Genomic DNA, 56,170 nt, shown 5'->3' with positions numbered 1-56,170 from the left:
TGTGGTGGATAAGGGGCGGCGTCAAGCGTGCCGCCCCATCCGGTTCGCGTAAAACCTAGTCCCAACCGCAGGACTGGCCCTCATTCTGCTCTTCCAGGTACTCGGTCAGGGGCTCGAAATACTCGACCATGGCGCTCGCATCCATTTCGCGGGTACCGGTGAATTTCTCCAGTGTTTCCGGCCACGGACGGGACATGCCGGCCTCCAGCATCTCATTGAAGCGCTCACCAACTTCCTTGTTGCCGTAGATCGAGCAGCGGTGCAGTGGGCCTTCCCAGCCTGCCTGTTCACAGGCCGCCTTATGGAACTGGAACTGCATCACGAAGGACAGGAAATAGCGCAGGTAAGGCGTATTGCCCGGAATGTGATACTTGGCGCCGGGGTCGAAGGCGTCAGCCGGTCGCGGCGCTGGGGGCACAATGCCCTGGTTCTTCAGGCGCAGGTCCCACCAGGCCTTGTTGTAGTCTTCCGGCGCCGTCGTGCCATTCAGGACATCCCAGCGCCAGCTATCGACGGTCAGAGCGAAGGGCAGGAAGGCGATCTTGTCGAGCGCCGTCTGCATCAGCAGCGCCGTATCGGCGTCCGGGCCAGGTTTTTCATCTTCAGAGATCAGGCCGATCTGCTCCAGGTATTCTGGCGTGATCGACAAGGCGACGAAATCACCGATTGCCTCATGGAAGCCGTCATGGGCGCCATTTTTATAGAGATAAGGCTGGTCCTTGTAGGCGCGCTGGTAAAAATTGTGCCCGAGTTCGTGGTGGACCGTGAAGAAGTCCTCGGAGTTGATCTCCGTACACATCTTGATGCGGACATCTTCTTCATCGTCGAGGTCCCATGCCGATGCGTGGCAGACCACTTCCTTGCCTTCCGGCCGTGTGATCTTCGAGCGCTCCCAGAATGTTTCCGGAAGCGGATCCAGGCCAAGCGACGTAAAGAAGCCTTCGCCTGTCTCGACCATCTTGACGGGTGTGTAACCGCGCTCGTTCAGGCGCGTGGTGAGGTCGTAGCTGACGGGCGTCGTGTCCGGCTTGACGATGTCATAGATGGACGACCATTGCTGGGCCCACATGTTGCCAAGCAAGTCAGCGCGGATCGGGCCGGTCTTCGGCTGAACGTCATCGCCATAGGTCGCATTCAGCTTCGTACGCGCGTAGCAGTGGAGATCCTTGTACAGCGGCTCAACCTGGCCCCAGAGACGCTGAACTTCAGCTTCCATCTCTTCCGGCGGCATGTCGTAATTGGACAACCACATCTTATCCAATGTCGGATAGCCGAGTTCCTGCGCGCCTTCATTGGCAAGCGAGACCATCTTGGCGTAGTTAGCCTTCATCGGCGGCGACACGGTGCGCCAGCCCTCCCAGACAGCTTTCAGTTCTTCAGGATCGCGGGACGTCTCGATGATCGTGGATGCCTGGTCCAGATTGATCATCTCGCCTTTGTATTCAAACTTGCCTTTGCCATAGGTTGAGCTGAGGTCGGTCGTAATCGCCGAAAGTTCCTCTGCCGCACCTTCGCGGGAGGGGGCGGGGATCGTGATGCCGCTGCGCAGGATGCGGATCTTGCGGGCGACATCGTACGGCATAATGTCGACATTGTATTTCTTGGATTCATTGGCGAGCGAAACAGAAAGCTTGGTCATCTTCGCACCAGCTTCTGCGGCGGCCGCATCTGTCTCGTCGGTGATGTTTGTCGCGTTGGCCCAGTAGGCGAGGGCTGTGACCTTGCTTAGCGCAGCCAGTTCTGTCTCGGCGCGCTTCACAAATGCGGTTGCTTCCGCGATTTCGGCTGCGGTTTCATCGATTTCGGGTGTTTCAACCAATGCGCCGTCGATTGCCGGCGTGGTGTCTGCGGCACAGGAAGCCAACGCGGCGCAAAGCGCTATGACACTGGCGGAAAGGGCGAATCTTTTCATGGATGGTCTCCTCCGGTTGAACGGGAGAAAACCGTGAACCCTCCGTAAGGTCAATCGGGTCGCTGCGCCTCAGGGCGCGCGTGTTTTGAGGGCCAATGCGTGCAGCTCTCCACCCATTTTGCCCTTGAGTGCCGCATAGACGAGCTGGTGCTGTTTCACGCGGGGGATGCCAGCAAATTGAGGACTGATGATCTCGGCTTGCCAATGGTCATTATCGCCAGCGAGGTCGGTCAGCACGATCTCCGCTTCGGGAAAAGCGTCCGTCAAATGCTCCATCAGAATTTCGCGTGACATACCCATGGGATTCTCCTCGATCTCCGGGCTCAATTGGGCTGCAAGGGCAGCCCCGTCAAGCTTGGCAGCGGACGCCTTGCACCTCAACCGGCGTCCTCCTACCGTCTGGCACGACGAAGCGAGAGGTCCTCATGAAGAGACAGATCTGGACGGTGGCAGCAGGCTTGATGGCGTTTCTGATACTGGGCCTTTTCTGGTTCCTGAATACACCACAGCCGACCCATGACGTATCTGTACCACTTCCTGAGGGAGAGTATGTTGATGCAGGTGAATTGCTGCACCTGACCGAAGTTCTTTCGAACGACGCACTTGAAGGCCGCGCGATCGGTACGCCGGGCAACGAAGCGGCGCGTGGATTTCTGAGAAAGCGTTTTGAAACACTGCGCCTCACCAAAATCGGAGACTCTTACGAACACACGTTCACGGTTTTACCGGAGCCGGGTGCAGAAAATGCCCAGCCGGTTCAGGGAACAAACCTGATTGGCCTCATCGAGGGAAAGACGCCGGGTAAAGGGAAAATGTTGGCGATCACCGCGCATTTTGATCATCTCGGAGTCATTGATGGTGAAATATACAACGGCGCAGACGACAATGCCTCGGGCTCCGCTGCTCTGATCGCGGTGGCCGCATGGTTCACGGACCACCCGCCGGAACACGATATTCTTTTTGCGCTCGTTGATGGAGAAGAGCCCGGGGCGCTGGGCGCCCGCAACTTGATCCGGTCTGGAGAAATAGACCTGGACCGGATCGCGCTGAATATAAACTTCGACATGGTCAGCCGGTCCGACGTGAACGAACTTTATGTATCGGGGACATATCACAGTCCCGGCCTGGTTCCGTTCGTCGAAGGCCTTGCTGAAAAGACGCCTGTCAAGTTGCTCATGGGGCACGACCGGCCGGAGCAGGGCCCCGATGACTGGACAATGCTGTCAGACCAGGCAGCCTTCTTCGAAGCCGGTATCCCGTTTCTCTATTTCGGAGTCGAGGACTATGCCGACTATCATAAGCCTACAGATGACTTTGATCTGATCCCTGCGGAATTCTTTGTGCACTCTGCCGACACGCTGGTCATGGCGGCTATCGCCGCCGACAATGCACTCGACACGCTGGACTTCTCGCTGAAAAATCCGTTCGCATCGCCAACGGCCGAGTGACATCAGGCACGTCTTAACCTGGCATTTTTATATGTGTGACGCCGAGTGGCGCAGCATTGTTCTGGCCTTAAAATGCAGCCGTATCTCACGAGACATATTGATGTTTTTCCGTTCCGTGAATGAGGACGGGAGCCGTGCTTCTGCCGCAACATGTGCAGATTCCTGAAATCCAGCAGGAACTGCTTCTCCGGGCGCTCCGTTGGGCAGGCGTCTCCGCTGCTCTCTGGCGGGGGTCAAGAGCTAGAACAGTTTCTGCAAGGATTTAGGACCATGCTGAAGTATATTCTCGCCGCAACGGTTGCCACGGGTATCGCAGGGGCTGCGGCCGCACAGGACAATGTGCCTCTATGTGGAAGGCGGTTACCAGTATCTTGAAATCGAGCCGGATGGTGCAGACAGCGGGGTCGACACCAATGTAATCGGCTCACGTCTCGGTTACCAGTTCAACTCGATCTTCAGTATCGAAGGTGAGCTTGCTTCCGGTATCGACGATGGTGAATTCGACTACAATGTTGATGAAGACTCGTTCGATCTTGACGACAACAATGACGGCGACTTCAATGACCTGATCGCTGCTTTCGGCGATATTGGCCTGAACTATCTGGTCGGCCTGTATGGTAAGGCAGAAGTTCCGCTGACGGATCGTCTCGATGCCTATGCGCGGGCTGGCTACGCCTATATCGATCTGGATGCATCAATCCAGACGCCGGGTAGCGCAACCCTCACAACAATCGAAGATTCCGAGGAGGGCCCGGCGTTCGGTGCTGGCCTCAGCTATGACCTGACCGAAAATGTCTACCTGAAAGGCGACTACACTTACTACTCCTTCGAGGACACCGACACGAACGGTATCATGCTTGGAGTCGGCTACAAATTCTAAACTGGCCGTATCCAACTGTGCCCTTCTCGCAGTATTGCGGGGAGGGCGCACTCAATTAGTCCACTGAGTTCATATAAGTCGGCAGCCAACCTTCGTGTGCGTCACGAAGCGTCTTCAGGGGCACGGTGTACTCTGTGCCATCCTTGCCTGTTCCCGTTCGCAGTACGATACTGTCGCCGCCAAATTTTCCCAACACCGCCGGCAGGAAGCCGTGTGATTCCCACTCACGACACTGGTCTTCGGTTGCCGCAATCAGATACCGTCCCTGGTCCTCGCCGAAGAGACCCGGCTCCGAACGCGTCTCTTCCGGATCGCGGTCGGGCACGAGTGTCACGCCGCAGCCGGAGGCCAATGCCATTTCCGCAGCGGCGCAGGCGATGCCACCATCGCTGACGTCGTGCACAGCATTGACGAGGCCTCGCTCGATCAGGCTGCGGACAAATCCGCCAATCCGGACTTCTTCTGCAAGATTGACGGGAGGGGGCGCACCAGCATCTTCGCCCTTTAGTCCAAGCACAACACGGGCATAGAGCGAAGCGCCAAGTGCACCAGCAGTTTCGCCAATGACATACAGCATGTCTCCGGGCTGCGCACCCTTCAGTGTCGCGGTCTTGGCAAGGTCCTCGATTAGCCCCACACCACCGACAACGGGCGTTGGCGGAATTGCGACGCCGTCAGTCTCGTTATAGAGCGAGACGTTGCCGGACACGACCGGAAAATCAAGTTCACGACAGGCTTCAGCCATGCCTTCAATGGCCTTCACGATATAGCCCATCGTGTTCGGCTTTTCGGGGTTCCCGAAATTCAGATTGTCCGTGATAGCGATGGGCGATGCACCGACGGCGGTCAGATTGCGGTAGGCTTCGGCCACCACAGCCTTGCCGCCTTCATACGGGTCAGCGGCCACATAGTGCGGATTGCAGTCCGAACAGATCGCGAGCGCCTTGTTGGTGTTGTGTATACGGACGATAGCTGCATCACCGCCAGATTGTGAGCTGTCGATTGTGTCGCCCATCACATGCCGGTCATACTGTTCCCAAACCCAGCGCTTGGATGCCATGTCAGGTGAAGACATCAGCTTCAGAAGGGTTTCGCCATAGTCTGCAGGTTCCGGGTATTTTGTAATATCCAGCGGTGCGCGCTTCGGTGGCTCGTTCCAGGGGCGGTCATAGTTCGGCGCGTCGTCAGCCAGCGGCGCGACGGGGATATCGCATACCACCTGGCCAAACTGTTTCAGCACGAGATGGCCGCTGTCTGTCGTCTCGCCTATGACTTCGGCATCGAGGTCGTATTTGTTGAAGATCTGTTTGGCGACGTCGATCTTGTCGGGGTAGAGAACCATGAGCATGCGCTCCTGGCTTTCTGACAACATGATTTCATAGGCGGTCATGCCTTCTTCGCGCTGAGGCACCTTGTCGAGGTCCATGACCACGCCGATGCCTTCGCCATTCTCGCCGCCGCTGGCAGCCATCTCGACGGATGAAGAGGTGAGACCTGCTGCGCCCATGTCCTGAATGGCCTGAATGGCATCGGTCGCCATCAACTCAAGGCAGGCTTCGATCAACAGCTTTTCCGTGAACGGGTCGCCGACCTGAACTGTGGGACGCTTCTCTTCATCGCCTTCAGAGAATTCGGCCGACGCCATCGTTGCACCATGGATGCCGTCGCGGCCGGTCTTGGAGCCGACATAGAAAATCGGATTACCTGGCGTTGCGCCGCGCGCGTAGAAGATCTTGTCCTGATCGGCCAGACCGACCGCCATCGCATTGACGAGGATATTGCCGTTATATCCTTCGTCAAACTGGGTCTCGCCTGCCACGGTCGGGACGCCGACGCAGTTCCCGTATCCGCCGATGCCTGCCACGACGCCGGCCACCAGATTACGGGTCTTCGGATGATCCGGCGAACCAAAGCGCAGGGCGTTGACCAGCGCGATCGGACGAGCCCCCATGGTGAATACGTCGCGCAGGATCCCGCCGACCCCGGTCGCCGCGCCCTGATACGGTTCGATGTAAGAGGGGTGGTTGTGGCTCTCCATCTTGAAGATGGCGGCCTGCCCATCGCCGATATCGATCACGCCGGCGTTCTCGCCTGGTCCCTGGATAACACGGTCGTTCTTCGTGGGAAATTTGGACAGGTGCCGCCGGGATGACTTGTAGGAGCAGTGCTCTGACCACATCACCGAATAAATGCCGAGTTCGACGAGGTTGGGCTTGCGGTTCAGGCGAGTAATGAGCCGGTCCCATTCGTCTGCCTTGATGCCGTGTTCCAAGCCGGCAGCTTCGTCCTGCTCGGCGGTGAGATGGTCGAGGATCGCAGTTGTATCGGTCATGGCCGGGCTTTAGCGGCAAATTCCACGAGTCGCCAGCGTCTATTGCCATCAAAGCACCTGCATCCCTGACATAAGGCGCGGATACGAAAACGGGCCCGCCTCATGAAAGGCGGGCCCGTCCTGTTTTCAGCTCATTCCGTCTTGAAGACGGGCCGAGGCACTTACCAGTTGTAGCTGGCGCGTGCGTAAACGAAGCGGCCCGAGAAGCCGTAGGGGCTGCGGCTCGAATACGGGAAGATGCCGTTGAAGTTCAAGCCATCCGGCGTCATCGTCGGATATTCGTCGAGCAGGTTGTCTGCGCCGACGCCAACGCTGAACTTGTCGGTGACATTGAAGTTCACAGACGCATCGATGACCCAATCAGCATCCAGGGTGAAGTCGTTGTCCGGATTGTTCGACGGCACCAGGACTTCGCCAAAGCGCGTTGCGCGAAGGACGAAATCAGCCTGCTGGTAGGTGTAGTTGCCTGCGAGGATGAATTTCGTCTCAGGCGCACTCTCTTCCAGGGTCAGCGTGTTGGAACGGCTGAACAGCGTCAGGTTCGGAATGACCGTATTGTCCGGCACGTGCGTGACTTCCGTTTTCGAGTAGTTGAACGCTGCTGAAGCGTCCAGGGTGCCCAGGTTCCCGAAGTCGAACCCGTATTTGGTCACGATATCGACGCCCTTGGATTCGGTTTCGATACCGTTCTGGAAGAAGCGGACGCGCTGCACACCGGTCACGCCGGCTGCGGCGAGCACGGCATCAACATCATCACCGCCCAGGTTCTCCGTCAGGAAGATCTGGTCGTCGATGTTGATCTGATAGGCATCGATCGTGACGAACCAATCCGGAGTTGGTGTCAGAACCAGGCCCAGCGAGTAGCTGGTCGATTCTTCTGCATCCAGCTGGCCACCGCCAAGTGCGACCGCAGCAGCGGAAGTCGCCGGGAACGTACCGACTTCGAACGGCACACCATCAATGAAGTTGGTGGAGATGGCCGTAAAGTACTGCTGTTGCAGGCTCGGTGCGCGGAAGCCGGTCGAGATGGCACCACGGACAGCAACCTGATCGGTGAAGTCGTAACGGCCGGCAAGCTTGCCGGTCACAGCATCACCAAAGTCGGAGTAGTCTTCGTAGCGAACCGCTGCAGAGATGAGCGTCTGGTCGTTCGGCACCCATTCGACTTCAGCGTAGATGCTGGCGGCATCCCGGCTGACATCGACTTCCGATTCAGGCGTGAAGCCCGGGAAGACCTGGCTGCCTGCGGCAGCCGGGAGGGGGCCCTGAATGTAGGACGCTTCTTCACCCGCGGTGATTTCGAAGCTCTCATCGCGGTATTCGGCACCAAATGCCAGCGAGGTTTCGCCCGGCAAAAGGTTGTCGAAGGTTTTGACGATGTCGGCGTTCACAGTGACCTGGTCAAAGGCCAGGGCGCCGGCATTGAACGACGTTTGGCTGGTCGGTCCGATAGAAGCGTTGAGAGAATTGTTGACCGAGTAGTCCAACTCGTTGGAGCCATACACAGCGCTCACGTCATAGTCCCAGCCGCCTGCGACGCCGCGAACACCACCACCCAGAGAGTAGTCGGTCACATCACCGCCGATAACCGGCAGGAAGCCGCCCGGATAGATTTCCGGCACGTTCCGGGAATCATTTGCGCGACGGTAGAAGCCGGGGCTTTCACCCTCACGATCCTGAACGCCACCGAAAGCGTAGAGTTCGACACCGCTCTCCAGCGTGTAGCCGGAATTGAAGAAGAAGCTCACGTTCTCCGCACGGCCGTTGCCGTAGCGGTGGTTCAGGCGATCGAAATTACGCTCGACTTCGGCATAAGCCGGATCGTCCGGGAATTGCTGGCGCGGGTCGAGACCGGCCCGGTTCGATGCCTGGCGAAGGGAATACTCGCCCGACACCGTCAGGAAGCCGTTGTCGCCGAGGCCAAAGCCGGTCCAGCCGCCGATCGTGGTTGTCTGACCGTCAATCTCACTGCGGTTCAGGCCTTCTGGATCGGTGACGTTGGCGCCGTAACGGACATTCAGGCCACCGCCATGATCGTCTTCACGGAGGATAACGTTGATAACGCCGGCGATTGCGTCGGAACCGTACTGTGCCGATGCGCCGTCACGCAGGACCTGGACGTTGCCAATGGCGCTGGTCGGGATCGAGTTGAGGTCGACAGCTGCAGAGCCGCGGCCAACCGAACCATTGATGTTGACCAGGGAAGAGGAATGGCGGCGCTTGCCGTTCACAAGAACGAGCGTCTGGTCAGGGGAGAGACCGCGAAGCGTCGCCGGGCGGATGATGTCCGTGCCGTCATTGATGGCGGTTTGGTTGAAGTTGAAGCTCGGCACCGTCGTGCTGAGGATCTGGTTCAGTTCAACGCGGCCGGTTTCCGTAAGCTCTTCAACGGGGAACACGTCAACCGGAACGGCCGTTTCGAGGGCTGTCCGGTTGGCTGTGCGCGTGCCGGTCACAACGACTTGGCCCTGACGCAGCTCGTTGGAACCTGCTTCATCGCTCTCCTGAGCTGAAGCGACCGAAAGTGTAGTTGCGACGGCGATGGAAGACGCCGTGACAAGCAATGACTTCAAAATGGTCATTATTCTATGCTCCTGTCTGTTTTTTAACCTCACGAGGCCAGTTAATGCTGATTGGAGCGCCAAAACAGATGGAATTGGAAGATTCTTGCCTGAATAGCTTATATCATTGCAAAAGTGTGACGGATCCATCACACTTTAGCTGATCTAAAAACGTGCTTAGCAGCTGCAAAAACTATCTCTGGATGCCGGTTGGAGTCAGTAGATCTGCGGCTCCAGGCCGTTTTCCCGAGGGAGCGTGTCAGACGCTATCAACTTCCAGGATCAGCTTGATCTTGTCTTCTTCCGGCAGAAAGGATGCAGCAAAACTATTCTTCGCCAGTTGAACCAGTTGCTTGTCCGTCAGGTCGAGTGCTTCCTCGATGGCTTCATAGTTGCGGCCGATATAGCCGCCGAAATAGGCCGGATCATCAGAGTTGACGGTGACCAGCAGGCCGGCCTCCAGCTGTGCCTTCACCGGGCTGTCTTTGAGGTCATCGATCACGCAAAGGGCAAGATTCGAGAGAGGACAGTTGGTCAGCGGGGTTTGCGTATCATGCAGGATCTTGATCAAAGCCGGGTCTTCCATGGCGCGATTTCCATGGTCGATCCGATCCGCGCCGATGTCGAGTAATGCTTCGCGGACATAGGACGGCGGACCTTCTTCTCCTGCATGCAGGCACAGTTTGAAACCAAGTTCCCTGCATTTGGCGAACAGTCGTTCGAATTTCAGAGGCGGGTGGCCAACTTCCGAGCTGTCGAGGCCCACGCCGATGAACTTGTCGTGCCAGGGTTTTGACTCTTCCAGTAGCGCGAAGCCATCCTCTTCCGAGAGATGCCTCAGGAAGCTCATGATCAGTTCCGACGTGATTCCGAGTTCTTTTTTCCCACGCTCCAGCGCGGCCAGGATGCCCTCCGTCACCGTGCCGAACGCGACACCACGCTCTGTGTGGGCTTGGGGATCGTAGAACATCTCGACATGGCGCACATTGTCAGTTTTGGCGCGCTTGAGGTACGCCCAGGTCAGATCATGGAAGTCCTGCTCGGTGCGCAGCACATTCATGCCCTGATAATACAGGTCCAAAAATTCCTGAAGGTTGGCAAAATCGTAGGCGGCCTTTGCTTCTTCAAGTGTCTTGAACGGGATGTCGATCCTGTTCCTTTCGGCGAGTGCCATCATCATTTCCGGCTCGAAACTTCCCTCGATATGAAGGTGCAGTTCCGCCTTTGGCAGGCTTGCGATCAATTCAGCGTGTTTCGCCATTCAGAACCTCCAGAAGTGGGCCGAGATGTTTTTCATAGTTCCGCCAGCGTCCCGATGATCGCGTGTAGAGCGGCTCACGCACTTGCCACACGCTGGCTGTTTTCACTGGTGCTGCTGATTTATGGAATTCTAGGCAGGCCTGTTCAAAAGGCAGACCGATAAAGTCGAGCACTTTCTGCAAGATCTGTTCGGGATTCCTGACAAGCGCATCATAGGGGACATCGAGAATCTGGTCCGGTGCGGCCGTCTTCCAGTGCGACATGAGTTTCTCATACGCCCGATAGTGATAGCCGATGTTTTTCAGATCCGTCGCGTGGATCTGATGAGGGTCAAGGTGCGTGAAATACGTCGACAGACATACGTCTCTGGCGTCGCGAACGGTGTGGAGGATCTTCGCCTCCGGGAAGAGGCGAAGGATCATGCCGATATGAAAATAGTTATCTGGGCGTTTGTCGGTAACAATGCCGGTGACGCCGGGCAGGCGTGTATCAAGCCTCGCAATATATTCCTTCCGAGCCTTAGCTATCTCTGCGTTTGACGCGTCAGCGAGTTTTGCGGGGTAGGGTGAAAAATATTCCGCGCCGATCTGCGCGAGCAAGGGAAGCTCACCCATCGTCGAAACCTGGCTATGACCCGACAGGATCTGTTCCAGCAGCGTAGAGCCAGATCTGAATTGCCCAAGAATAAACACTGGCTGCACGGGCGAGTGGGGTAGGTCGATTTTTTCCGGTGTCGGCATCGCCATCAGAAAATCGATGATTGCGTCGTTCTTTCTGGAATCGAATGCCGGAAAGTTCTGTGGTCGATCCGCTTCCGCGGCTTTGTTCGCCCTCTCATAAGCGGCAAATGCTGAATCGTACTCACCAATGACATCGAGCATCTTGCCGAGAGAGAACTCCAGGTTCGCCCGCGATGTCGCAGGGATGTTGTCACGTTTGAGGGCGTCCTGAACCTGCTTCAAAATGGGGGCAGCCGTCGATTCTGGTCGGCTCATATTCGCGATCCTTGCCAGTGGCTCGGCGTCCGTGGGCGCGATATCGAGGGCCCTTTGGTAGAGTTCCATCGCTTGTTCAGCATGACCGAGATCTTCGTGGGTATTCGCCAGATTGAAGATGGCAGGGACGTAGTCTTCTTTGAACGCCAAAGCTGTCTCGTACGCCTGGATTGCCGCTTCCGGATTTAGCAGATCATCAGCCTGAATGACGCCCTTGTTGAGCCAGACTTCTTCCGGGCCGGAGATATGCCTAGCGAGCGCTTGATCATAGGCTTTCAGGGCGGCTACTGGCTGCCCACTGCGACGCAGCAGCCAGGCCAGATTGTACCAGCTGTCCGGAAGGTCGGGCTCGATCGCCAGAACTTCCTGGTAAGCGGTGATGGCTTCGGGAATGCGCCCGGCATTGCGAAGCGAAGACGCTTCGGAAAGGCGGGCCGACAGCACGTTCTGATCAACAGAAGAAGTCATACCGCCTCATACCGGGGCGGAAAGAGACTGGCCAGCGCTTCAGGCCGCAGTCAGCAGGCTCTCAAACAGGGCAAGACCGTCTTCGCCACCTTCGTGGCCGCCGATAGCTCGTTCCGGATGCGGCATCAGGCCTAGCACGCGGCCGTTTGTGCTCAGAATGCCGGCAATATCCCGGGCGGACCCGTTCGGATTGCTGCCTTTGGCATAACGGAAAGCGACATGACCTTCACCTTCAATCCGGTCGAGGGTGGCGTCATCGGCGTAGTAGTTGCCGTCATGGTGCGCGATGGGAATAACCACATCATCGCGTCCCTGGTAGGCGCTGGTGAATGCCGTGTTGGCGGTTTCCACGGTCAGAGGCTGCGGCTTGCAGACGAAATGTAGCGACGCGTTGCGCATGAGGGCACCCGGCAGAAGACCCGTTTCGCAAAGGATCTGGAAGCCATTGCACACGCCCAGAACATATCCGCCGCGCTCGGCATGGGCCTTTAGCTGAGAGATGACAGGAGAATTGCCCGCAATTGCGCCGCAACGCAGGTAATCCCCGTAAGAGAAGCCACCGGGGACCATGACAAAATCCGTTCCGTCGGGGATCGTCCCGTCCTTGTGCCAGACCATGGCCGGTGCCTTGCCGGTCACCTTGAGGAGTGCGTCGTGAGCATCACGATCACAGTTCGAACCTGGAAAGACAATCACAGCGGTTTTCATGGCGCACCCTTTAGCAAGGAGTCGGGGCGGAAGGGAACGGGGTAATTCCTCTCAGGAAGCAGAAATGAAAACGCCACCCGACTGTGGCAGGTGGCGCTTTCAGCATCATTCTGCTGCGTCTCAGCGCTTTTCGATCGGAACATAGTCCCGCTTCGCTGCGCCGGTATAGATCTGGCGCGGGCGGCCGATGCGCTGGGTCGGATCGTCGATCATTTCATTCAGCTGTGCGACCCAGCCAACGGTGCGGGCGAGAGAGAACAGCACAGTGAACATCTGCTTCGGGAAACCGATCGCGTCGAGAATGATGCCCGAATAGAAATCGACATTCGGATAGAGTTTCTTCTCGATGAAGTATTCGTCCTCAAGCGCGATCCGCTCCAGCTCCATCGCGACCTTCAGGATTGGCGTGTCCTTGAGGCCCAGGAGATCGAGCACTTCGTGGGCCGATTCCCGCATCACTTTGGCGCGCGGGTCGTAATTCTTGTAAACGCGGTGTCCGAAGCCCATCAGGCGGAAGGGGTCATTCTTGTCCTTGGCTTTCTCGATGAATTCCGGGATCCGCTCCACCGAACCAATTTCGTGCAGCATGTTGAGGCAAGCTTCGTTGGCGCCGCCGTGGCTTGGTCCCCAGAGACAGGCAACGCCGGCAGCGACCGCGGCAAACGGGTGTGCGCCGGAAGAGCCTGCCAAGCGAACTGTCGAGGTCGAAGCGTTTTGCTCGTGGTCCGCGTGAAGGATGAAGAAGCGGTCCATGGCTTTTGCGATGGCCGGGTCCACTTTGTAGTCTTCAGCCGAAACCGAGAAGCACATGTTCAGGAAGTTTTCAGCGTAGGAGTACTCGTTCCGCGGATCGACGAATTTCTGGCCGAGATTGTATTTCAGGATGCGGGCGCAAAGGGTAGGCATCTTTGCAAGAAGGCGGATCGAGTTGAGACGGCGCTCGGCAGGGTCCTCGCTATCCATGGCGCCCGGATAGAAGGAGGCAAGACCGCCCACGGTTGCCGTCAGCATGGCCATCGGGTGGCTGTCACGGCGGAAGCCCTCGAAGAACCGGTCCATCTGGGTGTGCAACAGGGTGTGCTGCTTGATGGTGTCGTTGAACACTTCCAGTTCCGACGTCGTAGGCAGCTCACCGTACAGGATCAGATGGCAGACTTCCGGGAAGGTGGATTGTTCGGCGAGTTGTCCGATCGGGTAGCCGCGGTGCAGGAGAACGCCTTCATCTCCATCGATGAAAGTGATTTGGCTTTCACAGCTGGCCGTCGATGTGAAACCCGGATCGAACGTGAAATGGTTCGTTTCGGCATAAACGCGGCGGATATCGATTACGTCCGGACCGTGTGTTCCGGAAAGCACCGGAAGGTCATAGGAATTTCCGGCCACATCCAGTTTAGCAGTGCCGTTCGGTTTCGTTTTATTTTCCATCAGCCTTACCTTCAAACCCTTCTTGTTTCTCAGGCGCCCGGAGAACTTTCCGGCGCCAGTTGATCCTCAATTCGTCCAAGCGCTTCTTCGCGGCCGAGCCACTCCAGTACCGGCGCAATATCCGGTGCTGGTAGGCCGCCTGTGAGTGCAGCGCGTAGCGGTTGGCCTATCTGCCCCATAGATAGACCTTGTGCAGTGCAATAATTAGATATCGTCACCGAAATATGATCTGCCGTCCATTCCGGCAGTTGCTGCAGTACGTCGCGCAACCCGCGCAAACGGTCAAGCCCCTCCCCGGAGACAGCTTTGCGCGCTTTCTTGTTCAATTCCAAAGGCCTTTTGGCCAGCAGGAATGCAAAAGATTGCGCCAGTTCAGGCAGGGTCGTGCCTCGATCCTTCATGTGAGGAAGGGCTGCTCTCAGACGCGGTTCTGCGTCGTCGATAGTGCCCGCGGCTTCCCAGTATGGCCTTAGCAGCGTGAAAAGGCGGTCATTGTCAGCGAGCCTCAGGAAGTGCGAATTGACCTGGCCGAGTTTGTCCAGGTCTAGGCGGCCCGGTGCTCGGTTGATTCCTGAGATGTCGAAAGCAGCGATGGCCTCTTCATCGGTGAAGATTTCCTGGTCGCCGTGGCTCCATCCGATCCTCAGAAGATAGGCCCGCATCGCTTCCGGCAAGTAGCCCATCTCGCGATAGGCGAGTGTCGAGAGTGCGCCATGGCGCTTGGATAGTTTGGCGCCATCGGCACCATGAATCATCGGAACATGCGCCATCTTCGGAATATTCCAGCCCATCGCCTCATAGATCGGGATCTGGCGGAAGGCGTTCCGCAAATGGTCATCGCCTCGGATAATATGGGTGATGCCCATGTCATGGTCATCGACGACGACCGCCAGCATATAGGTCGGGGTGCCGTCGGCGCGGAGCAGGATGAGGTCATCAAGTTCACCCGCCAGGATGCGGACGGTCCCTTGTACGCCATCTTCCAGAACACGCTCTCCGCCATCGGGAGCTCTCAGTCGTACGGTGAATGGGGCATCCTGGGCTGGCGGCGGGGCGCCATCACGCCACGGAGAGCGGTAAGGGGCCAACAGGGCATGTGCCTCGGCCAGTAGCGAAGCTTTTTCATCTTCAGAAAGCCCTTCAGCCTTGGCCGCCTGGCGCTTTTCTTTACCAAGCTCTCGCCGCGCCTGCAGCTCTTCCTGCGTCGTGTAGCAGCGGAATGCCGTGCCACGCCGTATCATCTCTTCAGCCACCTCAGCATGGCGTCCTGCGCGTTCGAACTGCATTATCGGGGGCTCATCCGGTGTCAGTCCGAGCCACTCCATGCCCTCAAGGATCGCTGCGGTTGCTTCTGGCGTAGAGCGTTCGCGGTCGGTGTCCTCGATACGGAGAAGAAACTTCCCGTTGTTGTGTTTCGCGAACAGGTAGTTGAAAAGTGCCGTACGGGCACCGCCAATATGGAGCATGCCGGTGGGAGAGGGGGCAAATCGCGTGACGATGTCCATGTCTCGTGAGGGCTCCGATTGATGCTACAAATGAGGCGTCCCGGCTGGCAGAAACACAAGGTTGCTCCTGAAGGCAAGGGGCTGGCGCAAGCTATTGCAGCACTGTGGGCCAGCCTTTGGTCGATAACGGAAATCGATACTCGCCCGCTGCTGCTCGGCTTTTCCCTTTGTGCGGGAGTAATTGTCTATTTCTCGCGGAAGACTGAGCCTCTGATCTGGCCCTGTGTCGTTGCCACAATCATCGCTGGCGCCTTTTGAATGACCTGCCGTCTGACATAGAGGATGTCTCTGCTGAGCCTTCCTGCATTGGTTCTGCTGGGGATATCCGGCGGGTTCACTGCTGGTGCAGTCCGGACCGCTATGGTCGCTGCACCTGTCATCAAGTCCGATGCAGATCCCGTCATGCTGGAAGGGTGGGGCACGAATTTGCGGTGGCCCGACGTGCTGCAATCGGGTGGTATCACCGTCAAGGCCGGTGGAGAGGGGCTCATATTTCAGAGAGCACCAAAATGCGGAAAGCGACCTTGGCGGGCGTGCCCCTAGTCGTAGCGGCGAACAAGCGCAACCAGGCGACCCTGCACGGCGACACGGTCCGGGCCAAAGATACGGGTCTCATAGGCTGGGTTGGCAGCCTCAAGCGCCACAGAGGCACCTTTCCGGCGCAAACGCTTCAGTGTGGCTTCCTCACCATCGATCAGTGCCACAACGATATCGCCGGTGCTCGCCGATTCCGTCCGGCGGCAGATCACGATGTCACCCTCCAGAATGCCGGCGTCGATCATCGAATCCCCCTGAACCTCCAGAGCAAAATGCTCCTCACTATCAGACAGGCCATCGGGCGCATTCACATGACCATTGTCCTGCTGGATGGCTGAGATCGGCAGACCCGCTGCAATCCGTCCGATCAACGGCACAGTACGGGGCGAAGCTTCTGCAGCTGGGCGGCCTGCAGAGACAAGAGCAGGGCGGAAATCCTTCCGGCCGCGGGGTGTGGAACTCGCCACCGCAGACTCTGGCAGTTTCAGGACTTCCAGAGCGCGAGCCCGGTGCGCGAGACGGCGAATGAAGCCGCGCTCTTCGAGCGCGGTAATCAAACGGTGGATGCCGGATTTCGATGCCAGATCGAGCGCTTCTTTCATCTCGTCAAAGGATGGGGAGACACCCGTTTCCTTGATACGTTCATTGATGAAGAGCAGGAGCTCTTTTTGCTTGCTAGTCAACATGTTGAGCCGCCTTGGGTCCGAATCTTTGTTCACATGTGTTCTACATGTGTTCACCGTTCGGGTCAATCGCTCCCGGCGGCGCGGAGCGCTGCGACAGCGGACTGCCGGAGCGATCCACGCTTCATCAGGCTTTCACCAATCAGGAAGCGTCGTGCCCCGCACTTCCGCAGTCGAACGATATGTTCCGGTGTGGAAATGCCGCTTTCCGCCACCAGTTGCCGGTCCTGAGGTATGAGAGGCGCCAGCCGCTCAGTGGTCGACAGTTCGGTCACCATGCGTTTCAGATCGCGATTGTTCACGCCAATCAGCTGCGACGGCAAGCGCAAACCACGTTCGAGCTCAGCTTCATTGTGCGTCTCCACAAGGACGTCCATTCCATAGTCGATCGCGCAACTTGTCAGTTCGGCTGCCTGTCCGTCGTCCAGGCTTGCCATGATGACCAACACGCAATCCGCCCCCCAGGCACGGGCTTCGGCAACCTGTATCGGATCGATCATGAAGTCCTTGCGTAGCATGGGAATGCTGACGGCCCTCCGGATCGCGGCAAAGTCCTGAAGGCTGCCGCCAAAGCTTGGGCCATCCGTCAGAACCGACAGGCATGCCGCGCCACCCGCTTCGTACTCCGTCGCGATTCCGACAGGATCGGCGCCAGGCAGGATTTCACCTGCGGAAGGGCTTTTGCGCTTCAGTTCGCAGATCAATGCATTCTGATCCGTGTCGGTAACGGCCGAAAGGGCTTTGGCGAACCCACGCGGTGAACCCGCGGACCGGGCTTTGTTATCCAGGTCGGAGAAACAGGTCTCGCGCTTCAGAGCCGCGACCTCATCGCGCTTGTACTCAATGATTTTGTCCAGCGCCGTTGTCATTCGAGCGGTTCGCCCCGAGAAAGCGCCACGAGCTTGCGAAGCGTCTGTTTTGCATTTCCTGAATCGATGGCCTCGGCCGCCATGCCAGCGCCTTCCTTCAGGTCTGCTGCCTTGCCATGAACATGCAGGCCCGCCGCCGCGTTCAGCAATACTGTCGCGCGGAAGGGAGTTTCATGTCCATCCAGCAGCTCGGTTATTGCCAGCGCGTTGCCGGCGACGTCTTCACTCTCCAGGGCCGAAAGGGGATGAGTGTCCAATCCGGCATCCGAGGGATGAATCTCGAAGTCTTTCAGTGATCCGTCTTCCGTCACCTCGCAGACCTTGCTCGGTCCGGCGATCGAGAGTTCGTCAATTCCGTCGAGCCCGTGTACCACCCAGGCTCGTTCAGTCCCGAGGCGGCCAAGAGTCTCAGCCATCGGGTGCACCCATTCCGGACCGAAAACGCCAAGTACCTGGTGACAGGCGCCTGCGGGATTGGTCAGCGGACCAAGCAGGTTGAAGATGGTGCGGATCCCGAGCTTGGCCCGAACAGGCGCAACATGGCGCATAGCGCTGTGATGACTGCGGGCAAACAGGAAGGCGACGCCTGCGCCGTCAAGGCAATTGAGGAATTCTTCCTCACTGATCTCCAGATTTACTCCAAGCGACTCCAGCACGTCCGCTGAGCCCGTCTTAGGTGGTACGGAGCGGTTTCCATGCTTGGCGACACGGCCACCCGCCGCAGCGATAACGATCGCGCTGGCGGTGGAGGTGTTGAGGCTTTTCCAGGGGAGACCGCCGGTACCGCAGGTGTCGAGCAGGGGCCCGTCCGTCGCAACCTTGCGTGCGTGCTGTCGCATGATGGTTGCGCCGGCTGTCAGTTCATCAGCGGTTTCACCGCGCACCGCCAGACCCATCAGGAATGCGCCGATTTCTTCAGGCGCTGCATCTCCTGACAGGAGCATATCGAACGCGCCTTTCAGCATGTCGTCTTCGAGCGGTTCGCGACGCGCGAGCGCTTTGAGCGCAATAGAGAGAGAAGTGTCAGTCATGGGCCGCAACCGATAGCGGTCTTGGTCCCGTCGCTCAATAGCTGACCCAGGCATGGCTCAGAGTTTGTCGAGCCAGTTCTTTAGGAGCGCGTGACCGTGCTCTGTCAGGATGCTCTCCGGGTGGAATTGCACCCCATAGACCGGACGGGTCTTGTGATGCAGAGCCATGATTTCGCCATCGTCAGTGTAGGCATCCGCGACCAGATCCTCTGGAAGGTCTTCCGGACGGACGGCTAGTGAGTGGTAGCGAACCACGCGGAACGTTTCTGGCAGCCCTTCAAAAAGGTCACCGCCGCTCTGGTGAATGTCCGATAACTTGCCGTGCCGGATTTCCCGGGCGGTGATCACTTTCCCGCCAAAAGCCTGCCCGATGGACTGATGCCCAAGGCAGACGCCGAGAATGGGCAGATCGTCCGGCGCTTGCCGGATAAAGTCGACGCAGATCCCGGCTTCATTTGGTGTGCACGGACCAGGGGAAAGGAGTACGCCATCGGCTCCACTCGCCAGCGCGTCTTCGACTGTCATTTCATCGTTGCGGACAACCGTCGTGTCTGCGCCCAGCTCTTCCAGATAGTGGACGAGGTTCCAGGTGAAGCTGTCATAGTTGTCTATGACGAGGATTTTCTTCCGGCTCATTGGTCGAACTCGTAAGCTGCAGCCAGTTCGGCGGCGCGTTTTAAGGCTCCGGCCTTGTGCTGGGTCTCGTCATATTCGTACTGCGGATCGGAATCGAGCACGACGCCGCCTCCCGCCTGAATATGAAGCTTGCCATCTTTCAGGACAGCAGTCCGCAGAGCGATGCAGGTATCCAGATCACCGTTCCAGCCGAAATAACCCACCGCGCCGCCATAAATCTCGCGGGCGTTTGTTTCCATTTCGTCGATGATCTGCATGGCGCGGATCTTTGGTGCCCCGGAGACCGTCCCGGCAGGGAAGCCTGCAAACAGCGCATCGACCGCGTCTAAGCCTTCCCGTAGGTCGCCTTCGACATGGCTAACGATGTGCATCACGTGACTGTAGCGCTCGACGATGAACTGTTCCGTCACCTGAACACTTCCGTATGCAGCGACACGGCCGACATCGTTGCGGCCGAGATCTAGCAGCATGAGGTGTTCGGCAATTTCCTTAGGATCATTCAGCAGGCTTTCAGCCCGTTTCGCGTCTTCCAGCGGATCGCCGGAACGCGGACGAGTTCCGGCGATTGGCCGGATGGCGACGCGTCCGTTCCGGACACGAACAAGAATTTCAGGGCTGGAGCCGACAAGGCGGACGTCGCCGAGGTTCATGTGAAACATGAATGCCGAGGGGTTTAGCCTCCGGAGGGCACGATAGAAGCTGATCGACTTCTTGTTGAACGGTGTCGAGAAGCGCTGGCTGGGGACTACCTGGAAGATATCGCCTGCCTTGATGTACTCCCGGCATTGGTCGACGATCTCGAAATAGCGCTCCTTGCTTGTGTTAGAAGTCAGTTCGACCGGCTCTGCCGATTGGTCCGCTGGGGGCAGGACGGGCAGTGACTGGAGCTGCTGTTCTATTTCGTCGAGCTGCCGATTGATTTCATCCTCATTGCCATTTTCGATCCGTCCAATCAGCAGCAATTCCTGATAGATGTGATCAAACACAATGACGACTTTCGGAATAACCAATAGCGCCTCAGGCACATTGAGCGCTGCAGGTTTGGTTATTGTGACCGGTTCGACATGCTGGATCATGTCGTAACCGACATATCCAAATGCGCCAGAAGCCATGGGCGGCAGGTCTTCTTCAGTTTCAGCCCGGGCAGAGGTCACAAACGCACGCAAAGCCTCCACGGGCGTACCCTCAAAACGCTTCGCGTCGGAGAAGTCCGCCTGAGTAGCGGTCTCAGCCACGCCATCCAGAATCCGAAACCAGATCTGCGGTGCACCGCCGATGAAAGAATAACGGCCAAGCCGCTCCCCGCCGGCGATGGACTCGAACAGGAAACTGCCAGGTGTGTCGACACCCAGTTTCAACATGGCACCTACTGGCGTTTCGACATCCCCGATCCGCCGGCGAACGATCAGTTTGGCCTGGCTCATTGGTCTGTCGAGATCGACGCCTTGTAGGCGTTGTAAGCTGCGTTGTTGACCCGGAGCTTCACGGCACCCGCCATTTCAGCTTCCATTGCTTCTGCCAGGTCTGAATCGAGTGTGGAGATCAGGACGCTTGAAGCGTTCGGAGCTGCGGCGCTCAGGTCCGCTGCAGACGGATCATTTACAGACTTGAGCTGAACGATCATGTACTTGTCGCCTGCGCGATTGGGATAGGTGAAGACTTCACCGGGCTTTCCGGAAAAGATGCCACCAATCGCTGAATTCGGCAGTCCGCTGTCTTCAGCGTTCATCCGGGTCACCGAAGCAGGGGGTGTTTCGATCTCGGCATTCACAGTGCGCGCTTCGGCTTCGAGCGTTGAGGTTCCGCTTTCGATCTTGTCCTTGATGGCCTGGACCGCCTTTTGGGCCGCTTCGCCCTCATTGCGCATGACGAGAGCTTGACGCACATCGTCCTTCACCTCTTCAAAGTCCGGTGTGGAAGGCGGAACAATCTTGCGGGTGGAGATGACATAAGTCGCATCATTTTTTGTGAACTGGCTCGACGTGTCGTTCACATTCATGGTGAAGGCTTGCTGGAAAGCATCGCCCGCATCAAGCAAGCCGATCATTGGCAAGCCATCTTCAGTGTATCCGTTTTTGTCGACCGGCTCGAATGATATCACCGGAACTCCGAGTTCGTCCGCGATCTGGTTCAGATCGAATCCCGCATTGATAGAGCGATCGAGGGCTTCAAGTTTATCATACAGAAGCAGCGTCGCCCGTTCGCGTGCCAGGCCTGTACGGATTTCTTCAGCTACGGATTCAATCGGAAAAACAGCGCCCGGCTGGATCGACACGAGACGCGCAATCAGCCACCGGCCATCGCCCATATCCTTCGGTCCGAAAAGCGCGCCACTTTGCTTGCCCGGGCCGAACATTGCGTCGCGAAGCAGCTGGTCTTCCACTTCTTCGGCCAAGGAGATTTTGGACTCGCGGGATACAACCCCCTGAAGGGTAGAGGGATCGGCGCCACCGGCAAGGGCGCCGAAAGCGTTTCGGGCGGCATCCCGGGAGTCGAACATCATCTCGACATATGTTCGCTGTTCAGGTTCGGAAAAGCGTTCCGACTTGCCAGCTTCATAGATGGTTGCGACTTCCTGCTCGGTGACTTCGACCTGGCTCAGGAAATCGTCAGCAGACACCTTTGCCAGATCAATCCCGCGCCGCTCCGGCTGTTTCAGCGCGTCGAGATTTTCATTGTAGAAGGCAAGAACTTCTTCTTCTGTGGGTGCTTCCGGTTTCGGCACATCGGCCGCATCGAGGATGAACCAGGCCACATCCCTGGATTCAGCTAGGTAACGCGACTGGACGGCCTTCATCACGTCTGGTGCCATCAGACCTGCGATTGTCGCTGTCTGGAGAGTCTGAAGGGTCAGATCGCTCTTTACCTGGTCCTCATACTCCTCCTGCGAGAACCGGTTTTGCGCCAGAACGCGCTGGTATGTCGCAAGGTCCAGTTCGCCCGTCAGCGGGTTCTTGAAGGCATCCTGCTTCCGGAGTTCCGCCACCACGGCATCTGCAGAGGGCGCGACGCCGATTTTGGACGCAAAGCCAAGAATGGTCGTCTGGGACTGTTCGAGCTGGAAAACCTGATCCACCATACCGCGCTCGAGCGCTTCATCCTTGGTGATCGGGTCGTCGTTCTGCAGGTTCACGTTCCGCAGCATAACTTCGATACGCCGGTCAAAGTCCTCGACCGTAACGGAAGACTTTCCGGCAGCCATAAGGTCGGAGCCGAGGCCGTTGCGGACCTGGTTGAAAATCTGGTCGACGCCCCAGAACGCCATGCCTGCAATGATGATCATGGCAATGAACTTGCCAAGAATCGATTGGGTCAGGCGTTTCATCAGCGCGAGCATGAGGCTGGTACTTTCAACTATTTGCAGGATGGCTCAGTGCTTGCTAGGCGACCCGGCAAAGTCAATCAAGATAGGTAACGCTGATGGCACGGACACTTATTGCCGGGAACTGGAAGATGAACGGGCTTCGCGCCTCGTTGGTGGAAATCGTCGCGATTGCGGGTGGCGTGACCCCGGCAAAGGAAAATATCGAGGCGCTGATCTGCGTTCCGGCAACGCTTCTCATGCAGGCTGCCGAACAGACTCGGGACTCGGCACTCAAGATTGGCGGAGAAACCTGCCACACCAATGAGAGCGGAGCTCATACCGGTGATGTTTCCGCTGAAATGCTCGCCGACGCTGGTGCGTCCTATGTGATTGTTGGGCATTCAGAGCGCCGCGCAGACCATGGTGAAACGAGTGAAGCTGTGGCTTCACAAGCTGCAGCAGCGCTTCGCGCGGGCATCACCCCCATCATTTGTGTCGGCGAGACAGCCGCAGAACGGGACAGCGGGAAAGCGATTGAGGTCGTCACGGGCATGCTGCGCGCATCGATTCCTGAGGGCGCTGCCGCAGCCAGCCTGGTCATCGCCTACGAGCCTGTCTGGGCAATCGGTACCGGCAATGTCGCCACTGTCGAGGCGGTCGACGAAATGCACAATGCCCTGCGGGCCTGTCTCGCAGATGTGTTCGGTTCTGAGGCGGACCTCATCCCGATCCTTTACGGCGGCAGCATGAAACCGGACAATGCTGGCGATTTGCTGGCGGTGGAAAACGTCAATGGCGGCCTGATTGGCGGTGCAAGCTTGAAGGCGACCGACTTTCTCGCCATTTACGCAAAAGCCTGATTTACCATTCTGACTGAAGGCAGCACTTGGCCTGCGCGCGCATTGCCTATATGCGGGCGCCTTGGACGAAACGTATCGGATTTGTCATGCAGAACGTTATCCTGGTGATCCACATCCTCGCTTGCCTGGTCATGATCGGGCTGGTGTTGGTTCAGAAGTCGGAAGGCGGCGGTCTTGGGATCGGCGGCGGTGGTGGCGGTGGTGCAAACTCGCTGCTGTCTGGCCGCGGTGCCGCGGGCGCTGTCGTGCGTTCGACCATCATTTTTGGTGCGATCTTTTTCATCACCAGTCTCGCGCTGACCACTCTGGCCAACCGTGAAACCGATACACGGTCGGACATTGAGCGCGTGCTGGCGCCAGAGGACACTTCACCTGCGCCGAGCACACCCACCGATCTTTTCGATCCGTCGGCTCCGCTGCTTTCCGGGCAGTCCGGCCTTTCGGACGAGAGTGTCACGACACCGGATGCTGCAATGGAACCAGCAGAAGGAACGGGCGAGGCCGCAGCTGAACCGGAAACGCCTGCGCCTGCGCCTGAAAGTGGTAATCCCCAATAAATCGCCTGCGCCTCTGTTTTTGGCGCGCCAGCTAAAACCGAATCACGGCATCAGGGTGTTCCCATGATCCGCTATATTTTCATTACAGGCGGCGTGGTGTCCTCCCTTGGAAAGGGTATCGCTTCCGCCGCCCTCGGCGCATTGCTGCAGTCACGCGGCTATGGCGTCCGTTTGCGCAAACTTGATCCATACCTGAACGTCGATCCGGGCACGATGAGCCCCCGCCAGCATGGCGAGGTTTTTGTGACCGATGATGGGGCGGAGACCGACCTTGATCTCGGCCATTATGAGCGCTTCACTGGCGTCTCGGCGCGCCAGTCGGACAACATCACAACCGGGCGGATCTACAAGCACATCATCGAGAAAGAACGGCGTGGCGACTATCTCGGCGCGACGATCCAGGTCATTCCGCACGTAACCAATGAAATTAAAGACTTCGTCCTCTCCGATCCGGGGGAGGGCGTGGACTTCGTGTTGTGCGAAATCGGTGGCACGGTAGGTGACATCGAAGGCCTGCCATTCTTCGAGGCCATTCGGCAGCTGGGCCAGGAATTGGGGCCAGACCGTGCCTGCTTCATCCATCTGACCTTGCTGCCCTACATTCCGGCGGCCGGCGAGATGAAGACAAAACCGACCCAGCACTCGGTGAAGGAACTCCGATCCATCGGTATCCAGCCGCAGGTCTTGCTGTGCCGCTGCGACCGGCCCATCCCGGAAAATGAAAAAGGCAAAATCGCCAGCTTCTGTAACGTCCGACCGTCCAGCGTGATCGAGGCCCGTGATGTACGGCATATCTACGACGTGCCGGAAGCTTATCACGAGCAGGGGCTGGACAAAGAAGTGCTCGCGCACTTCCGTATCGACAATGCGCCAGAACCTGACCTGTCTGGCTGGCAGAAAATCGCCACGACGATCCACAACCCGGACGGTGAAGTCTGCATTGGACTTGTTGGCAAATACACCGATGTACCGGACGCCTACAAATCCGTTGCCGAGGCGCTCAGTCATGGTGGTCTGGCCAACAATGTCAAAGTGTCGGTGAAGCTCATCAATTCCGAGGAATTCGATGACGAGCATCGCCCGCTCGACATTCTCGAAGGCGTTCACGGCATCATCCTGCCGGGCGGCTTCGGCGAACGTGGCGCCCACGGTAAGATGCGGGCGGCCCGTTTTGCGCGCGAACGCAAAGTACCGTGCTTCGGCATCTGCTACGGCATGCAGATGTCGGTGATCGAAGCCGCGCGCCACATGGCCGGTATCGAAGACGCCAACACGACCGAGAACAATCCCTCGACACCGAACCCGCTTGTCGGCCTGATGGAAGAGTGGACACAGGGCAACGAGAAGCAGGTCCGCACCGCAGATAGCGACAAGGGAGGCACGATGCGCCTCGGGGCTTACCCGGCCCGCCTGAAGGAAGGCAGCAAGGTCGCGGAAATCTACGGCACCCTCGACATCTCGGAACGTCACCGCCACCGGTATGAGGTCAACGCGGCCTATATCGAGGCGCTCGAAAAGGCCGGCGGACTATTCTCCGGCATGTCGCCCGACGGCACTTTGCCTGAAATCTTCGAGATCCCGGCGCACCCATGGTTCATCGGTGTTCAGTACCACCCGGAGCTGAAATCCCGTCCGTTCCAGCCGCATCCGCTGTTTGCCAGCTTTATCGATGCGGCGGTGAAGCAGAGCCGTCTGGTCTAAGCTGGAATTTCCTTTCCAGCCCAGTCGAAACATTTTCCGGTGTCGGCGGGCGTCAAACCGTAGATCACTCGAAGCAGGTGGGAAACCGCGTTTGGTGGCGTGAACAGTTGCCCGTCCGGCAGGTTTCCTTGGAATGGTTTGGACAGGAGGGTATCCACGGTCCCGGGGTGCAGGCCCGCAACAATGAAATCTGAATTCAGGCGAGCCTGTTCGATCGCATAATTGCGAAGGAGCATGTTCAGAGCCGCCTTGGATGCACGATAGGCATGCCAGCCGCCGAGACGATTATCTCCAATAGATCCAACACGCGCAGACAACGCTGTGAACACAGCCCGTCCGCTCCTTGGCATCAGAGGCAAAAAAAACCGAGCGACCAGCGCAGGCCCAAATGTATTTACACGGAATACACGTTCAAAAGCCTGCAGGGACTGCTGTCGATAGGATTTTTCGGGCTGAAGTGCATTGCCATCCGAGAGAATGCCAGTCGCGATAATAACCAGACGGATATCATCTTCGTATTTCAACGTGTCTGACAGGCGGGCCAAGTCAGATTCTACGGTGATATCCACGGCGTGAGGCGTGACCTTGCCGGTCGCAGCTGGGCCACTGCGGGATATCGCATGAACCCGACGGATTTCCGGCCGCTCGGATAACCGGGCAACAAGCTCAGCGCCGAGACCGCCAGAGGCGCCGAATACTATCGCTTGCATGAGTTGGCGGTCCCAGAATTGTTCAAGCTTTTGAGAGCTGGAACTGGCCGACATTGATGCGCCCATCCGAGAACCCTGCCTCGCAATAGGCGAGGTAGAAGTTCCACATGCGGCGGAAAGGTTCATCAAAGCCGAGTTTAGCGATCTGGTCCCAGGCGTCATTGAAGGCGCGCGACCATTCACGGCAGGTGCGGGCATAGTCCTGACCGAAATAGGTCACACCGTCATGACGCAAACCGGCCAGCTGGAACTGTTCCTTCAGGGCTTTCTCGCTCGGCAGCATGCCGCCCGGAAAGATGTGACGCTGAATGAAGTCGACGCGTTTGCGGTATTTCGGGAACAGGTCATCGTCGATCGTGATGATCTGAAGCGCCGCCTTGCCGCTGTCTTTCAGGGTTTCAAAGATCTTGGCGAAGTAGCTTGGCCAGTAAGACTCGCCGACGGCTTCGAACATTTCGATGGAGGCGACGCCGTCATACTTGCCGGTGTGGTCTCGATAGTCTTCCAGACGGATCTCTACGCGCTCACTCAGGCCTTCGCGCTGCATCCGCTCCATCGCATAGTCGCGTTGAGAGGGGGAGATAGTGAGGCAGGTCACTTTCGATCCGCGTTGTTTTGCGGCGAATTCCGCGAAGCCGCCCCAGCCGCATCCGATTTCGAGGATTTCGCTGGATGGGCCTGCGCCGATCCGGTCACAGATGTTCCGGTACTTCGCCTGCTGGCCCTGTTCCATCGTCATGTTCGGACTTTCGAACACGGCCGACGAATATGTCATGGAGGGATCGAGCCAAAGGGAATAAAAATCATTACCAAGGTCGTAGTGGGCCTTGATGTTCTTCTTCGCGCCCTCTCGTGTGTTCCGGCTGGAAAAGACGTGGCGGACCATGTTGACCCAGCGCACAACCGCGCCGCCGACCGCAAGTCTTCCAGTGGCCTCAAAATTCGCCGAGAAGAAACGCAGGACTTCTGTAAGGTCGGGTGTCGACCATTCGCCATCCATGTAGGCTTCCGCGAAGCCGACATCGCCGCCCGCCATGGCGCGTTTGACAAAATTGTAGTCGTGTACGGATATTATTGCATGTGGGCCCGGATGACTATTCCGGAATACGAGCTGCCGGTCATCGGGTAATCTGAATTCCAGCGTTCCATGCTGTGTGTTCAGGAGAGCAAGACAGGCAATCCTGAAACTGGCCGGAACGTTTTTAAGGGTCCGGATCGTGTTGGGCGAAGCTGTTATCGTCCCGGTCATTTCATCTCCCTCTGGCAGTAGGGAACTCGCCCTACTTTGCCAGAATGGTCCATCGAATCCAACTATTTCCGGAAATTCCTGTTTCATTGACATCCAGTATCAGGCGTTTGAGCGTTGAGATTTAAGGGTTTCATAGGCGTTAAGGGCCCGCTCGCGAGCGGGTTTATGTTGGACAAGCGGGTTCGGATAATCCGCGCCAAGCTTAATTCCGGCCTGCGACAGCGTCTGTTCATCAGCCGTCCATGGCGAGTGGAGATATTTGTCTGGCAGCGCAGCAATCTCCGGGCACCAGCCCCGGACGTAAGCGCCATCTGTATCGAATTTCTCGCCCTGCGTGATCGGATTGAACACACGGAAATAGGGCGCCGCGTCTGCACCGGACCCTGCCGTCCACTGCCAGCTCGCCGGGTTGGATGCAGGGTCTGCGTCTACCAGAGTATCCCAAAACCATTCTTCGCCATCTCGCCAGTGCAGCAACAGATGTTTGGTCAGGAAAGAGGCAACGATCATCCGGACACGGTTGTGCATCCAGCCGGTTTTCCACAATTGCCGCATGCCGGCGTCAACGATCGGGTATCCCGTTTGTCCGGTCTGCCATGCTTTTAATGCGTCCTTGTCGGTCCGCCATGGCATGTAATCGAAATCTGAGTTGTAATTCGCTTCAGCCAGATCAGGTTCGTGATAGAGCAGGACATAGGAAAATTCCCGCCACGCTATTTCCGACAGGAATTTCCAGCCACCGTCTTCGCCGATGTGTCCTGCTTCCATCGCGGATGTCACTGTGCGCCATATCTGTGCCGGGCCAATCTCTCCGAACCGAAGATGAGGCGACAGGCCCGAGGTTCCGTCGTCCTTGCCCGGAAGATTCCGTTCTTCAGGATAAGTATCGATCGGGGCATCCAGGAATGCTTTGAGGCGCTTTGAAGCCCCGGCTTCCCCCGGCGACCACATGGCATCAAAGCCGGTCGACCAGTCTGGTTTTTCGGGATGCAGGCCCAACTCATCAATTGCCAGCGAATACACCTTTGGACCTGACAAGTCCTTCGGTCTGGGCAGGGCCTCGGGCGCTTCATAACAGGCACGCAGCGCTTTCCAGTATGGCGTGAATACCTTGTAGAAGCCACCCGATCCCGTTTTCAGGACCCAGGGTTCCACAAGCAGGCGGGCATTGAAGCTTTTGGCATCAATGCCCTGATCCTTCAGGTGCGCTTTGACTTCCGCATCCGTCTCACGTTCGGCGGCGCCATAGCGGCGACTCCAGTACACCGTGTCGGCTCCGGTCTCGTTGATCACCTTGTCCAGGCAGGCGCTGCCATCGCCTGCCCGGACTGTCAGCTGTCCACCCAGCTGTTCGATATCGCGCGAGAGTGCTTTGAGGGACTTGTCGAGCCACCAACGCGAAGCGCCGCCGAGACTGCGTTCGCCGTTCTTCCCATCCATGTGGATGAACAGGCAGATGATCGGCCGACCTTGTTTGGCTGCTGCGTGCACTGCCGGGTTATCGGAAAGCCGAAGATCCTCCCGAAACCAGACAATAATGGGGGCAGATGAAGCAGGCAGGTCGATCTTCCTGAAGCGTTGACGTTCGACAAAGATACGTACCGCAAGTTCGTTTGGATCCATCCATCATGCGGCTTCACCTTTTACGAGACTATGTCAGCGGCTATATCCTCAGAAAAACCGGAGTAGAGCATGTCCGATTCCCTTTTGGCCGGAACGGTAAGCGGCTGATGGCGCGCGCTTCCCTGATAGACCTGATCGCGAAGGCGGCCGGGCGGAAAATCGTTTGCGTCGGCGACGTGATGCTCGATCGCTTTGTTTATGGCGACGTCTCCCGCATCTCGCCCGAGGCCCCGGTGCCAATCATGCGCCGGACGCGGGAAGCCTCCATGCCGGGCGGTGCCGGGAATGTCGCTCGAAACCTTGCCTCGCTCGGGCTGCATACGGCTCTTATTGGCGTTGTGGGCGACGATCCCGAGGGGCGGGAATTGGCCGCTCTTCTGGGCAAGTTACAGAATGTCGAAGCCGACCTGATCGCAATGCGCGGCCGCCCCACGACGCTCAAGACGCGCTTTGTAGCTGGTTCTCAGCAATTGTTGCGAGTGGACGCGGAAGAGGTCGCCGGCATAAGCCAAGACACAGAGAACCAGCTCGTTTCAGCGATCCATCAAGTGTCCTCGGATGCTGCCCTCATCATCCTGTCGGACTATGCCAAGGGGGCGATGACGGATGGCGTCATCAAGGCGGCACTCGATGCCGGAGAAGCGTTCGGCATTCCCGTGATTGCCGATCCGAAAGGGCGAGACTTTCGCCGCTATGGCGCGGTCGATCTGATCAAGCCGAACGGCCACGAACTCGCCCACGCGTTCGGCATGCCGACGGAGACTGATCAGGATGCAGCAGCCGCCCTCGCAGCGGCGAGCAAAACCCTGCCAGCAAAGGCCGTTGTCGTGACCCGTGCGGCCAAAGGCATGTCGTTCATTACGAAAGATGGCGACGTGGTCCACAAGGCCGGGAAGGCACGTGAGGTCTATGACGTGTCGGGGGCGGGGGATACGTCCATTGCCGCACTTGCCCTCGGACTGGCCGGCGGAGGCACGCTCGGTCAGGCCGTTGATCTGGCAATCGCGGCCTCCGGTATCGCCGTCGGCAAATCCGGCACGGCGACAGTGTCGGCAGACGAGTTGCGCGGCGCGCTCGAAATGGGTCTGGACCATGGCGGGGTCAGCCATATCCCCCTAGAAACAGCGCTTTCGCAGGTCTCGATATGGCGCGACGCAGGTCTGACGGTCGGCTTCACCAATGGCTGTTTCGACATCCTTCATCCCGGGCACCTGAAAGTGCTGGAAGAGGCCAAGAACCGCTGCGGCCGCCTGATCGTCGGCTTGAATTCCGATGCCTCGGTCAAGCGCCTCAAGGGGCCCACGCGGCCGGTCAATGATGCGGAATCCCGTGCGCGTGTCCTTTCAGGGCTGACAGTTGTGGACGCCGTTGTTGTCTTTGACGAAGACACGCCCGCCGCATTGATCGAAGCCTTGCAGCCGGATCTTCTCGTCAAAGGCGGTGACTACACGCTGGACACAATCGTCGGGGCGGATGTGGTGCTCGCGCGCGGCGGAACCGTCCACATTGTGCCAACGCTGGATGGCCAGTCCACAACGGCAGCGATTGCACGGGCCAAGGCAGGCGAAACATGAGTGAAGCCGCGCGCATTGCCGCCCAACTGTCCGCCCAGTACGGCGAAGATGCGGCTGTGATCGCCACGTTGCGCGCTGCCGAAGTGGCCGCTCAGGGGGATACCGAGGCGCTGGCACACTGGGATGAGGTGATTATCATTCTGGAGAACGGGGACAGACCCGGCGCCGCCCCGGCAAACTGACCTCTAGTTCGCTACGCCCTTTTTAAGCTCATATGTGCCGCGGGACGTCACATTGAACCATTCCTGGATATCAGGATGACTGAGCGGCTGTGCCGAGTCATCCGGCACGAGGTTTTGCTCGGACACATAGGCAATGTAGTGTGTGCGCTCATTCTCCGCGAAGAGGTGGTAGAAGGGCTGGTCCTTGCGAGGCCGCACTTCTTCCGGAATCGCCTCGTACCATTCGTCTGTGTTCGCGAATTGCGGGTCCACATCGAAAATGATTCCGCGGAACGGGAAGTGGCGGTGACGGACGACCTGGCCGATCTGGTATTTCGCCGTAAAGGTGGAAACAGCATTGTAGCTGACGTTCCGGTCAACCGGACGGTCTAGCACATACGGCGCATCGGCAGACGGCTTGCGCTTGCGGCCGCGTCCCCCGGTCAACCATCCCAACAGGCTACGTCTACTGGTCATTTACGTCTCCTGTGGTAGAGATTGCCCCAAGAACTCAGTTTGGGCCACATCATGGCTGACAAAAAAGCGGCGAACCGTCGGGGAAACCGGCGTGGTTCGCGCAAAGGGCGCAATGGACCGCTTTATGCGGCTGTTGACCTTGGAACAAATAACTGCCGCCTGCTCGTGGCGGAGCCGTGGGGGAAATCCTTCCGCGTCGTTGATTCGCATTCCCAGATAGCACGTCTGGGCGAGGGGCTGCACGAAACCGGCCGGCTGTCTGACGCCGCCATTGAGCGAGCGCTGGACGCCTTGAAGGCTATTCGCCGGAAACTGAAGAACCATGGCGTGGGGCGGGTGCGCTGCATCGCGACCGAAGCCTGCCGGCAGGCGGAAAATGGGCCGGATTTCATCCGGCGCGTCCACGAAGAAACAGGACTCACCTTCAAGATCATCAATGCCAAGGAAGAGGCACGTCTGGCGACAATTGGTTGCCACGATCTGATGGCAGACGACGCCAAGACGGTTCTCGTCGTCGATATCGGCGGCGGATCGACGGAACTGTCCTGGGTCAACGCCAAGGTCGCCCGCGAAGGCGGTTCTCATGGTCTCGTCAAACGTGCGCCGATCCAGGACTGGACCAGTTTGCCACTCGGCGTGGTCACGCTGCATGAGCGGTTCGGACACTTGCCGGAGGAAGAGGCGTTCCCTGCCATGCTCGACTATTGCGGCGAAGTGATCCGCGCCTGGAAGGGAACGGAACGCGTCAGCCGGGCCATGGGGCAGGATGGCTCCCATCTGATCGGTACGTCCGGCACGGTTACCTGTCTTGCAGGGGTTCACCTCAAACTTGACCGCTACAGGCGCGACAAGGTTGATGGCAGCTGGATGAGCCGCGAAGAGGCGGACGCGGCGGTAAAACTGCTGCGCGATCTCGGGCTGGAAGGACGCGCCACGCTGCCGACCATCGGAGAAGAACGGGCTGGCCTCATGTTGTCTGGCTGCGCAATCATGCAGTCGATCTGGGATGCCTTCCCGGGCGACCGGTTGCGCGTTGGAGACAGGGGCCTGCGGGAGGGCCTGTTGCTGTCCATGATGTATGGTGGCAAAGGCCCGAGAAAGCGCGGCACTCGCCGGCGCTCCGGCAAGGCCGAATTACCGGACGGCGCATCTGGGCCTCCGAAAGACAAAAACCCGACAGCGGAAGTGTCCCCATGACGGATGATGAAAAACGCCGCTGGAAAGGCCCGTCGGAAAAGCGCGGAACATCCGGGCGGCGGATGGGCGAACGCAAAATCATTGCGCACCGGGCAAAGAACGAAAGTTCCAAACGCTGGATCGAACGCCAACTGCAGGACCCTTATGTCCAGAAAGCGAAGTCAGAAGGCTATCGGGCGCGGGCTGCTTACAAGCTGCTGGAAATCGATGAAAAGCTGAACCTGTTCCGCCGTGGCCAGCGCGTGGTCGACCTTGGCTGTGCGCCAGGCGGCTGGCTGCAGGTCGCCCAGATCAAGGGCGCCAGTGAAATCGCCGGGATCGACCTCTTGCCGGTCGAACCGTTGGCAGGTGTCCACATCGTGCAGGGTGACATCAACAATCCAGATGATGTGGCTGAGCTCCTCAAGGGACTGACCGGCGCACCCGACCTTGTCCTGTCTGACATGGCGGCAAACACAACCGGTCACAAGCAAACCGACCATCTGCGCACGGTCGCACTCGTGGAAATGGCAGCAGCGTTCGCCGTGGAGCATCTCGCACCGGGCGGCAGCTTCTGTTCAAAGGTCTTCCAGGGCGGCGCGACGAAAGAAGTCCTGGATCTGCTCAAAGCGAACTTCACAAGCGTGAAGCATATCAAGCCACCTGCAAGCCGGGCAGGGAGTCCGGAAATCTTCGTCGTGGCAAAGGGTTTCAAAGGATAGGCTGGCTGCGAGAGGCGCGGGCTTACCTGATATTCACGACACCTTCGCCAAACGGAGAATCGTCCCTCTGAAAGTATCCGTTGTCCGGGAAAAGATCGATTGCAATGGACCGGATGCATTCGATCTCGGACCTGGACAGACGCGTCTGCCAATCGTTCTGACGCTCAAAGGGCGTCAGTTTTTCTCGTCCAGCGTTTGTCACCGGGCTGGCCGCGTCATTGGAGGCGAAGTTCACGGACGCAATATTCAGTTGGTTCAGGATGCTCGGGCCCTGCGCGACAACGTCTTCATATCGCACCAGGTGCGCCCGGCCCGTAACGACGCTTTTTTGCGCTGTCCGTTCGCTTAAACTCCACAAAGCGGCCAAACGTTCGACCGGCGTCTTGTCATAGCGAAGCAGGATGTCAGCAAGGTCGTATTCACGTGTTCCCTTGATGAAGTCCTCCATGTTGTAGTTCTGGCTCAGCCTGAAATCCTGAAAACGCCAAGCCCAATCTGTATCTTTGAAGCTGGCATAAATAGCGGCTGGATTTCTCCGGATGTGAATAACGGGAACCTGATACTGGTCGGAGATTTCATCGAGAATGAACCCAAGCCGGGTGGATTTGACGACCAGGTTCTTGGACCAGGTCCGGGATTCTTCCTTCCGAAGGAAATGCGTGTACCCGTGCGTCCCGACACCCTTGAATGCGAGATGGAGTTTGATCCGGTCGCGGGGAGTCAAGCAATTTGCGGACAGAGGCATATACACGTTCCGGCTTGCCGTATTTGCCCCTTTACTTAGTTGTCCCCAATGATGGCCGGCGGAAGGAGAAAAGGGTTCGAAGAGCGACTTTGCATCCATCGCGTCGACGAATGTTTGCTGCAGCCAGGTCGTCCCGCTGCGCCAGAAGCCGTTGATGAGCAAAGTATCACTCAAGTTCGACGCGCTGATGTAATCCATCAGAGCGATAGAGGTGAGTTTCAGTCGTCCCAAGCCGCGCACGTTTTCTACCTGAATCTGGAATGCACATGTACTGCCTGGTGACTGGCAATTTATGGACCAGATGATTGTTTAGAGCGCCGGGATTATAATAAATACTGCAGAAATGCGGATTTGGGTGATCGAGGCCGGTTCTAACATCAGGGCCGTGAGATCCTGCGGCTTCCAGATGTGGTACAATTCAAAAAGTCGTTGAATTACAACTATTAAAGGAAATCACAGGCGCGCTTCTATTGTATGATAGCCGGTCATGTTTCGGGCGCCGCGGCACGCACGCTGGAAATAGAAGTCGTCAGAGGCGCCCTGATTAACCGCCTCGTAGCCCAGATTCAGCGTCACCTGGTAATGGGTCACCCGGCCATTCGAGATGAAGCCGCGTGCCGTCATGACATCAAACCAGTCAGGTTCGCCGTATCCATCGCGCGCCACAGCAAGCGTTCTGGCAATCGCGTCATCCACGGAGATATCGGATATTCCGGTAATCTGTCGGCTAAATGAGCTGGCAGCAGGCATACGAGCAGGCTTTCCCGTTCTTTCGCTACAACTCCCTCCATTGAACCTATGCGCTATAGCCGTGTTTGGTTCCAATTAACTGTCGCTTGCACCGTGAATGCTGACGTTTCACAATGATGGCGACACATTGGGAGGAACAATCATGACCACGACAGGCGGCTGCTATTGCGGCGAAATCCGATATGAGGCGGACGGGGAGCCGGTGATGAAGGGCGAATGTCATTGCCGCGAATGCCAGTACCTTACAGGCGGTCAGGCCAATGACTTCATGGCAATGCCCACTGCCGGCTTCCGTTACACCAAGGGTGAGCCAAAGAAGTTCAAGCGAAGCGACCTCGACCATGCGGTCACGCGCGAATTCTGCGGCACCTGTGGGACGCATATTCTGACACGGTCTCCAGCACTGCCTGATGCCGTTATCCTGAAAGTCGGATCGCTGGATGATACCAGCCTCTTTGGCCAGCCGCAGGTCGTCATGCAGACAGCCGATGCACCGAGTTTCCACCACATTCCGGAAGGCATTCCGTCGTTTGAAAGATTCCCCGGATGAAGCCTGAGAGGCTGATCTTGATAGGGGCGGCGATCGCAACGGTCGCCGCCTGTAGTGCGCTCAGGGACTATCACGCCGCCAATCCGGACTTTGGCAGCTCCTTGCCGCCTTATGAGCGCATTCAGTTCGCGTCTCAGTTTGCGACGCCTGCAGAACGCGCGCGATGTGAAGCGGCAGGAGGAGTCGTCCAGAAAGCCGGACGGTTAGGCTGGCAGCACTGCGTTCAGAGTTTCGCCGACGCTGGCAAGGCATGTACCGGCAGCGACGACTGTCTCGGGCAATGCCGTTTGGCCGGCGACCCCGGATCGGTCGCGCCTGGCACGCCGGTCCAGGGAACTTGCCAGGCCAATGATGCGCCTTTCGGCTGCTACACGACCGTCGAGAATGGCAAAGCCGGCATGTCGATCTGTGTCGACTGAGATCTAGACAGGCAATAGATGCGCCTCGGCCTCGTCGCGGTGCTTCTTCAAATATTTCATGAAGGGCGTTCCGCCGGTGCCGATGTCCGGGTCATTGCCCGCGCTCTGGCTTGCCTGCTTGTTGATATAGCTTGCCGCATATTCAAGATGCCGCGTCCGGAAACGCGCCAGCTTCGAGACGTTCTCATTGTAGAGGCGCTTCAGGTCTGCATCGCCAGACTGTTCGACAAAGACGCGGACGCGGCTCGACGCACGAATATCCTCGATCAGGCGCCGGTGCGCAGGCGGGCGATAAGCGTGAAGCTCATCCAGGAAGCTGCGTAGCGGGTCTGCAGCATGGCCGACGCTGAACAGCGCATCCATCGCGGGGACGATTGAAGATTGCGATCCCGTCTGTCCTCGGAAGGCTTGGGGCCTGCCTCCGGTTTCCTCGACGCCCTCATAAATCAAGCCATCGCCAAGGGCCGGATTGTCCTTCCAGCCATGAATCCACGGGCGGACGCGGTGGAAATAGCAATAAGGATCGCACCGCTCCGGCATCCGGTCGAAAATGGCGTTCACATCGTCCCACACGGTGGACATGACCGACAGGCAGCGTGCAGCTTCAGGAACATCACCGGTTTCGGCCGCCGCGATCAGTGTCAACCCTTCGTCCAGCATTTCACCAGCCCGTGCCTCGATGGCGACATGGACGAGAATGAACCAGGCTTCGTCCATTCCTCCGTCAAAGTGCTGGAGGACGCGAACATTGGAAAGATCGATCGGGCCGCCTTCGTCAATCAGAGCCCAGTTCTCCAGCGTGTAGGAGGAGTACGGCAGCAGCGGCGGCTGGCCGAGGCTCTGGCTGAGCTGCCAGATCGGTACGGCGAGGCAAGCGGGCAGGGCACGGGGCGCCTCGGGCTCTCCCCAGACATATGTCTGTACCATGAAGGAATAGTGCAACATGGCAATCCGCTGCTCGGCTTCGCTGGCGATGGCGCAGAAATCGGTGAGATCGATGGCCGGCAACCGTTCCAGCAAAGCCCGCACGCGGCCGGTGCAGATCAGCTTGGGTATGTCCAGCGCCATCTGCCGGGCCGGTTGCAGGAAAGCGGGTAATTCCACCATTGCCGGATCAAATGACGCAAGAAATCCCCGCTTCCGGGTCAGTCCATAATCGGAAAGTTTCATAAACCGCTCCTCCCAGGGCATATTATTACATATGAAACTAATTCCGTTTTGGAAGTTCCGGCAAGGGGCTAATGGCGGTGATCGGGCTCCCACCAATAGGGCGTCTGCTCTGCCCAGTCTGAGTCCCGGAAACGATAGTGCAGCAGTTCGAACGCGCGCTTGGCGACGGGTTCGCCGTCAATGTCGCCCGCTGGTTCATGTTCCAGCATAAATACGACGCGGTGCAACGCTTCGGCCATCAGGTCCTTGTGAGGATTGAAGGCGCGCTTCCATCGTGTGTTGGTGTTCCTGTCGACCCAGTCAATCACCGTCAGCGACAGGGTCCGCGTCATCCGCTTGTCTCGGGTCAGCGGTGCGATCTCGTCCCAGGCTGCCCAGTGGGCGAAGCCCTCGTCGCTCCTCCGGATCGTTTCATACGGGCCCGGCAGGAGGTCCGGATAGGGTAGGTCACTCAGATAAAATCTTGACGAAAAATATGCACGATAGCCCTGAAGATTGCCGCGTGTGCGGGCTCGAAAATAGGAATCTCTCGAAATGTCGTACATCCAGGTTCTGAAATCCTGATCAACCGCCGCCGCCCAGGTCCAGTCTTTCGACAGGTCCCTGTGCAGATGCTGCGGTTTTGGATCAGTTTCCGCGCAATCGCTTTCATGCCGTGTCGACAGACAATCCACCCGCAGGGCAAAGACAGCCTGCCGCACAGGAGCGGGCAACCCATTCAGTCCCTCCATGGCATTCTTGTGCCACGAATAGCGCTGAAGAAACGTATCAATCTGCCGCTCCGCATCCTCGGTTCGTCCCAGTGCAATGGTCCGGGCCAGCGCCATGTTGGGCTTTATCGTCTCCAGCGCGCGGATCGGCAGCATACGGAAAGCATCCGGCGCGTAAGGGCCTTGTGCATAAGCGGCGGCAGCATCGGCACCCGGCGCCGACAGCATCAGGGGCAGCGTCAGCGCGCCCGGATCGCTCACCCGTTTGGAAAGTGCCTGCCAGCGCTCATGATTCCACTGGGTAAATGGGTATGTCAGGCTGTAACTGATGGCGATTTGCCGGGCCTGGCGCAGAAATTCGGCGTCATTGCGGCGTACGGGAAGCCAATCCTGGCCCCGGGGCTGCACGCTTGCGGCCAGGATTGTGTAGACCGCTGCATCCGCCTCACACCGCTCAATGGCGCGGGATATCCCGCTGACGGTTCGCTCCAGAGCGTCGGGTAACTGGCGCTCCTCCCGGGTTGCCAGAACCGCCAGCGCCAGCCATGGGCCGGGCCGTGCCTCGGCTTCCGCCTTAGCCAGGATATGTGCGTAGAGCCGGTTATCATCCGCCGTCCATGCCGGGCGCAGGGCAGGGTAGAGCTCGTAAGGTTCTGCCGACAGGGACAGCGCAGCCTGCAGCCAGTCGAGAGCCGGTTCGCGCCGGGCCAGGTTCGCGACGCGCCGTTGCAGTGGCGTGAGGCCCACAAGGTGGGCCTTGCGCCGCGAATAGCCTTTGGCATCGTCAAATGCCTCCGGCCGCAGCCACCAGTCAGCGGCCGGCCCGGCGCTGGTCATCAAGTCGAGATGAGCGGCTGATGCGAAGAAACCCGCTGCGAGCGGTGCCGGGTCAGCTTGCGTCATCACCGCGAGATCCTGCCCGATCGTTTCGTCGTTCCAGTTTCCTGGCTGGTGCTCGGCGGCATAAAGATTGATCTGCTGCCGTCCTGCGCTGGGCGGGATTACCTCGAATCCGGACATGATGCGATAGAGTTGCACCGTGCCACTAACGGAATCCACGTGGGAATGATGACCACCACCAGAATAGAGCGTACCGAAGCGCTGATAGGCGGAATCGATTGCCTTTGCCTCTTCTGCATAGCGCCCGTCGCAGAAGGTTGCCGGATCGGCCACCGCGCTCGCGGCAAAGGTGGCCGCCGCCAGCCCCGCACACATCCAGTTTCGTCGGCTTTGTCCCATGGCGAAAACAGATACTCGCCGAGGTTGACGAAAAGATGAATGCATTCAGGCGAAACTGCCCCCTTCACAAGCCCGCGCGACTCCCTTATTGGGCCGAAAAGGGAGCTCCCCACATGAAAATCCGACAAGCGATCACCTTTGACGACGTGCTTCTCCAGCCCGGCGCGAGCGAGGTTCTTCCCGCCGACGTCAATGTCTCGACCTTCCTGACGAAAACCATTCCGCTGAACATTCCGCTGATTTCGGCGGCCATGGACACGGTGACTGAGGCGCGCCTCGCCATCGCCATGGCGCAGGCCGGCGGCATTGGCGTCATTCACCGTAACCTGTCCGTCGAGGAGCAGGCCGGTGAAGTTGCCATGGTCAAGAAATACGAAAGTGGCGTCGTGATGAACCCCATCACCATCGCGCCCACAGCGACACTGGGTGAGCTGAACGAACTCAAGCAACGCACTGGTTTCTCTGGCATTCCGGTGGTTGAGGACAATGGCAAGGTCGTCGGTATCATCACGAACCGCGACACCCGGTTTGCCGAAGACATGAATGAGAAGGTCGCGAATCTGATGACTCGCGACGTCGTCACGGTGGAAATGGAGACCTCGTCGGAAGAGGCCCGCCGCCTGCTGCACAAGCACCGGATTGAGCGCCTCGTTATCGTCGACAAGGACAATAAGTGCCTGGGTCTCCTGACCGTGAAAGACATGGACAAGGCCGCGGTGAACCCGAATGCCGCGAAGGACGCTGCAGGCCGCCTGCGTGTCGCTGCTGCCTCTACGGTCGGCGACGCGGGCTTTGAGCGTACCGCCGCGCTGATCGAGGCGGGCGCGGACGCGGTTATCATCGACACGGCGCATGGACACTCCAAGGCGGTGGCAGAGGCTGTCACGCGCGCCAAGAAGATTTCCAATGCCGTGCAGATCATTGCCGGCAACGTCGCCACCGGCGAAGCCACTAAAGCGCTGATCGACGCAGGCGCCGACGCGGTGAAAGTCGGCATCGGCCCAGGCTCGATCTGTACGACGCGCATCGTCGCGGGCGTCGGCGTACCTCAGCTGACCGCCATCGAAGCCTGCGCGAACGCCGCCCAGTCGAGCGGCGTGCCGGTCATCGCCGATGGCGGGATCAAATTCTCGGGCGACTTCGCCAAGGCCCTCGCGGCCGGTGCAGCGACTGCCATGATGGGTTCCATGTTCGCAGGGACCGAAGAGGCGCCCGGCGAGGTGTTCCTCTACCAGGGCCGCTCCTACAAGGCCTATCGCGGTATGGGCAGCCTCGGCGCCATGGCGCGCGGTTCAGCCGATCGTTACTTCCAGAAGGACGCTGCCGCCGACAAGCTCGTCCCGGAAGGCATCGAAGGGCAGGTGCCGTTCAAGGGCCCGCTCGCGCCGATCATCCACCAGATGGTGGGCGGCCTGCGCGCAGCGATGGGGTATGTCGGCGCCAAGGATATTGACGAGCTGCACAAGAAGGCGGAGTTCGTCCAGATCACGGGTGCCGGCCTGCACGAAAGCCACGTCCACGACGTCCAGATGACCCGGGAAAGCCCGAACTACTCGCTGTCACGGGGATAGGGTGTAGACGGCATATATTCGCCATTTGGCGCTTGCACGTTTCGCAACGGCAGTAGGCAGTTCTGAACCGGAAATGCTGGACCTCAAGGCCAGCATTTCCCATAGTCCTCCAAAAAAAGGGAGGTCAGATACTCGATGGACGCAATTCTGCTGCGCCTTGGAAATGCCGCCATGTTGGCAGTCACAAAGGCAGGTGGCCGATGACGGTTGCCAGTCCGGCCGCCCCGCCAAAACTCGGATTTGCCACGCGTTTCTTTTACGGCTTCGGCTCGATCGCCTATGGCGTCAAGGATATCGCGTTCAGGACCTACCTGCTCTGGTATTACAACTACATCATTGGCGCGCCGCCGGCGCTCGTCTCGGCTGCCATCATGGTTGCCCTGATCTTCGATGCCATATCCGACCCGGTCGTCGGCCAGATTTCCGACCAGCTACGCACGCGCTGGGGCAGGCGCCATCCCTTGATGTACGCGTCCGCCATCCCGGCTTCATTGTCGTTCATCCTGCTCTGGTTTCCACCACCAGGCCTGGAGGGCGCGACGCTCTTCGTTTACCTCGTCGTCCTGTCCACCGCGGTGCGTACCTTCATCACGCTATATGAGATCCCGAGTTCGGCGCTCGCACCTGAACTTGCACCCGGTTATGATGATCGAACCGCCATCGCCAGCTATCGATATTTCTTCGGATACCTTGGCGGCATCGGCCTTTCCTTCATTACATTGTTCTATTTTATGCAGCCGACAGAGGCCTATCCGGTCGGTCAGCTGAACCCCGATGCCTATCTCGCTTTCGGCCTCTTCGGTGGCGCCCTGATGTTCACATCTGTCGTGGCATCCACAGTGGGGACGCACCACCGCATCAAATACCTTCGGCTGCAGCCGAATCGTGACGAGCGGAAAAGCGCGTTCCAGACCCTTGCGATGATGGCGCGCACTTTTTCAAACCGGAACTTCCTCGCTATCCTCAGCTTCGGCATCCTGAAATACTCGGCGATCGGCCTGACCTCCGCATTGGCGCTGTATTTCGGCACCTTCTTCTGGGGCTTCACCAATTTCCAGTTGGCCATCCTGACACTTGAATACATCGTCGCCGCGACCCTGGCCCTGGCATTTGCACCCTTTGCGTCCCGTTTGATGGGCAAGCGAAACGCGGCGTTCTTGCTGGCCGTACTCGCCGTGATAATGGGCGCGCTGCCATTCATCCTGCGTCTCAACGGGCTCTTCTTTGAGAATGGTGATCCGCGCCTCCTGCCGGCGGTGTTTGCGATCGGCGCGGTGTACTCTTTGTGCGGTGTTTCTTCGGCGATTCTCGTCCATGCGATGATCGGCGACGTTGTCGACGACAGCAGCCTGCGCACCGGGCGGCGCGCCGAAGGCTTGTTCTATTCCGCCAACAGTTTCATGCAGAAGAGTGTATCAGGCATCGGCGTCTTCGCTGCCGGCCTGCTGCTCTCTTTGGTCGGCTTTCCGGAAAAGGCGAGGCCGGGCCAGGTATCGCAGGACGTGATCAACGCACTGGCGATCTGGTACATTCCAATCCTGATGGCCCTGTATATTGGCGGGGCCTGCTTCCTGTACTTCTACCAGCTCAGGCGCGCAGACCACGACGCCAATCTCGAAGCGATCCGCCAGCAGGAGAACGCCTCGGCAGGCGAATGAAGAGGCCCACCCGGCCAGTTATCAACCACCCAAGCCAACCGGATTCGCTCTCGCAGTAATTTCCGCGCATGAGCACGGATTTCATCACCTTCACCCTTCAGCAGGTCTGCATCAGCCTGGCGGAAGCCACCTATGATGCGGGGCTGACACGCAGCCCGGACACTGTTCCGCTAATCGCGGCGAGGCGGTTGCGGGCGCATGTAAAGCAGCTGGCGATCATCCTCCGCCGTCTGACCATGCTGATGGCGCTCAGCTTGACGCTGGATCCGATCAGGGCGCGTAAGAGGCCGGAGGGCCCGGAAGATGATGATCCTGTCATCACGAAAGCGCAGATCTCTTTCAGTATCGCGCTCAGCGGGCAAACGCAGGTCTACGCGCTGGACGGCCACGGCTTCCCGGAAGGCGCATCGTCCGCGTCCGGTCCGGTGCCGGTCGCCTGTCTCATGCGGCGGTCCGAGGTACTCGGGGCGCATCCTGCGCCATCCGGAAAAATATGCCCTGCGCGTCGCGCGCGTCATGGAACGCCGCCGCCGGGCAGGGGCGCCGCGTCCGCTCGGCGCGTCCATCCCGACCTATCGTCTGAAACCTGAACTCGGCGCGGCGGCGGCCGGGCTTCCCATGCTGCTGGCAGACGCCTTCAGCAGATGGAATGACAGCAGCTGATCCTACCCCCTTATCCTACACCCATTCACCGGACAGGCAGCGCCTGCGCCGGTCACACGTGCTGGGGGTCATGCGGCTCCCGCCACATCGCCTCCATCGGCGGACTGCCCGGGCCGACTTCGAACAATTTCATCCGCTCAAAACCGTGACTCCGGTAGAAGCCGGTGTTCTGCGGGTTCGAGTTTTCGAGGTAACAGGGCAGGCGGGCCTTGTCGGCGGCCGCTTTCATTGGCGTCATCATCAGCTTGCCGAGACCCGTGCCGCGTGCCCCTTTCCGGGTGCCGATAGTGAAAAGGTAAAGGTGGGGATCTTTCGGATGATGCGCATCCATGGCCTTGCCGGCATTGAGGGCCCGGAAAACAGACCCTTGCGAGCCCTTGAGCAACAGGGTCGGCATCAGGCGCAAGGTCGGCAGCAGGCCCAACTCCCGCCGGTTCTGCGACTCGATCCACATCGTCGCCCCGCCGTCCCCGGCAAGGTGGCAGATGCCGTATTTGAGATAGATCGCTTGTGCGAGCAGGGAAAACGTCGGCTTCAGCGCTTTGGTCCGGCCGAAGATCCAGAGGTTTACCGGATCTGTCTCAAAGGCTTCGCCCGTGATGCTTCCCATTTGGCGCCAGTCTGCGGCAGCGGCCTGTCTAAGCCCCTCCGGCAGGTTAATCTCCAGCATCTTCCGCCCTTTCCGGTTTCTTTCTGTTTTTTGAGACGCTAACACAGCCCTCCCCAAAAGGAGCACCAAAATCATGCGCAACGGCGGACGTATCGCGGCAGCCATCGACGTACTCTCAGACGTCCTGAACCGCCACCAGCCGGTGAAATCTGCCGCGCGCGATTGGGGCAAACGGGCCCGCTATGCCGGCGCGAAAGACCGCGCCTGGGTCTCCGGCCTTGTGCTGGATGCGCTGCGCAAGCGGAATTCCATCGCGCATGCCATGGGCGACGACAGCCCCCGCGGCCTGATCCTCGGCGCGCTGGCCCATGCCTGGGGCTGGAACATCCGTGAAATCGACGCGGCGATGGATGAGGAGCATGCGCCTTCGAAGCTGACGCTGCAGGAGCGCGAACGCCTCGTTATGGCGCCGGACCCGACCGCGCCGCCGCACGTGCAGGGCGACTATCCCGAATGGCTGGCGCCGCACCTGGCGCGTGTTTTCGGAGAAGAAGCGGCCGTTGAAGCGCAGGCCATGGCCGTGCGCGCCGATGTGGATTTGCGCGTCAACACGCTGAAAGTGGATACCGAAAAGGCCGCCGCGCCGCTGAAAAGCGCGAAAGCCGAGCCGTCAAAACTGCTCCACAATGCCTACCATATTCCGGCCCGTGATCCGTCCCAGCGCGAGGCGAGCCTTGAAAGCATTCCGGCCTATTCGAAAGGCTGGGTCGAAGTTCAGGACGCCGGATCCCAAATCGCGGCAGCGGCAGGCAACGCGCAGCCTGGTGAGCAGGTGCTGGACTATTGCGCCGGCGGCGGCGGCAAAACGCTCGCGCTGGCCGCCCAGATGCAGGGGAAGGGGCAGGTCTTCGCCTATGATATCGACGGGCGGAGGCTTTCCGCCCTGATCCCGCGCCTCAAACGTTCGGGCGCCCACAATGTTCAGCTCGTCCACCCGTCGGAGTCGACACAGCTGGAAGACCTGACCGGCCAGATGGACCTCGTCTTCGTCGACGCGCCCTGCACGGGCACCGGAACCTGGCGCCGCCGGCCCGATGCCAAGTGGCGCCTGAAACCTGGCCAGCTGGCCAAACGCCAGCAGGAACAGACCGACATTCTCGCCAATGCCAGCGAATTCGTGAAGCCGGGTGGACGACTGGTCTACGCGACCTGCAGCTTCCTGATGGAAGAGGATGAAGACCGTGTGGCGGAGTTCCTCTCCGGCCATCAGGACTTTACCGAGGAAGACGCCGCTGAAATGGCGATCGCCTCGGGCCTGCTGACCGATGAAGGCGCCGCCATGGTCCGCAACTACCGCGGCCCGTCAGGATCGGTCCGCCTGACCCCGCGCCGGGCGGAAACGGACGGTTTCTTCTTTTCGGTGCTCAGGAAGTCTGGCTAGGGCTCAGAACCCCGGCGCGAACAGTTTCGTCAGCAGGACGCGCTGACGGGCGGAAAGTTCCGGTCGCCAGATCTCGAAGATCAGAACGAAGCGCGACTCGGCACTCTCGTTCCAGGCTTCGTGATTGATGGAGTCGTCGAAGATGAACATCTTGCCCGGCTTCCATTCGCGCGTGTCGTTGCCAACGCGAAAGCCGCATTTCTCTGGAATGATCAGCGGCAAGTGACAGACAAGCCGGGTATTGAACATGCCAACATGCGGCGGAATCCGAGTTCCCGGTTTGAGCTGCGAAAACAAGACTGACGGGCGTGGCGACGGAAAGGCATCGGCCCCAATCGCGTCGATCGCCGCCATTGTCTTCGGGCACGCCGCAATGTTCTCCGCGATCCGCTCGCCCTGTTTGACGAGGTAGAACGCACTCCAGTCTGTGCTGTTGAGCAGTGGGGAATCTCCCGGCGCGCCTTTCTGGTTCCGGTCTTCGACATAGGGAGAGAATCTTGCCGCCTGACGGGCCTCCGCCAGCACAGCTTCAAGTTCTGCCCGGATGGTGTCGGTTTCCGCTTCCAATGCGGCAGTCCACGGGAATTCATCGCGGTGGAAAAATTGCCGGTTCGGCAGGCCGGCATACAGAAACCGCGACGGCTGGGAATAATATGGCCGCTTCCGTTCGGCGAGGATCTGGAGAGATTCGATCAGGAGCTCGTCCTCGGGCTCGCTGCCGAGCTTATGAACATCGATGAAATCATCGACCGGATGGCGAACGTTCTGAATCGGGCGGGACAAGGCCTGCCGGGCCCGGACGAGGAGGTCGGCAATTTCCGGTGACTTGTTCCCAATCGCTTCTGCTAGCGGCACGGCCTGTTCAAAGAAGGATCGCGCGCGAAGAGACTGGCCGCAGGAGTCCAGGAACATGCCCATGTAAAGCAGCGCACGCGGATTTTCCGGTTCGCGGCGGATCGCTTCTGCAAGTGCCTGTTCGGATCCGGCCATGTCCTTGTTCAGCGATCGCGCATGAGACAGCACAATCCAGATATCGGCGCCTGGCCAGCCAAGTTCTATTGCTTGATGAAAGGCCGCCTCGGCTGCCTGGCCATTGCGCGCATTGAGCGCCTGCATGCCCTGACCGGCAATCTGGCGCGCCTTCTGAAGATTGCTGTCCATGGAAGTCGTCCTTTCGCAGGCCTTGTCCGGTCAATTCCCGGTGACGACTTTCTCTCCGGAGAAAGTGGAAATCGCGCCGAGGAATTTCGCGATTTCGGTACGCTCTTGCTCAGACAGTTCCGGACGCCAGATGTCGAACAGGAGGACTACCCGGGTTTCGTTCCCATCATTCTTCGCTTCGTGTTCGATGCTATCGTCAAAGATGCACACTTTACCTTCCTGCCAATAATGAGTTTCGCTTCCGACACGAAGCCAGGCGGGGCCGGGCACCAGGACCGGGAGGTGACAGATCAGGCGGGTGTTGATCAGTCCGTGATGCGGTGGAATATGTGCGCCAGGTTTGAGCAGGGAAAACAGGACCGACGGCGCCTGTCCGGGCAGGCGGTCGAGTGGAATGTTCTCAAAAGCGGCGGCGGTGACTGGGCACCGTTCGCAATTTTCCTCCACGCGCTCGCCGTCCTTCCAGAGGTAAAAGGCGCTCCAATCATCATTGCCGACAAGCTTGTGGCTCTTCACGTTCGGTTGGCTGTCATGACGCTCCAGATAGGGCCGGAAGGCCGCATGATCCTCCAGAACGCCCATCAGTTCGCGTTTGATGTCGGCCGTCTTCGCTTCGAGGCCGGCGACCCAAATGAATTCGGCGGTGTCGTAGAACTGGATCTGAGGCAGGCCGGGAAAATAGTATTTCGTTGGCTGCTGGAGATAGATACCGGACTTGCCGAGGAGAATATCGACCGATTGGTCGAACCGTTTGCTCCGCCCTGCCTTCGGCAGCTCGCCTTCGATAAAGGCTTCATAGCCTTGCGCATATTCTGCGAGACGGGCTTGCGCCCGTTGGACACCTTGCCGGATCCCTGGCGCCACTTGTCCGCCGGCAAGCTGGATCGCTTGCAGGGCGCCAGAATAGGCGCGGCTCGCATCCTGAGTACGTCCGCCGACGTGCTGGACGTCTCCGAGCAGCAACAATGCTCCAATGTCCTGCGGCACTTCCTTGAGAACAGAGAGCAGCAACTCGGCTGCCTCGCCAAATCGGCCAGCGCGGGCATGCTCAAACGCAGCCTGTTTGCGGCTTTCCAGGGGGAGGGTGGTTGTCATTCCGGCAGGAAATGCCGGTCCGTCAGCAGGGTCAAGCGCCAGTAGCGCCGCAGCCGCATCTTGATGTGGACGAATCTCTCATCCTCGGCTAAGCGGCGCCATGACTGACCAGAGACACGAACGCGCCCTTATCGTCGACTTTGGAAGCCAGGTGACTCAGCTGATCGCCCGGCGTCTTCGCGAGAGCGGCGTCTACTGCGAAATACACCCCTTCAACAAAGTTGATGCTGCGTTTCTGGCAGATTATGCCCCGAAGGCCATCATCCTCTCAGGCGGCCCGTCCAGCGTCACCTGGGAAGGCAGCCCAAGGGCGGACGATGCCGTCTTCAGCCTCGGCGTTCCGGTACTTGGAATCTGCTATGGCCAGCAGGTGATGATGGAACAGCTGGGCGGCAAGGTCGAAAGTGGTACCAGCCGCGAATTCGGTCGGGCGTTCATCGAAAAGGTCGTCGATGACCCGATCCTTGAAGGCCTTTTCCACGCCGGTGACCACGAGCAGGTCTGGATGAGCCATGGCGACCATGTTGCCGACATGGCGTCAGGCTTCGGCGTAATCGCGAAATCCCCCGGCGCACCTTACGCAATCATCGCGGACCCGGAGCGGCGCTTCTATGGAACGCAGTTCCATCCGGAAGTCGTTCACACGACCCATGGCCGCCAGCTGCTTCGCAATTTCACGCATGGTGTCGCCGGTCTGAAGGGCGATTGGACGATGGCTGCATACCGCGCTGAAGCAGTCCAGAAGATCCGTGATCAGGTCGGTGAGGGGCGCGTGATCTGCGGCCTGTCTGGCGGGGTCGACTCCTCGGTTGCCGCTGTTCTCATCCACGAAGCGATCGGCGACCAGCTGACTTGCGTCTATGTCGATCACGGGCTGATGCGCGCGGGCGAAAGCGATCAGGTCGTGAACCTGTTCCGCGAACACTACAATATTCCGCTGGTCCATGTGGATGCGTCGGACCTCTTCCTCGGCAAGCTCGAAGGTGTGACGGATCCGGAGCGCAAACGGAAAATCATCGGCGGCCTGTTCATCGACGTTTTCGAAGACGAAGCGAAGAAGATCGGCGGCGCGGATTTCCTTGCTCAGGGAACGCTTTATCCGGACGTGATCGAGAGCGTTTCTGCGCTCGGTGGACCGTCCGTCACGATCAAGAGCCACCACAATGTTGGCGGCCTGCCGGAACGCATGAACATGAAGCTGGTCGAACCGCTTCGCGAATTGTTCAAGGATGAGGTCCGCGCGCTTGGCCGGGAGCTTGGCCTGACCGATGCCTTTGTCGACCGTCATCCGTTTCCGGGCCCGGGCCTTGCGATCCGTATTCCGGGTGCAATCACACGCGAGAAGGCCGACACGCTGCGCAAGGCCGATGCGATCTATATCGAAGAGATCCGCAAGGCGGGTCTCTACAATGAGATCTGGCAGGCTTTCAGCGTCCTGCTGCCTGTAAACACGGTCGGCGTGATGGGCGATGAGCGCACCTATGAAGCCGTCCTCGCGCTGCGGGCTGTGACATCCACAGATGGTATGACTGCGGACTATTATCCCTTCGAGCATGAATTCCTCGGCCGCGTCGCGACCCGGATCATCAATGAAGTGAAGGGCGTCAATCGCGTCGTCTACGATGTGACGTCGAAGCCGCCCGGTACAATCGAGTGGGAATAGGGGCTGTATTCCGATGAGCACCAATAAACGTATCGTTGTGTCCAGCGATCACGCGGATATCGAGCTTCGCAAGACCATTGCAGTGCATGTCGCTGCTCAAGGCTGGGATGTGGTCGATATCGGACCGATGACGTCGGAAAGCACCCACTATCCGATTCACGGAGAAGCAGCGGCACAGAAGGTTGCTTCCGGCGAATGTCAGCTCGGGATCATCGTTTGCGGCACCGGCCAAGGCATTATGATGGCGGCCAACAAGGTGAAAGGTATTCGTTGCGGTGTGTGCAGTGACACCTTCTCTGCCCGAATGATCCGGCAACATAATGATGCGAACATGCTGTCCCTGGGCGCGCGCGTCGTTGGGGAAGGTCTGGCGCTGGACATCGTCGACGCTTTCCTGAATGCCGAATTCGAAGGCGGTCGGCACGGAACTCGCGTCGATATGATCAAAGCCCTCGAAGGTTAGCGCCGGGGAAGTGTGGCAATTCCTGCCGGTCTCGCCGAATATGGCGGAGACAAGGGAGGAAAGTATGGAACAGGCAGGCGACTTCCTCGAGGAAAGCCGGGCCCTTTACGGGCTACTCGTAAACCGCCCCGAAGCAGACTTCGGCAAGGTGACCCAGTTCAAGGACTGGACGGTCGATGATGTGCTCCGCCACCTCCATTTCTGGAACTGGATGGCTGAGCTTCAAATCGTGGATGAAGTGCGGCTCGAAGAAGAACTCGCAGCTGTCGGCGCCCAAGGTATGCGCTCTCGTGAGCAGGCTCATGTAGACGGGGCATCCGGTCGCCCGCTGCTCTCGGTGTGGTGGGATCAGGCGCAAAAGACTGCAGAAGTTTTTGCAGAAGCAGACCCCAAAGCCCGCCTGAAGTGGGCCGGGCCATCCATGAGCGCGCGCTCGTCCGTAACGGCAAGACTTATGGAGACCTGGGCCCACGGACAGGAAATCTATGATGTGCTTGGGGCGGAACGGGTGGACGCCGACAGGATAAAAAATATCGCCGTGCTGGGGATCAATACTTATGGCTGGACTTACCTGGTCCGCAAGGAGGAGCCAATCGGCCCCATGCCTTACGTGAAGCTTACGGCACCGTCCGGAGAAATCTGGTCGTTTGGCGAAGAAGACGGCGCCAATCGGATTGAGGGCCGCGCCACGGAATTCTGCCAGGTGGTGACGCAGACACGCCACATAGAGGATACAAACCTGAAGGTGACAGGACCGGTTGCGGAAGACTGGATGTCGAAGGCGCAGTGTTTCGCCGGCGGCCGGAATGATCCACCAGCTCCAGGAACCCGTTTCCGTGCGAAAATCCTGACCTGAGACGAAATCACTCCGGGCAGATACATGGACAAGCGGGGCAGGGGCTGCCAGTTCTCCTGCCAGCAAAATTGGAGGCAAGCCGTATGTCGGTCATCAAACTCGAAAAACAGGGTCCCATCGTCGTCATGACGCTCAACCGGCCGGACGCAATGAATGCGCTCGGTCAGGATGGTGACGGCAAGGCCATTGCGGCGGCCTGCGCGGAAATCACAGCGGATCCGCAAATACGGTGTGCCATCCTCACTGGCGCCGGCCGGGCCTTTTCGGCGGGCGGCGACGTCAAGGCGATGCAAAACAAGACCGGCGCCTTCGGAGGCAAACCGCACGACATCCGCGAAGGCTACCGCCGGAACATCCACGTGATCGTGCGGTCTCTCTACAATCTGGAAGTCCCGCTGATCTCAGCGATCAACGGTCCGGCCATCGGCCTTGGCTGTGATGTGGCCTGCATGGCGGATATCCGGATTGCATCAGAGAAGGCCAAGATGGGCGTGACCTTCCTGAAACTGGGGCTGATCCCAGGCGATGGCGGCGCCTGGCTTCTGCCGCGCCTGATCGGCTCCTCGCGGGCAGCACAGCTCCTCTTCACCGGTGACGTCATCGATGCCCATACCGCTTGTGAGTGGGGGCTCGTCTCTCAAGTGGTTCCAGGAGAGCAGCTGATGGACGAAGCCATGTCGCTCGCTCAGCGCATTGCAGGCCAGCCGCCGCAAGCACTGCGCCTCGCCAAGACGCTGATGCGCCAAGGCGCGACGACATCCTATGACACAATCATGGAAATGTCTGCCGCAGCGCAGGCGCTGATGCACGAGACCGACGATCACATGGAAGGCGTCAACGCCATCCTCGAAAAGCGCACACCTGAATTCAAAGGCGAATAGGCGCTACTTCACGACTCCGTCGGCATAAAGCGCGTCGATGTCACTGGAGGGCAATCCAAGCCTCTCCAAGACATCACGCGTATGTTCTCCAAGTTTCGGTGACGGTCCTTTCGGGCCGTCATCGGCACCCGGGAACCGGACAGGCGAAGCAGGGGAAGGGAAGGTCGACCCGTCGCCCTTGCTGCTCGGAACGTCCACAATCGCACCGGCTGCCTTTGTCTGCGGATCCTTTGCGACTTCAGCGAGTGTCTGCACCGGCGCCCAGGCGATGGAATGCTCATCCAGACGGGCGGAGATTTCGTCCTTGGTGAATTTGGCAAATCCGGCGTCGATGATATCGACGAGTTCGGCTCCATTCTGACGGCGGGCCTTGGAACTCGTGAAGCGGGGATCTTCCAGCAGGTCTCCGCGGCCAATCACCTTGCACATGGGTACCCAGTCCACATCACCCTGACGCTGGACGATACAAATCCAGCTATCATCCTTGGTTTTAAAGAAGTTGGTCATAGGCACGTTCTGCTCATGCCGGCTCTTGGTCGAGGCGACACGATTGAAGAAAAGCTGGATCGCGAAATCTGATCCGAGGGCGTAGAGGCCGGCACGGAAAAGCGATGACTCCACCAGACGTCCTTTTCCGGTCCGGGTCGATTCCACCAGGGCCGCGCAGATGCCTGCTGCGGTTGCCATGGACGTCGTGTGATCACCGAAGGCCGTCCGTAGAGGGAAGGGCTCCTGCCCCTTGGGCACGGTCAAGGCGCCGACGCCGGTCCGGCTCCAGAAACTCGCCACGTCAAAACCCGGCCGATCGGCATCGGGACCTTCCAGCCCGTAGCCTGTGAGGGAACAATAGACGAGTTTCGGATTGATCTTGCTGAGTTCCTCATAGCTGAGACCAGATCGTTCCAGTCCGCCTGGCCGGACATTGGTCAGGAATACATCGGCTTCTTCGACCATCTTCCTCAGCAACTTCTGGCCTTCCGGCTTGGAGGTGTCGATCGCGATCGACTTTTTCCCGCGGTTGTCGAAATCGAACACGGGATTGTCCTGGATATCCGTTCCAAGCGTCCGGAAGAATATCCGGATCGGATCCCCGCCCGGCGGCTCGACTTTGATGACGTCTGCGCCCCAGTCACTGAGAATCGATCCCGCACCTGGCGCGGCCATATAGGTTGCGTATTCGATGACCTTGATGCCCTCGAGCATGGGCGAATTCCTCCGGATTGTATGTCGTTTTTCCTGAGAACCTTCGGACAGTCCGGGCCTAATATCCAGTCCTTCCGCAAAGAGAGCCGGGCAGGCGAGCGCAGATGGGGGCTTGCCTGTCGCGCCCGGATCGTGAAAACAGCCGTTTGCCGCGGAGGAGTGGCAGAGTGGTTGAATGCGGCGGTCTTGAAAACCGTTGAGCCTTTACGGGTTCCGGGGGTTCGAATCCCTCCTCCTCCGCCAGACAATCCGTATAACTAACTGAAATATAACAACATTTATTTTATATGGGATTACCTACCCATCCATGTACCCATCCTTGTGCTCTGGTGAAGAGTGGTTTCAGGCGGTCGTTTACGGAAACTTGTATTATCACCCCATCAGACATTGAAATCTCTCCGAGGGGGTGCTTCATTTCATGAAGATAGATTTGGGAGGGGAATTATGAAAGCGAATTGGCTGGTTGCTGGAATGCTGGGCGGCGTCGTCGCGTGTTCGTCAGGCTATTCTCAATTTTATTCGGATTACTCTCAAGGTAACAAAAGTATCGCTCCGGCGACATCCGCGCCCAAGGTCGCAAACGTATCAGGTACCCCTAAAGAGGTAATCTATACCATGTTCACCAATGGGTACACGCTTGTCGGCGAGTCGTCATTTAATGCCCCGTCGGAGGACACATCCCAAGCACTTACACAAGCTAAGAAAGTGGGTGCCGAATATGTAGTGCTTCGCTCGAACTACACAAATACGGTAAGCGGAAGCATTCCTATCACTACCCAGCAAAACGTCACCTCACGAACAAATGGAACTGCCACAGCATACGGTACCGGCGGGATGGCGACTGGAACTTATAGCGGAACGACAACGACTACCGTTCCGGTTACTACTTATACGCCTTATTCTGTACGCAGATATGATCAATCAGCTCTGTATTTTGCGCCCATGAAAGAACCTTGTCTTGGTGTGCTCCCAGAGGAGCTCTCGGACGATGAAAAGATTATGCTTGGAACGAACAAGGGCCTTCGAGTGGCTGCGGTCCGGAAGGGAAGTCCTGCTTATGACGCAGATATTTTGCCAAACGACTACATACTTACGGTAAACCAACAGCCTGTTATTGATACTACACCAGCACCTAAAACCGGTCAGAAAATGGAATTAGGGATTGTACGAGGTCGCAACAGAATCTCGGTACAGTTCATAGGCGGACCTGGTTGTACTGAGTGACTTTACTTAAGGTTCTAAGCTTCGGTGCTATCGCAATCCTTTCGGGGTTTGAAGGACGTGCGCAAACCATTCGGCCTCCGGTCGAGACTATTGTAGAAGATCCATTCGCGGCGATGGAAGAGTTTGCAAGATGTAGTGCTCGCTTTGAGCATGCGGCAGGAATGGCGCGATCTGCAGGAAAGCCAGCTGGCGCAGAAGAATATATGGGCACGTCTCGGGGCGCCCGAGTCGCTGCCAACTTCTTTGCGATGTATCTGGCTTTGGAAACAGCTGGAGATGATACCGATGCATATGCAACACTTCAGTCGCTACGCCTAAACCAAGTCGAAAACTTTTACCAATTGGAACGAAATACCCAGCTCGCTGCCGCGGAGCGGGGAGAATTTGACGAAGCAGGCTTCAGGTATTGTTTCGATCTTCAGCCGCTACAGATTGCAATTATTGAGCAAATGCGGCGAGATGGACTTATGTGAGCTTTCCACGCAGGCTGAAATTGCCTTTTCGGTCTGGTCATCAGAACTCAAATCCGCTCTGCTCCAGCAATCGATAAAGCTCTTCCGCTTCATGCGTGTGACTACCTTTCCGGTAAGCCGTCCGGATCATCGCCTCCAGTACCGGCGTCGGGATCTCATCCACGCTGTCATAGAAAGATGGGGTCTTGCTTTCGAGGCGTTGCAAGCGGCTCTTGAGGGTCATTTGATGGCGTCCACCATTGCGCTACACCGTACCTGAAAAGCATCGCCGCTTTCACCCTCTCCACACGATTGTTGCGTCCCGGCGTGCGGCCCTTTGAGAATGTAAGCCAGTTTTGGACCCAGGTTAACCGGCCCGTCCGGACTCGGAGCAACGGAACAGATGTAGATGACATCGGGTTTCGTGCCGATACGCCCGGACTTTCCTTCCAGTGCCTTTACCCGCCGCTCTATAGTGTTCATCTCTGCGCCTCGCTATGCCTCAGGAAGTCTCTCAACTTTTCTGCGGGCGAACGTTTGTCGGCAGGATCAGAATGAGAGGCGAAGGAACCGGAATATGTCATGCCTAGACGGGCAAGTCCTTCGCGAATTTCTTGACGCCGTTCCTCTCTGGAGGCCTTCGGTGACGTTCTCTTTTCCAGTCTGACTAGTCGGCTGTCCATGCTGTTCACGACCGCTCCTCCAGTGCTCGCAAACGAGCCTCCAGTTCCGTTGTCTCCAAAGCTTTGCGGTAAGCTTCGATTAAGCCCGTAAGACCTTGCGCATCTGTTGGGGTCAGTTCGCCGCTCGCGACGCTTGCCAGAATTGCGCCCATCGCTGCGGCTGCATTCTGCGCACCATCCATAGGCGGAAGCGTGAAGCGAACGGGAGAGTCCTTGCGGGGAGGTGCCAAACGCTCCAGGCAAAGCCTTAGCGCGACAGTATCGCCTGCCAGAGCCATCTCAACCGCCTTGCGGGTTAGGGCCTCGCCTTCGCCGTCCAGAAGCGCTTGTATGGCCAGCGTGGTTTTATGACGCGAGCCCTTGGGCCGTCCAGAATTACCGGGCTTGAATTGGTGCTCCTTGGGCGGCTTACCGCGCCCAACTCCTTCCCGTTTCCTTCCCGTAGTATCGGGATCGCCTTTGGCCTTCTCACTCATCGGATACCTCCTTTGTTATATGGCTTCCACGCAGGGCGAACAGGGCGAAAGGGGCGAATGGATTGGCAAGCGTGTTGTAGACAATGCAGTTCCAGAGATTTTGCATTGAGGCGAACGCGGGGCGAACGCGGGGCGAACAGGGGCGAACGCTGTTCCCGTTCGCCCAACGTTCGCCCAGAAGAGGCGAACAACAGAGCTTTGAAATGAAACAAGATTATTCATTGTTCGCCTTATTCGCCCCATTCGCCCGATACAGGCGCCTTAATCATACCCAGCGCCACGCATTTTGGGTTCAACTCCAACATGCCATTGGCTTCACGCATCCAGTTTGCGTCCTTCAGCAAGCTGAATGCTTCTTTTCGATTTATGACCTTCCTCAGGTGCTTTGGGCCGCACCGTGAAAAGGTCTTGCAGGGTACCGCGCCCTTGCGTTCATGTAGCCATGCGGCGACGATAAGTGCGTCCTTTGCCGCTGCATTCTGGGGACCGATCCTCGCCAGCCGGACCGTCTCGGAAAGGAAATAGCGGGCCACACGAATAGCGCCCTCCATTGTGCAGCCTGATATTTCCATCTGGTCCGCAAAGGCTGCAAACGTCCCCGCAATGCGGGCGGCTTGTTCCTGTACCTTGTTTACAAGATCGCTCATGCCTTCCAGGTCGCCCGCAGGTGCAAGGGACCGCTCAACCTCGTTCGCATAGTCAACCAGAGCCCTCATGGCTTCCGTAGTGAGGGGCAGCAGCTCTCGCTGGACAGCTCCGTCATCACGGCTCACAGGCCGCCCAAGGAGGGCCTTAACGCGCATGGCAAAGGACTTCACTTCGACGGTAATGCCATCGGTCTGCCACTCTTCCAGTGTCATGATCCGCGTCCCGATCGTGGAAGCCGGTTTGTGAATAAGGCAGCGCGCGAGGAGGCCTTGCCCCTTTGCCATCGGGTCCGAAAGGAACGGCTGCAATGCGACCGGCTGAGCCTGCAAGTGAACGGCCAGGCGGCAATCATTGGCCGTCAGCGTCTCGGATTTGTCTTTTGAGCCCCTCAGCTTGTAGGCCTGCAGGCCGCCATCCCAGAACTTGGAAAGCCCCGCCAGGGAGCCGAGGCGGTTCTCTGCTTTCATCGAATGCC

The 56,170-nt window shown here is 58.5% G+C and carries 52 protein-coding genes and 1 tRNA gene; 23 read left to right on the top strand and 30 right to left on the bottom strand.

Annotated features, from left to right (window positions below; genetic code table 11):
- Positions 1–55: 55 nt before the first annotated feature.
- Positions 56–1,912 carry a M2 family metallopeptidase gene (locus HY26_RS06345; RefSeq protein ID WP_112073124.1) on the bottom strand — a complete coding sequence of 619 codons (1,857 nt, stop codon included), beginning with the start codon at positions 1,910–1,912 and terminating at the stop codon, positions 56–58.
- Positions 1,913–1,981: 69 nt separating this feature from the next.
- Complete coding sequence (locus HY26_RS06340; protein WP_034768101.1) at positions 1,982–2,212, bottom strand: BolA/IbaG family iron-sulfur metabolism protein; 231 nt, start codon at positions 2,210–2,212, stop codon at positions 1,982–1,984.
- A 125-nt stretch (positions 2,213–2,337) separates the two neighbouring features.
- Between HY26_RS06340 and HY26_RS06335 the strand changes: the two genes are divergently transcribed.
- Together HY26_RS06335 and HY26_RS06330 are read left to right on the top strand one after the other, a co-directional pair.
- Positions 2,338–3,360: a M20/M25/M40 family metallo-hydrolase gene (locus HY26_RS06335; protein WP_112073123.1), complete on the top strand. Its 1,023-nt coding sequence runs from the start codon at positions 2,338–2,340 to the stop codon at positions 3,358–3,360.
- A 337-nt stretch (positions 3,361–3,697) separates the two neighbouring features.
- Positions 3,698–4,240 (top strand): porin family protein, encoded by a 543-nt coding sequence (locus HY26_RS06330; RefSeq protein WP_233351548.1) that lies wholly within the window; start codon positions 3,698–3,700, stop codon positions 4,238–4,240.
- Positions 4,241–4,295: 55 nt separating this feature from the next.
- Here HY26_RS06330 and purL read toward each other — a convergent pair whose 3' ends face one another.
- The 7 genes from purL to gltX form a co-directional block, all read right to left on the bottom strand.
- Positions 4,296–6,572, bottom strand: coding sequence for a phosphoribosylformylglycinamidine synthase subunit PurL (purL, locus tag HY26_RS06325; protein WP_112073122.1), 2,277 nt, complete (start codon positions 6,570–6,572; stop codon positions 4,296–4,298).
- Between the two features lie 161 nt (positions 6,573–6,733).
- On the bottom strand, positions 6,734–9,154 hold the full coding sequence (locus HY26_RS06320; RefSeq protein WP_158531432.1) for a TonB-dependent siderophore receptor: 2,421 nt from the start codon (positions 9,152–9,154) through the stop codon (positions 6,734–6,736).
- A gap of 238 nt (positions 9,155–9,392) precedes the next feature.
- The gene (locus HY26_RS06315; RefSeq protein WP_034767968.1) at positions 9,393–10,394 is read right to left on the bottom strand and encodes an adenosine deaminase; all 1,002 of its coding nucleotides are present in this window, start codon (positions 10,392–10,394) and stop codon (positions 9,393–9,395) included.
- Positions 10,378–11,856 carry a sulfotransferase gene (locus HY26_RS06310; RefSeq protein ID WP_051600154.1) on the bottom strand — a complete coding sequence of 493 codons (1,479 nt, stop codon included), beginning with the start codon at positions 11,854–11,856 and terminating at the stop codon, positions 10,378–10,380. The genes HY26_RS06315 and HY26_RS06310 overlap by 17 nt, the downstream gene beginning before the upstream one ends.
- 39 nt (positions 11,857–11,895) lie before the next feature.
- Positions 11,896–12,564 carry a phosphoribosylformylglycinamidine synthase subunit PurQ gene (purQ, locus tag HY26_RS06305; protein WP_034767970.1) on the bottom strand — a complete coding sequence of 223 codons (669 nt, stop codon included), beginning with the start codon at positions 12,562–12,564 and terminating at the stop codon, positions 11,896–11,898.
- Between the two features lie 120 nt (positions 12,565–12,684).
- On the bottom strand, positions 12,685–13,989 hold the full coding sequence (locus HY26_RS06300; RefSeq protein WP_034767971.1) for a citrate synthase: 1,305 nt from the start codon (positions 13,987–13,989) through the stop codon (positions 12,685–12,687).
- Between the two features lie 29 nt (positions 13,990–14,018).
- Positions 14,019–15,494, bottom strand: a complete 1,476-nt coding sequence (gene gltX / locus HY26_RS06295; RefSeq protein ID WP_112073120.1) for a glutamate--tRNA ligase — start codon at positions 15,492–15,494, stop codon at positions 14,019–14,021.
- 18 nt (positions 15,495–15,512) lie between these two features.
- Here gltX and HY26_RS06290 point away from each other — a divergent pair, with 18 nt between their 5' ends.
- The gene (locus tag HY26_RS06290) at positions 15,513–15,752 is read left to right on the top strand and encodes a hypothetical protein (RefSeq protein WP_139068970.1); all 240 of its coding nucleotides are present in this window, start codon (positions 15,513–15,515) and stop codon (positions 15,750–15,752) included.
- 281 nt (positions 15,753–16,033) lie between these two features.
- Here the strand turns inward: HY26_RS06290 and lexA are convergent, their stop codons facing one another.
- The 6 genes from lexA to HY26_RS06260 all read right to left on the bottom strand — a co-directional run bounded on the left by lexA (position 16,034) and on the right by HY26_RS06260 (position 22,575).
- Positions 16,034–16,717, bottom strand: a complete 684-nt coding sequence (gene lexA, locus HY26_RS06285) for a transcriptional repressor LexA (RefSeq protein ID WP_034767975.1) — start codon at positions 16,715–16,717, stop codon at positions 16,034–16,036.
- A gap of 62 nt (positions 16,718–16,779) precedes the next feature.
- Positions 16,780–17,583 carry an indole-3-glycerol phosphate synthase TrpC gene (gene trpC / locus HY26_RS06280; protein ID WP_112073119.1) on the bottom strand — a complete coding sequence of 268 codons (804 nt, stop codon included), beginning with the start codon at positions 17,581–17,583 and terminating at the stop codon, positions 16,780–16,782.
- A complete protein-coding gene (trpD, locus tag HY26_RS06275; RefSeq protein ID WP_112073118.1) occupies positions 17,580–18,614 on the bottom strand; it encodes an anthranilate phosphoribosyltransferase in 1,035 nt (344 codons plus the stop codon). The genes trpC and trpD overlap by 4 nt, the downstream gene beginning before the upstream one ends.
- A gap of 57 nt (positions 18,615–18,671) precedes the next feature.
- Complete coding sequence (locus HY26_RS06270) at positions 18,672–19,250, bottom strand: aminodeoxychorismate/anthranilate synthase component II (protein ID WP_034767980.1); 579 nt, start codon at positions 19,248–19,250, stop codon at positions 18,672–18,674.
- Positions 19,247–20,674: an anthranilate synthase component I gene (gene trpE, locus HY26_RS06265; protein ID WP_112073117.1), complete on the bottom strand. Its 1,428-nt coding sequence runs from the start codon at positions 20,672–20,674 to the stop codon at positions 19,247–19,249. The genes HY26_RS06270 and trpE overlap by 4 nt, the downstream gene beginning before the upstream one ends.
- Positions 20,671–22,575, bottom strand: coding sequence for a peptidylprolyl isomerase (locus tag HY26_RS06260; protein WP_158531431.1), 1,905 nt, complete (start codon positions 22,573–22,575; stop codon positions 20,671–20,673). Before HY26_RS06260 ends, trpE begins: the two co-directional genes overlap by 4 nt.
- Positions 22,576–22,670: 95 nt before the next feature.
- Between HY26_RS06260 and tpiA the strand changes: the two genes are divergently transcribed.
- The 3 genes from tpiA to HY26_RS06245 all read left to right on the top strand — a co-directional run bounded on the left by tpiA (position 22,671) and on the right by HY26_RS06245 (position 25,672).
- On the top strand, positions 22,671–23,414 hold the full coding sequence (tpiA, locus tag HY26_RS06255) for a triose-phosphate isomerase (protein WP_034767985.1): 744 nt from the start codon (positions 22,671–22,673) through the stop codon (positions 23,412–23,414).
- Between the two features lie 86 nt (positions 23,415–23,500).
- Positions 23,501–23,971, top strand: coding sequence for a preprotein translocase subunit SecG (secG, locus tag HY26_RS06250; protein WP_034768106.1), 471 nt, complete (start codon positions 23,501–23,503; stop codon positions 23,969–23,971).
- A gap of 63 nt (positions 23,972–24,034) precedes the next feature.
- The gene (locus HY26_RS06245; RefSeq protein ID WP_034767986.1) at positions 24,035–25,672 is read left to right on the top strand and encodes a CTP synthase; all 1,638 of its coding nucleotides are present in this window, start codon (positions 24,035–24,037) and stop codon (positions 25,670–25,672) included.
- On the opposite strand, the gene HY26_RS06240 is transcribed toward HY26_RS06245, so the two are convergent.
- The 3 genes from HY26_RS06240 to HY26_RS06230 form a co-directional block, all read right to left on the bottom strand.
- The gene (locus HY26_RS06240; RefSeq protein WP_112073115.1) at positions 25,669–26,382 is read right to left on the bottom strand and encodes an SDR family NAD(P)-dependent oxidoreductase; all 714 of its coding nucleotides are present in this window, start codon (positions 26,380–26,382) and stop codon (positions 25,669–25,671) included. The two genes, HY26_RS06245 and HY26_RS06240, sit on opposite strands and share 4 nt — an antisense overlap.
- Positions 26,383–26,404: 22 nt before the next feature.
- Entirely contained in the window at positions 26,405–27,631 is a 1,227-nt protein-coding gene (locus tag HY26_RS06235; RefSeq protein WP_112073114.1) for a cyclopropane-fatty-acyl-phospholipid synthase family protein, read from the bottom strand.
- A 99-nt stretch (positions 27,632–27,730) separates the two neighbouring features.
- Positions 27,731–29,254 (bottom strand): deoxyribodipyrimidine photo-lyase, encoded by a 1,524-nt coding sequence (locus HY26_RS06230; protein WP_112073113.1) that lies wholly within the window; start codon positions 29,252–29,254, stop codon positions 27,731–27,733.
- A 107-nt stretch (positions 29,255–29,361) separates the two neighbouring features.
- Between HY26_RS06230 and rfaE2 the strand changes: the two genes are divergently transcribed.
- Both rfaE2 and HY26_RS06220 read left to right on the top strand, forming a co-directional pair.
- Positions 29,362–30,828 carry a D-glycero-beta-D-manno-heptose 1-phosphate adenylyltransferase gene (gene rfaE2 / locus HY26_RS06225; RefSeq protein ID WP_112073112.1) on the top strand — a complete coding sequence of 489 codons (1,467 nt, stop codon included), beginning with the start codon at positions 29,362–29,364 and terminating at the stop codon, positions 30,826–30,828.
- Positions 30,825–31,010: a hypothetical protein gene (locus HY26_RS06220; RefSeq protein ID WP_112073111.1), complete on the top strand. Its 186-nt coding sequence runs from the start codon at positions 30,825–30,827 to the stop codon at positions 31,008–31,010. The genes rfaE2 and HY26_RS06220 overlap by 4 nt, the downstream gene beginning before the upstream one ends.
- Before the next feature lie 3 nt (positions 31,011–31,013).
- Here the strand turns inward: HY26_RS06220 and hspQ are convergent, their stop codons facing one another.
- On the bottom strand, positions 31,014–31,385 hold the full coding sequence (gene hspQ, locus HY26_RS06215; RefSeq protein WP_051600165.1) for a heat shock protein HspQ: 372 nt from the start codon (positions 31,383–31,385) through the stop codon (positions 31,014–31,016).
- 132 nt (positions 31,386–31,517) lie between these two features.
- Here hspQ and HY26_RS06210 point away from each other — a divergent pair, with 132 nt between their 5' ends.
- Positions 31,518–32,663, top strand: coding sequence for a Ppx/GppA phosphatase family protein (locus HY26_RS06210; protein WP_112073110.1), 1,146 nt, complete (start codon positions 31,518–31,520; stop codon positions 32,661–32,663).
- On the top strand, positions 32,660–33,364 hold the full coding sequence (locus HY26_RS06205; RefSeq protein ID WP_051600156.1) for an RlmE family RNA methyltransferase: 705 nt from the start codon (positions 32,660–32,662) through the stop codon (positions 33,362–33,364). The genes HY26_RS06210 and HY26_RS06205 overlap by 4 nt, the downstream gene beginning before the upstream one ends.
- 22 nt (positions 33,365–33,386) lie before the next feature.
- Here HY26_RS06205 and HY26_RS06200 read toward each other — a convergent pair whose 3' ends face one another.
- Together HY26_RS06200 and HY26_RS06195 are read right to left on the bottom strand one after the other, a co-directional pair.
- Complete coding sequence (locus HY26_RS06200) at positions 33,387–34,340, bottom strand: sulfotransferase (RefSeq protein ID WP_146740188.1); 954 nt, start codon at positions 34,338–34,340, stop codon at positions 33,387–33,389.
- Positions 34,341–34,562: 222 nt separating this feature from the next.
- Positions 34,563–34,859 (bottom strand): dodecin family protein, encoded by a 297-nt coding sequence (locus tag HY26_RS06195; protein ID WP_051600157.1) that lies wholly within the window; start codon positions 34,857–34,859, stop codon positions 34,563–34,565.
- A 142-nt stretch (positions 34,860–35,001) separates the two neighbouring features.
- On the opposite strand from HY26_RS06195, the gene HY26_RS06190 reads away from it, so the two are divergent.
- Positions 35,002–35,409 (top strand): GFA family protein, encoded by a 408-nt coding sequence (locus HY26_RS06190; RefSeq protein ID WP_034768003.1) that lies wholly within the window; start codon positions 35,002–35,004, stop codon positions 35,407–35,409.
- Complete coding sequence (locus HY26_RS06185; RefSeq protein WP_034768005.1) at positions 35,406–35,828, top strand: hypothetical protein; 423 nt, start codon at positions 35,406–35,408, stop codon at positions 35,826–35,828. Before HY26_RS06190 ends, HY26_RS06185 begins: the two co-directional genes overlap by 4 nt.
- Positions 35,829–35,831: 3 nt before the next feature.
- On the opposite strand, the gene HY26_RS06180 is transcribed toward HY26_RS06185, so the two are convergent.
- Positions 35,832–36,998 (bottom strand): indoleamine 2,3-dioxygenase, encoded by a 1,167-nt coding sequence (locus HY26_RS06180; protein WP_112073108.1) that lies wholly within the window; start codon positions 36,996–36,998, stop codon positions 35,832–35,834.
- A gap of 68 nt (positions 36,999–37,066) precedes the next feature.
- A complete protein-coding gene (locus tag HY26_RS06175; protein WP_146740187.1) occupies positions 37,067–38,947 on the bottom strand; it encodes a hypothetical protein in 1,881 nt (626 codons plus the stop codon).
- A gap of 113 nt (positions 38,948–39,060) precedes the next feature.
- On the opposite strand from HY26_RS06175, the gene guaB reads away from it, so the two are divergent.
- From guaB to HY26_RS06160, 3 genes are all read left to right on the top strand, one after another.
- Complete coding sequence (gene guaB, locus HY26_RS06170; protein WP_034768012.1) at positions 39,061–40,518, top strand: IMP dehydrogenase; 1,458 nt, start codon at positions 39,061–39,063, stop codon at positions 40,516–40,518.
- 200 nt (positions 40,519–40,718) lie between these two features.
- A complete protein-coding gene (locus HY26_RS06165) occupies positions 40,719–42,176 on the top strand; it encodes an MFS transporter (protein WP_034768014.1) in 1,458 nt (485 codons plus the stop codon).
- A gap of 68 nt (positions 42,177–42,244) precedes the next feature.
- The gene (locus HY26_RS06160; RefSeq protein ID WP_112073106.1) at positions 42,245–42,766 is read left to right on the top strand and encodes a hypothetical protein; all 522 of its coding nucleotides are present in this window, start codon (positions 42,245–42,247) and stop codon (positions 42,764–42,766) included.
- Between the two features lie 125 nt (positions 42,767–42,891).
- On the opposite strand, the gene HY26_RS06155 is transcribed toward HY26_RS06160, so the two are convergent.
- Positions 42,892–43,509, bottom strand: a complete 618-nt coding sequence (locus HY26_RS06155) for an N-acetyltransferase (protein WP_051600159.1) — start codon at positions 43,507–43,509, stop codon at positions 42,892–42,894.
- Between the two features lie 73 nt (positions 43,510–43,582).
- Between HY26_RS06155 and HY26_RS06150 the strand changes: the two genes are divergently transcribed.
- Complete coding sequence (locus HY26_RS06150) at positions 43,583–44,890, top strand: RsmB/NOP family class I SAM-dependent RNA methyltransferase (RefSeq protein WP_065382927.1); 1,308 nt, start codon at positions 43,583–43,585, stop codon at positions 44,888–44,890.
- Positions 44,891–44,893: 3 nt separating this feature from the next.
- Here the strand turns inward: HY26_RS06150 and HY26_RS06145 are convergent, their stop codons facing one another.
- Both HY26_RS06145 and HY26_RS06140 read right to left on the bottom strand, forming a co-directional pair.
- Entirely contained in the window at positions 44,894–46,051 is a 1,158-nt protein-coding gene (locus tag HY26_RS06145; RefSeq protein ID WP_112073105.1) for an aspartyl/asparaginyl beta-hydroxylase domain-containing protein, read from the bottom strand.
- Between the two features lie 30 nt (positions 46,052–46,081).
- Entirely contained in the window at positions 46,082–47,146 is a 1,065-nt protein-coding gene (locus HY26_RS06140; protein WP_112073104.1) for an aspartyl/asparaginyl beta-hydroxylase domain-containing protein, read from the bottom strand.
- Between the two features lie 100 nt (positions 47,147–47,246).
- On the opposite strand from HY26_RS06140, the gene guaA reads away from it, so the two are divergent.
- The 4 genes from guaA (at position 47,247) to HY26_RS06120 (ending at position 51,009) form a co-directional block, all read left to right on the top strand.
- Positions 47,247–48,809, top strand: a complete 1,563-nt coding sequence (gene guaA, locus HY26_RS06135) for a glutamine-hydrolyzing GMP synthase (protein WP_034763717.1) — start codon at positions 47,247–47,249, stop codon at positions 48,807–48,809.
- A 13-nt stretch (positions 48,810–48,822) separates the two neighbouring features.
- Positions 48,823–49,272 (top strand): ribose 5-phosphate isomerase B, encoded by a 450-nt coding sequence (gene rpiB, locus HY26_RS06130; RefSeq protein WP_034763808.1) that lies wholly within the window; start codon positions 48,823–48,825, stop codon positions 49,270–49,272.
- Between the two features lie 64 nt (positions 49,273–49,336).
- Positions 49,337–50,128 (top strand): TIGR03084 family metal-binding protein, encoded by a 792-nt coding sequence (locus HY26_RS06125; RefSeq protein ID WP_034763811.1) that lies wholly within the window; start codon positions 49,337–49,339, stop codon positions 50,126–50,128.
- An 83-nt stretch (positions 50,129–50,211) separates the two neighbouring features.
- Complete coding sequence (locus HY26_RS06120) at positions 50,212–51,009, top strand: crotonase/enoyl-CoA hydratase family protein (RefSeq protein ID WP_034763814.1); 798 nt, start codon at positions 50,212–50,214, stop codon at positions 51,007–51,009.
- Positions 51,010–51,012: 3 nt separating this feature from the next.
- Here HY26_RS06120 and HY26_RS06115 read toward each other — a convergent pair whose 3' ends face one another.
- The gene (locus HY26_RS06115; protein ID WP_112073103.1) at positions 51,013–52,212 is read right to left on the bottom strand and encodes a CaiB/BaiF CoA-transferase family protein; all 1,200 of its coding nucleotides are present in this window, start codon (positions 52,210–52,212) and stop codon (positions 51,013–51,015) included.
- Positions 52,213–52,365: 153 nt separating this feature from the next.
- Here HY26_RS06115 and HY26_RS06110 point away from each other — a divergent pair.
- The 3 genes from HY26_RS06110 to HY26_RS18835 all read left to right on the top strand — a co-directional run bounded on the left by HY26_RS06110 (position 52,366) and on the right by HY26_RS18835 (position 53,909).
- A tRNA-Ser gene (locus HY26_RS06110) sits at positions 52,366–52,455 on the top strand.
- Between the two features lie 201 nt (positions 52,456–52,656).
- On the top strand, positions 52,657–53,436 hold the full coding sequence (locus HY26_RS18840; protein ID WP_146740186.1) for a PDZ domain-containing protein: 780 nt from the start codon (positions 52,657–52,659) through the stop codon (positions 53,434–53,436).
- The gene (locus tag HY26_RS18835) at positions 53,433–53,909 is read left to right on the top strand and encodes a hypothetical protein (protein ID WP_146740185.1); all 477 of its coding nucleotides are present in this window, start codon (positions 53,433–53,435) and stop codon (positions 53,907–53,909) included. Before HY26_RS18840 ends, HY26_RS18835 begins: the two co-directional genes overlap by 4 nt.
- 40 nt (positions 53,910–53,949) lie before the next feature.
- Here the strand turns inward: HY26_RS18835 and HY26_RS06100 are convergent, their stop codons facing one another.
- From HY26_RS06100 to HY26_RS06085, 3 genes are all read right to left on the bottom strand, one after another.
- The gene (locus HY26_RS06100) at positions 53,950–54,132 is read right to left on the bottom strand and encodes a hypothetical protein (protein WP_112073101.1); all 183 of its coding nucleotides are present in this window, start codon (positions 54,130–54,132) and stop codon (positions 53,950–53,952) included.
- 444 nt (positions 54,133–54,576) lie between these two features.
- On the bottom strand, positions 54,577–55,047 hold the full coding sequence (locus HY26_RS06090) for a DUF5681 domain-containing protein (RefSeq protein WP_112073099.1): 471 nt from the start codon (positions 55,045–55,047) through the stop codon (positions 54,577–54,579).
- Between the two features lie 230 nt (positions 55,048–55,277).
- On the bottom strand, positions 55,278–56,170 hold an 893-nt coding region (locus HY26_RS06085; protein ID WP_146740184.1), incomplete at its 5' end, for a DUF3987 domain-containing protein.

Origin of the sequence: Hyphomonas sp. GM-8P (assembly GCF_003263315.1) — a bacterium.
In the GTDB taxonomy this organism is placed as follows: domain Bacteria; phylum Pseudomonadota; class Alphaproteobacteria; order Caulobacterales; family Hyphomonadaceae; genus Hyphomonas.
This window is presented reverse-complemented; position numbering and strand designations above follow the sequence as displayed.

Excerpts from the sequence above, each read along its gene's own strand:
- HY26_RS06190 (WP_034768003.1), top strand. The coding sequence starts at position 35,002 with ATGACCACGACAGGCGGCTGCTATTGCGGCGAAATCCGATATGAGGCG.
- HY26_RS06335 (WP_112073123.1), top strand. The coding sequence starts at position 2,338 with ATGAAGAGACAGATCTGGACGGTGGCAGCAGGCTTGATGGCGTTTCTG.
- HY26_RS06145 (WP_112073105.1), bottom strand. The coding sequence starts at position 46,051 with ATGGACAGCAATCTTCAGAAGGCGCGCCAGATTGCCGGTCAGGGCATG.
- rpiB (WP_034763808.1), top strand. The coding sequence starts at position 48,823 with ATGAGCACCAATAAACGTATCGTTGTGTCCAGCGATCACGCGGATATC.
- HY26_RS06230 (WP_112073113.1), bottom strand. The coding sequence starts at position 29,254 with ATGGATCCAAACGAACTTGCGGTACGTATCTTTGTCGAACGTCAACGC.
- HY26_RS06155 (WP_051600159.1), bottom strand. The coding sequence starts at position 43,509 with ATGCTGGAGATTAACCTGCCGGAGGGGCTTAGACAGGCCGCTGCCGCA.
- HY26_RS06160 (WP_112073106.1), top strand. The coding sequence starts at position 42,245 with ATGAGCACGGATTTCATCACCTTCACCCTTCAGCAGGTCTGCATCAGC.
- trpC (WP_112073119.1), bottom strand. The coding sequence starts at position 17,583 with ATGACAACGGCGCTGGACAAAATCATTGAGTACAAGCGCGATGAGGTC.
- HY26_RS06245 (WP_034767986.1), top strand. The coding sequence starts at position 24,035 with ATGATCCGCTATATTTTCATTACAGGCGGCGTGGTGTCCTCCCTTGGA.
- HY26_RS06195 (WP_051600157.1), bottom strand. The coding sequence starts at position 34,859 with ATGCCTGCTGCCAGCTCATTTAGCCGACAGATTACCGGAATATCCGAT.
- HY26_RS06220 (WP_112073111.1), top strand. The coding sequence starts at position 30,825 with ATGAGTGAAGCCGCGCGCATTGCCGCCCAACTGTCCGCCCAGTACGGC.
- HY26_RS06090 (WP_112073099.1), bottom strand. The coding sequence starts at position 55,047 with ATGAGTGAGAAGGCCAAAGGCGATCCCGATACTACGGGAAGGAAACGG.
- HY26_RS06330 (WP_233351548.1), top strand. The coding sequence starts at position 3,698 with ATGTGCCTCTATGTGGAAGGCGGTTACCAGTATCTTGAAATCGAGCCG.
- HY26_RS06180 (WP_112073108.1), bottom strand. The coding sequence starts at position 36,998 with ATGAAACTTTCCGATTATGGACTGACCCGGAAGCGGGGATTTCTTGCG.
- trpE (WP_112073117.1), bottom strand. The coding sequence starts at position 20,674 with ATGAGCCAGGCCAAACTGATCGTTCGCCGGCGGATCGGGGATGTCGAA.
- HY26_RS18840 (WP_146740186.1), top strand. The coding sequence starts at position 52,657 with ATGAAAGCGAATTGGCTGGTTGCTGGAATGCTGGGCGGCGTCGTCGCG.
- HY26_RS06270 (WP_034767980.1), bottom strand. The coding sequence starts at position 19,250 with ATGAGCCGGAAGAAAATCCTCGTCATAGACAACTATGACAGCTTCACC.
- gltX (WP_112073120.1), bottom strand. The coding sequence starts at position 15,494 with ATGGACATCGTCACGCGATTTGCCCCCTCTCCCACCGGCATGCTCCAT.
- HY26_RS06210 (WP_112073110.1), top strand. The coding sequence starts at position 31,518 with ATGGCTGACAAAAAAGCGGCGAACCGTCGGGGAAACCGGCGTGGTTCG.
- HY26_RS06125 (WP_034763811.1), top strand. The coding sequence starts at position 49,337 with ATGGAACAGGCAGGCGACTTCCTCGAGGAAAGCCGGGCCCTTTACGGG.
- HY26_RS06205 (WP_051600156.1), top strand. The coding sequence starts at position 32,660 with ATGACGGATGATGAAAAACGCCGCTGGAAAGGCCCGTCGGAAAAGCGC.
- HY26_RS06100 (WP_112073101.1), bottom strand. The coding sequence starts at position 54,132 with ATGACCCTCAAGAGCCGCTTGCAACGCCTCGAAAGCAAGACCCCATCT.
- HY26_RS06260 (WP_158531431.1), bottom strand. The coding sequence starts at position 22,575 with ATGAAACGCCTGACCCAATCGATTCTTGGCAAGTTCATTGCCATGATC.
- HY26_RS06115 (WP_112073103.1), bottom strand. The coding sequence starts at position 52,212 with ATGCTCGAGGGCATCAAGGTCATCGAATACGCAACCTATATGGCCGCG.
- purQ (WP_034767970.1), bottom strand. The coding sequence starts at position 12,564 with ATGAAAACCGCTGTGATTGTCTTTCCAGGTTCGAACTGTGATCGTGAT.
- HY26_RS06120 (WP_034763814.1), top strand. The coding sequence starts at position 50,212 with ATGTCGGTCATCAAACTCGAAAAACAGGGTCCCATCGTCGTCATGACG.
- HY26_RS06240 (WP_112073115.1), bottom strand. The coding sequence starts at position 26,382 with ATGCAAGCGATAGTATTCGGCGCCTCTGGCGGTCTCGGCGCTGAGCTT.
- HY26_RS06140 (WP_112073104.1), bottom strand. The coding sequence starts at position 47,146 with ATGACAACCACCCTCCCCCTGGAAAGCCGCAAACAGGCTGCGTTTGAG.
- HY26_RS06340 (WP_034768101.1), bottom strand. The coding sequence starts at position 2,212 with ATGGGTATGTCACGCGAAATTCTGATGGAGCATTTGACGGACGCTTTT.
- tpiA (WP_034767985.1), top strand. The coding sequence starts at position 22,671 with ATGGCACGGACACTTATTGCCGGGAACTGGAAGATGAACGGGCTTCGC.
- HY26_RS06345 (WP_112073124.1), bottom strand. The coding sequence starts at position 1,912 with ATGAAAAGATTCGCCCTTTCCGCCAGTGTCATAGCGCTTTGCGCCGCG.
- guaB (WP_034768012.1), top strand. The coding sequence starts at position 39,061 with ATGAAAATCCGACAAGCGATCACCTTTGACGACGTGCTTCTCCAGCCC.
- HY26_RS06185 (WP_034768005.1), top strand. The coding sequence starts at position 35,406 with ATGAAGCCTGAGAGGCTGATCTTGATAGGGGCGGCGATCGCAACGGTC.
- HY26_RS06150 (WP_065382927.1), top strand. The coding sequence starts at position 43,583 with ATGCGCAACGGCGGACGTATCGCGGCAGCCATCGACGTACTCTCAGAC.
- HY26_RS06235 (WP_112073114.1), bottom strand. The coding sequence starts at position 27,631 with ATGACCGGGACGATAACAGCTTCGCCCAACACGATCCGGACCCTTAAA.
- HY26_RS06320 (WP_158531432.1), bottom strand. The coding sequence starts at position 9,154 with ATGACCATTTTGAAGTCATTGCTTGTCACGGCGTCTTCCATCGCCGTC.
- HY26_RS06315 (WP_034767968.1), bottom strand. The coding sequence starts at position 10,394 with ATGGCGAAACACGCTGAATTGATCGCAAGCCTGCCAAAGGCGGAACTG.
- HY26_RS06175 (WP_146740187.1), bottom strand. The coding sequence starts at position 38,947 with ATGGGACAAAGCCGACGAAACTGGATGTGTGCGGGGCTGGCGGCGGCC.
- secG (WP_034768106.1), top strand. The coding sequence starts at position 23,501 with ATGCAGAACGTTATCCTGGTGATCCACATCCTCGCTTGCCTGGTCATG.
- guaA (WP_034763717.1), top strand. The coding sequence starts at position 47,247 with ATGACTGACCAGAGACACGAACGCGCCCTTATCGTCGACTTTGGAAGC.
- HY26_RS06165 (WP_034768014.1), top strand. The coding sequence starts at position 40,719 with ATGACGGTTGCCAGTCCGGCCGCCCCGCCAAAACTCGGATTTGCCACG.
- HY26_RS06310 (WP_051600154.1), bottom strand. The coding sequence starts at position 11,856 with ATGACTTCTTCTGTTGATCAGAACGTGCTGTCGGCCCGCCTTTCCGAA.
- HY26_RS06300 (WP_034767971.1), bottom strand. The coding sequence starts at position 13,989 with ATGGAAAATAAAACGAAACCGAACGGCACTGCTAAACTGGATGTGGCC.
- rfaE2 (WP_112073112.1), top strand. The coding sequence starts at position 29,362 with ATGGCGCGCGCTTCCCTGATAGACCTGATCGCGAAGGCGGCCGGGCGG.
- trpD (WP_112073118.1), bottom strand. The coding sequence starts at position 18,614 with ATGACTGACACTTCTCTCTCTATTGCGCTCAAAGCGCTCGCGCGTCGC.
- purL (WP_112073122.1), bottom strand. The coding sequence starts at position 6,572 with ATGACCGATACAACTGCGATCCTCGACCATCTCACCGCCGAGCAGGAC.
- lexA (WP_034767975.1), bottom strand. The coding sequence starts at position 16,717 with ATGTTGACTAGCAAGCAAAAAGAGCTCCTGCTCTTCATCAATGAACGT.